Source organism: Streptomyces sp. MI02-7b (genome assembly GCF_033793585.1).
Classification (GTDB): domain Bacteria; phylum Actinomycetota; class Actinomycetes; order Streptomycetales; family Streptomycetaceae; genus Actinacidiphila.
Genome location: NZ_JARAWX010000002.1, coordinates 340,125 through 397,795 on the forward strand (window position 1 = coordinate 340,125; position 57,671 = coordinate 397,795).

Sequence of the window (57,671 nt, forward strand, 5' to 3'; positions counted from 1 at the left end):
TCCGGGCCAGTTCGTAGTACGAGACGAACTCGGTGAAGGTCATGGCGCGTTCGTACATGTCGCGCACGACGGACTTCGGCGAGAGCGGGTGGTCGCCGACCCACGGGTGGCTCTTGCGGTAGACGCCGTAGGCGTGCGAGAGCACCTCCTCCAGCGGCTTGGCGTAGGAGATCTCCTGCAGACGCTCCATCCGCTCCTCGTACTCGATCCCGTCGGCCTTCATCGCGGCCACCGCCGCGCCACGCGCCTTGTTCTCCTGGGCGGCCAGGATCTGGCGGGGGTCGTCGAGGGTCGACTCGACGACCGACACCATGTCGAGCGCGTAGGAGGGCGATTCGGGTTCCAGCAGTTCGAAGGCGGCGAGCGCGAAGGTGGACAGCGGCTGGTTGAGTGCGAAGTGCTGCTGCAGGTCCACCGTCAGCCGGACGATGCGGCCCTCGTCGTCCGGCTCCTCCAGGCGCTCCACCACTCCGCCGGCCAGCAGCGAACGGTAGATCGCGATGGCCCGCCGGATGTGGCGCAACTGGGACCTGCGGTCCTCGTGGTTGTCCTCCAGGAGCCGGCGCATGGCCTCGAAGGCGTTGCCGGGACGCGCGATCACCGACAGCAGCATCGCGTGGGTCACCCGGAAGCGGGAGGTCAGCGGCTCCGGATCGGACGCGATCAGCTTCTCGAAGGTGGTCTCGGACCAGCCGACGAAGCCCTCGGGCGCCTTCTTGCGGACGACCTTGCGGCGCTTCTTCGGGTCGTCCCCGGCCTTGGCGAGCGACTTCTCGTTCTCGATGACGTGCTCGGGGGCCTGGGCCACCACCAGCCCCGCGGTGTCGAAGCCGGCCCGGCCGGCCCGCCCGGCGATCTGGTGGAACTCGCGGGAGCGCAGCACCCGCACCCGGTTGCCGTCGTACTTGGTGAGCGCGGTGAACAGCACCGTGCGGATCGGCACGTTGACCCCGACACCGAGGGTGTCGGTGCCGCAGATGACCTTCAGCAGTCCGGCCTGGGCGAGCTTCTCCACCAGGCGCCGGTACTTGGGCAGCATGCCCGCGTGGTGCACACCGATCCCGTGCCGGACGTAACGGGAGAGATTGCGGCCGAACTTGGTGGTGAAGCGGAAGTTCCCGATGAGCTCGGCGATGGCGTCCTTCTCGGCCCTCGTGCACATGTTGATGCTCATGAGCGCCTGCGCCCGCTCCACGGCGGCCGCCTGCGTGAAGTGCACGATGTACACCGGAGCCTGCCGGGTCTCCAGCAGCTCCGTGAGCGTCTCGGTGAGCGGGGTCAGCCGGTACTCGTACGACAGGGGCACCGGACGGGTCGCCGAGCGCACGACCGACGTGGGCCGGCCGGTGCGGCGGGTGAGGTCCTTCTCGAAGCGGCTGACGTCACCGAGCGTCGCCGACATCAGCAGGAACTGTGCCTGGGGCAGCTCCAGCAGCGGGATCTGCCACGCCCAGCCGCGGTCGGGCTCGGCGTAGAAGTGGAACTCGTCCATGACGACCTGGCCGATGTCCGCGTCCTTGCCGTCGCGCAGCGCTATCGACGCCAGCACCTCGGCCGTGCAGCAGATGACGGGGGCGTCCGGGTTGACGGAGGCGTCACCCGTGAGCATGCCGACGTTCTCGGTGCCGAAGAGCTTGCAGAGGTCGAAGAACTTCTCCGACACCAGCGCCTTGATCGGCGCGGTGTAGAAGGTGACCTCGTCGCGCGCCAGGGCGGCGAAGTGCGCACCGGCCGCGACCAGGCTCTTTCCGGAGCCGGTGGGCGTCGACAGGATGACGTTCGCCCCGGAGACCACTTCGATCAGCGCCTCCTCCTGGGCGGGATAGAGCGAGATGCCCCGGCCCTCCGCCCAGGTGGCGAAAGCTTCGAAAAGGGCGTCGGGGTCGGCCTCGGCAGGGAGCTGATCGATAAGGGTCACACCCCCATCTTGCCTGCCGCGGGGTCCGGGGGATGAACCGGCGGTACGAGCGAAGATCGCCCGACGGTATGGTGTGCCGTCGATTGGACGTCAACTCCGCTTCAGGGCGGGTCGAAAGGGGCGGGACACGCCATGATGGGACCGGCACATTCTGTCTCCGGAGCGGCAGCTTGGCTGGCAGTGGGTGCGGTCGCCGCGGGGCTCAATCATCCGATGCCCTGGCCGACCCTCGTGGTCGGTGCGCTGATCTGTGCCGGTGCGGCTCTCGCTCCTGATCTGGATCACAAGGCGGCCACGATTTCCCGGGCATTCGGCCCGATCTCCCGATGGCTGTGCGAGGTCATCGACAAGCTGTCCTACGCCGCGTACCGCAAGACCCGCAAGCCCGGTGACCCGATACGGCAGGGCGGCCACCGCACCCTGACCCACACATGGCTCTGGGCGGTCGGGATGGGTGCCGCCGCCTCCGGCCTGGCATGGGTCGGCGGCCGGTGGGCCGTGGTCTTCATCCTCTTCGTGCACGCCGTCCTGGCGGTCGAAGGGCTGCTGTGGCGGCAGGCCCGGATGTCCAGCGACATCCTGGTCTGGCTGCTCGGTGCCACCAGCGCGTGGGTGCTCGCCGACACCCTGGACAGCACCCAGAGCGGCAAGGGCTGGCTGCTGACCGAGCCCGGTCAGCAGTACCTGTGGATCGGCATCCCGATCGTGCTCGGCTCCATCGTGCACTGCCTCGGCGACGCCCTGACCGTCTCGGGCTGCCCGGTCCTGTGGCCCATCCCCATCGGGCGCCGCCGCTGGTACCCGCTGGGCACCCCCAAGCCCATGCGGTTCCGTGCGGGCAGCAAGGTCGAGATCAAGGTGCTGACCCCGGTCTTCTTCGTGATCGGCGGCGTGGGCGCGGTGGGGGCACTGGTCTTCGGCGCCTGAGCACCCCCACCGTGGGAATCGGCGCGCGGCGCCGTGGCGGCCGGCTATCCGTGCCAGGACCGCCACAGCGCCGCGTAGGCGCCGTCCGCCTCCACCAGCTGCTGGTGGCTGCCCAGCTCGCTGATCCGGCCGCCCTCGACGACCGCGATCAGGTCCGCGTCGTGCGCCGTGTGCAGCCGGTGCGCGATGGCCACCACCGTACGGCCGTCCAGGACACGGGCCAGCGATCGCTCCAGGTGCCGTGCCGCCCGGGGGTCGAGCAGCGAGGTGGCCTCGTCCAGCACCAGGGTGTGCGGGTCGGCCAGGACCAGGCGGGCGAGCGCCACCTGCTGCGCCTGGGCCGGGGTGAGCGCGGCCCCGCCGGAGCCCACCTCGGTGTCCAGTCCCGCTTCCAGTCCCCGTGCCCAGCCCTCGGCGTCCACCGCGGTCAGGGCCGCCCACAGCTCGGTGTCCTCCGCCCCCGCGCGCGCGAGCAGCAGATTGTCGCGCAGCGTCCCGACGAAGACGTGGTGCTCCTGGTTGACCAGGGCCACGTGCTCACGGACCCGCTCCGCGGGCATCCGGGCCAGTTGGGCGCCGCCGAGCGTGATCTCCCCGGTACGAGGGGCGTAGATCCCCGCCAGCAGCCGGCCCAGCGTCGACTTCCCGGCGCCGGAGGGGCCCACCAGGGCCACCCGGGTGCCGGGGCGCACCCGGAGTGTCACGCCGTGCAGCACGTCGCTCCCCGCGCGGTAGCCGAAGCGCACCTCGTCGGCGTGGACGTCACGGCCGTCCGGCGTCACCTCGGTGTCACCGGCGCCCGGCTCGATCTCCCGCACGCCCACCAGACGGGCCAGGGAGACCTGGGCCACCTGCAGTTCGTCGTACCAGCGCAGGATGAGATTGATCGGGTCGACCAGCATCTGCGCGTACAGCGCGCCCGTGGTCAGTTCGCCGACCGAGACCCAGCCGTGCAGGACCAGGGTCCCGCCGATGAGCAGCACGGCCGCCAGGATCAGCGTGTACGTCGCGTTGATCACCGGGAAGAGCACGCTGCGCAGCCACATCGTGTAGCGCTCCCAGGCCACCCACTGCCGGATGCGCAGCCGGGACAGCTCCTCGCGCCGCTCCTCCAGCCGGTGGGCCTCGATGGTGCGTCCGGCGTCGACCGACTCGGCGAGCACGGCCGAGACGGCCGCGTAACCGGCCGCCTCGGACCGGTAGCCCTGCGGCGCGCGGCGGAAGTACCAGCGGCAGCCCAGCAGCAGCACGGGCAGCGCGACGAGCACGGCGAGCGCCAGCGGGGGTGAGGTGACCGCCAGGGCGCCGAGCAGCAGTCCACCCCAGACCACGGCGATCGCCAGCTGGGGCACCGCCTCGCGCATCGCGTTGGCCAGCCGGTCGATGTCCGTGGTGATCCGGGACAGCAGGTCGCCGGTGCCGGCCCGCTCCAGCACGCCCGGTGGCAGCGCGACCGACCGTACGAGGAAGTCCTCGCGCAGGTCGGCGAGCATCCGCTCGCCCAGGATCGCGCCGCGCAGCCGCACCTCGCGCACGAAGACCGTCTGGACGGCGAGGGCGGTGGCGAAGAACGCCATCGTGCGGCCGAGGTGCAGATCCCTGTCGCCCACCGACAGGCTCTCGACCAGGTGTCCCAGCAGGTAGGGGCCGACCATCGAGGCGACGACGGCCACCGCGTTCAGCGCGATGAGGGCGACGAAGGCGCGCCGGTGCCGGCCGACCAGTTCCCTGACGTAAGCGCGCACCGTGGCGGGCGAGCCGACCGGCAGGGTACTGGCCTGCTGCGGCGCGGCCGGATCGTAGTCCGGCGGTGGCACGCCGATCATGCGGGTTCCTCGGCTTTCCGTAGTGACTCGAAAGGATGGAGTCCGGGTTCGGGTTCGGGTTCGGTCTCCCGGGTGACCACGGCGCGGTAGGCGGGGTCGGCGACGAGCAGTTCGCGGTGCGTCCCCGAGCCGCGCACCGAGCCCTCCTCGACGAAGACGACCCGGTCGGCCAGGTCCAGCAGCAGCGGACTGGAGGTGAACACCACCGTGGTCCGCTCCGCGCGCAGCGACCGCAGACCGTGCGCGATCCGGGCCTCGGTGTGCGTGTCGACGGCGCTCGTCGGTTCATCGAGCACCAGCACCTCCGGGTCGGCCGTCAGGGATCGGGCCAGCGCCAGGCGCTGCCGCTGTCCGCCCGACAGGGACCGCCCGCGCTCGGTGATCCTGGTGCGCATCGGGTCGCCCGAGTCATCCACGGAGGCCTGGGCCAGCGCCTCCAGCACGTCGTCGCACTGGGCCGCGGCCAGGGCGTCATCGGCGGCGACGGCGCCGGAGCGGGGCACGTCCAGCAGCTCCGCGAGCGTCCCCGACAGCAGCACCGGGTCCTTGTCCTGCACGAGCACGACCGCCCGTGCCGCGGACAACGGGATCTCGTCCAGCGCCGTGTCGCCCAGCAGCACCGAGGGGTCCTCCTCGGCCCGTTCCGGGCTGTGCCCGCCGAGACGGTCGGCCAGCGCGCCCGCCGCGTCCGGATCGCCGCACACGACGGCGGTCAGCTTCCCCGCGGGCGCCAGCAGGCCCGTCGCGGGGTCGTACAGATCCCGCGACGACCCTGACGCCCCCGGGCGCGGGGCCCGGACGGTAACGGCGTCCGTCCGCCCGGCCGTGTCACGTCGCAGCGACAGCACCCGCGCCGCGCGTTTGGCCGAGGGCTTGGAGAAGGAGTACGCCATCGCGATCTCCTCGAAGCCCCGCAGCGGGAAGAGCAGGAAGACCACGGCGCCGTAGACGGTGACCAGTTCGCCGACCGAGATCCGGCCGTCCAGGGCCAGCTGTGCCCCGTACCAGGTCACCGCGAGCAGCAGCAGTCCCGGCAGAGCCACCTGGAGCGCGCTGATCAGCGACCACATCCGGGCGCTGCGCACCGCGGCCTGCCGGACCTCCTGGGAGGCGCGCCGGTAACGGGCGAGGAACAGTTCCTCGCCGCCGATGCCGCGCAGTACGCGCAGTCCCGCCACCGTGTCGGAGGCGAGTTCGGTGGCCTTGCCGGCCTTGGTGCGCTGCTCGTCCGCCCGGCGGGCCGCGTGCGGCAGCAGCGGCAGCACCGCGAGCGCCAGCACGGGGACGCAGGCCGCCACGATCAGACCCAGTTCGGGCCGGTAGACGACGAGGGCGACCGTCACGCCGACGGTCGCCAGGAGGGAGGACGCGAAGCGGGCGAGCGCTTCCACGAACCAGCCGATCTTCTCGACGTCACCGGTGCTGACGGCCACGACCTCTCCGGCCGCCACCCGCCGGGTGAGTACCGAGCCGAGTTCGGCCGTCTTGCGGGCCAGCAGCTGCTGCACGCGGGCCGCGGCGGTGATCCAGTTGGTGACGGCGACGCGGTGCAGCATGGTGTCGCCCACCGCCGAGACCAGTCCCAGAGCGAGGATCAGGCCACCCGCGAGCGCGAGCCTGCCTCCCGAGCGGTCGACGACCGCCTGGACGGCCAGGCCGACCGCCGCGGGCATGCCCGCGAACGCCGCCATGTTGAGGGTGCCCCAGAACGTGGCCGTCGCCTGGGCGCGGATCTGGCACTTCTCGAGCCAGAGCAGAAATCGGAAACCGGACCGGGTGTCGGGGACACCCGGATCGGCGTGGGGGAGAGAACGAAGCGACATGGCGTCCCGGCATCGGAGATGGGGGTGAGTGAAGACGTGCCAGGGTCGCGTTGCGGACAGGGTGAATTCAACCGGTTTTTTCCCTCGGTACGGGGAACGCGTCATGGTCGTGGCCTCATTGCCGAGGGAATGCGGGAAAGGGAACCGATGCGTAGGACGTGGACGGGACGGGCGGTGCGCACGGGGGCAGCGGTGGCGGTGGCCGCGGCGTTCGTGCTGCCGGCGGGGTGCGCCGGTCATGACCGCCCGGCGCGCACCGGCGGGAACGGGCCGCCGTCGTCGGCTCCCGCGCCGGCCAGGGGGATACCAGGTGTGGGCGGTGCGCTGAACTCCCGCGTCCCGTCCGACTCCCGTCAGGTGCTGGCCGTCTACGGGAAGGGCGCCCGGTCGGCGGAGTCCACGGCGGTCCTGTACGCACGGAGCGCGGGGGGCTGGCAGCGGGAGCGGTCCTGGGCGGCGCACAACGGCCGGCACGGCTGGACGACCGACCACCACGAGGACGACGGCAAGAGCCCGGTGGGCGTCTTCACCCTCTCCGACGCGGGCGGCGTCCTGCCCGATCCGGGGACCGGGCTGCCGTACCACCGTTCCGCCGCCTTCTCCGCGCCCCGCTCCTGGCCGCGCTCGTACCGGCGCGACTTCGACCTCGTCATCGCCATCGACTACAACCGGGTGAAGGGCAGGTCGCCTCTCGACCCGGACCGCCCGCGGGGCCGGTCCAGGGGCGGCGGCATCTGGCTCCACGTGGACCACGGGAGCGGCACCGCCGCGTGTGTCACGCAGTCCCGCGTGGACATGGAGTACCTGCTGCGCACGCTCGATCCGGCGCTGCACCCGGTGGTGGTGATGGGGGACCGGGACGCCCTGTCGGCCTGAACGCGGCGCCGCGAACAGGGCCATCGTGACATGCACGACGCCGATGACCCCTCAGCAGCCCTGTGCAGCGGCGTCATTGCGTTGTCCGGACCGCAACGCAGGTTGTTTCCGCAAGACGTCGAAAGTTTTTCCACGCGACGTATTGACGGTCTCCGCCCGCGGGGCCAATCTCCTGTCCGGAGTCCCCACGGGCGGGAACTCCGCCCCCCACCCGATGGCCCCGGCGCGTGGCTGTCTTCGGGGCACCTTTGTGCCCGACAACGAAGGAGCCGCACCATGAGATCGCGTTTCGTGCGCGCGGGACTGGCGGCGCTGCTCGCCACGGCCGGCCTCGCCGTCGTGTCGCAGGAGCCGGCGCAGGCCGCACCGCCCGGGAGCAAGGACGTCACCGCGACGCTCTTCGAATGGAAGTTCGCCTCCGTCGCCAAGGAGTGCACCAGCACCCTCGGCCCCGCGGGCTACGGCTACGTGGAGGTCTCTCCGCCCCAGGAGCACATCCAGGGCGCGCAGTGGTGGACCTCGTACCAGCCCGTCAGCTACCGCATCGCCGGCCGGCTGGGGGACAGCGCGGCCTTCAGGAACATGGTGGACACCTGCCACGCGGCGGGCGTCAAGGTGATCGCGGACGCGGTTGTCAACCACATGAGCGCGGGTTCGGGAACGGGCACCGGCGGGACGTCCTACTCGAAGTACAACTACCCGGGCTACTACCAGGACCAGGACTTCCACTCGTGCCGGTCCAGCATCGGCGACTACACCAACCGCGACAATGTGCAGAACTGCGAACTCGTCGGGCTCGCGGACCTGAACACCGGCAGCGACTACGTGCGCTCCACCATCGCGGCCTACCTGAACAGCCTGATCTCCCTGGGCGTCGACGGATTCCGGATCGACGCGGCCAAGCACATCGCCTCGGGCGATCTGGCGGCGATCAAGGCCAAGCTCGGCAATCCCTCGGTCTTCTGGGCGCAGGAGGTCATCTACGGCGCCGGTGAGGCCGTCCAGCCGGGCGAGTACACGGGCACGGGCGACGTCGACGCCTTCCAGGGCGCCTACGACCTCAAGCGCATCTTCGGCAGCGAGAAGCTGGCCTACCTGAGCGACTGGGGTGCCTCCTGGGGTGCCGGGTACCTGCCGAGCGGCCAGGCGCGCACCTTTGTCGACAACTGGGACACCGAGCGGAACGGATCGACCCTCAACTACAAGGCGGGCGCGACCTACACGCTGGCCAACGTCTACATGCTCGCGTGGCCCTACGGCTCGCCCAATGTGTACTCGGGCTACGAGTTCTCCGACAACGACTCGGGCCCGCCCAACGGCGGCACCGTCAACGCCTGCTACAGCGACGGCTGGAAGTGCCAGCACGCCTGGCCGCAGATCGCGGGCATGGTCGGCTTCCGCAACGCGGTCGCCGGGACGGCCGTGACCAACTGGTGGTCCAACGGCGGCAACGCCATCGCCTTCGGGCGCGGCAGCAAGGGCTTCGTGGCGATCGACCACGAGAGCGGATCCCTCAGCCGGACCTTCACCACCTCGCTGCCCGCCGGCACCTACTGCGACGTCCAGCACAGCGGCGCGACCTACACCGTCGCCGCGAACGGCACCTTCACCGCCACCATCGGCGCCAACGACGCGGTCGCGCTCTATACGGGCGCTCCCTGCGGCGGCGGTGGCACGGCCCCGGCGAGCGGCGCCTCCTTCTCGGTGAACGCCACCACGGTGTGGGGCCAGAACGTCTACGTCGTCGGCAGCAACGCGGCGCTCGGCAACTGGAACACCGCGGCGGCGCCGCTGCTGTCCTCGGCCGCCTACCCGGTGTGGAAGCTGGACGTCTCCATGGGGGCGGGCACGTCCTTCGAGTACAAGTACATCAAGAAGGACGCGAACGGGACTGTCACCTGGGAGTCCGGCGCCAACCGCACGGCGACGGTCCCCGCCGGTGGCAAGGTGACGCTCGGCGACACCTGGCGCGCCTGATCGCCGGACTGCGCAGCCCCGCGCCGTGCGGGCGCGCACGGCCCTGACAGGACCGGCGACTCAGCAGTGGCCCGGCGCGGTGTCCAGGACGGTGAGCAACGCCGTCAGGGCGTCGCGCTGGGCCGCGTCCAGTGGCGCGAGCATCTCCTCCGCGGCCGCCCGCCGGGCCTGCCGCAGCCGCCTCAGGGCGCCCTCGCCCTCCGCCGTCATCTCGATGCGCACCACACGGCGGTTGGCGGGGTCCGGCACGCGGCGCACGAAACCCCGTTCCTCCAGGGCGTCGGTGAGCGTGGTCACCGCGCGCGGCACGACTTCCAGACGCTGTGCCAGATCGGCCATCCGCGGCGCCTCCTCGCTGTGCGCGACGCTGCGCAGCATGCGGGACTGGGCCGGAGTGATACCGAGCGGCTCCAGGTGACGTTTTTGGACGCGGTGCAGCCGGCGGGTCAGCCGCAGCAACTGCTCCGCGAGGCTGCTCGACCCGTCGGTGTCCGCGGCGGAGGTACGCGATTCCATGCCCCGAGGCTATCAGGATGCAATTCATTGTGAGTATAGGTAACAATGAACTACACTCTCATCGTCCTGCCGTACCCCCGCCCTCGGAGGCCCTTTGCACCCCGATGACTCCCCGCAGTGGACCCCACCGCCCAAGAAACCCGCCCAGCGCACCGAAGTACGACGCGTCCTGGGCCTGTTCCGCCCCTACCGCGGCCGCCTCGCCCTCGTCGGGCTTCTCGTCGGCGCCGCCTCCCTCGTCTCGGTCGCCTCGCCCTTCCTGTTGCGCGCGATCCTCGACACCGCGATCCCGCAGGGCCGCACCGGGCTGCTGAGCCTGCTGGCCCTCGGCATGATCGCCACCGCTGTCCTCAACAGCGTCTTCGGCGTCCTGCAGACACTCATATCCACCACCGTCGGTCAGCGCGTCATGCACGACCTGCGCACCGCCGTCTACGAGCGGCTGCAGCGCATGTCGCTCGCCTTCTTCACCCGGACCCGCACGGGTGAGGTGCAGTCCCGCATCGCCAACGACATCGGCGGCATGCAGGCGACCGTCACCTCCACGGCGACCTCGCTGGTCTCCAACCTCACCAGCGTCGTCGCGAGCGTCGTCGCCATGCTCGCCCTGGACTGGCGTCTCACGCTCGTCTCCCTGGTGATGCTCCCGGTCTTCGTCTGGATCAGCCGCCGGGTGGGCACGGAACGCAAGAAGATCACCACCCAGCGGCAGCGGCAGATGGCCGCGATGTCCGCCATCGTGACCGAGTCCCTGTCGGTCAGTGGCATCCTGCTCGGCCGTACCATGGGGCGCTCCGCGTCGCTGACCCGCTCCTTCGCGGAGGAGTCCGACCGCCTGGTCGACCTCGAGGTGCGCTCCAACATGGCCGGACGGTGGCGCATGTCCACCATCGGTATCGTCATGGCCGCCATGCCCGCCCTGATCTACTGGGCCGCCGGCGTCCTCGTCCACGGCGCGGGCACCCTGGTGTCCATCGGCACCCTGGTCGCCTTCGTCTCGCTGCAACAGGGCCTGTTCCGGCCCACGGTGAGCCTGCTGGCGACCGGCGTGCAGGTGCAGACCTCGCTCGCGCTCTTCCAGCGCATCTTCGAGTACCTCGACCTGCCGGTCGACATCACCGAGCGGCCCGACCCGGTCCGGCTCGAACGCGCCCGCGGCGACGTGCGGTTCGAGGGCGTGGGCTTCTCCTACGACCCCGCCGCGCCCGAGCGCACCCTGGACGGCATCGACCTGGAGGTTCCGGCCGGCACGAGCCTCGCGGTCGTCGGCGCCACCGGCTCCGGCAAGAGCACGCTGAGCTACCTCGTGCCCCGCCTGTACGACGTCACCGAGGGCCGCGTCACGCTCGACGGCACCGACGTGCGCGACCTCGCCTTCGACACTCTCGCCGCGTCCGTCGGCGTGGTCTCGCAGGAGACCTACCTCTTCCACGCCTCCGTCGCGGAGAACCTGCGCTTCGCCAAGCCGGACGCCACCGACGAGGAGATCGTCGGCGCCGCGCGCGCCGCCCAGATCCACGACCACATCGCCGGGTTGCCCGACGGGTACGACACCGTCGTCGGCGAACGCGGCTACCGCTTCTCCGGCGGCGAGAAGCAGCGCCTTGCCATAGCCCGCACCATTCTGCGCGATCCGCCGGTCCTCATCCTCGACGAGGCCACCAGCGCACTGGACACCCGCACCGAGCACGCCGTCCAGGAGGCCATCGACGCCCTCTCGGCGGGCCGGACGACCATCACCATCGCCCACCGCCTGTCCACGGTCCGCGACGCCGACCAGATCGTCGTGCTCGACCACGGGCGGATCACCGAACGCGGCACGCACGACCAACTGCTCGCTCTCGACGGCCGGTACGCGGCCCTGGTGCGCCGCGACGCGCAACTCGCCCCTACGGCATGATCATGCCCATGGGACCCCTCGACGGCGCGGACCTGCCGGGATACCGGCAGGTCGCCGAGCACGCCTGGACCGATGACCACGGCGACGTGATCAGCCTGCACTTCTTCGACCTGCCGCCGGACATACCGGCGCCCCTGGAGGAGCCCGTCCCGCTGCGACAGGCGCTCGCCCAGGTCACGGCCGACGCGGGCGGCGGCCTCATCGAGGCCGACGTCGTCCAGGTGGCCGGCCTGCCGTCGCTGCGCCAGGTGCTCAAGGTGCCGCTGCCGGACCGGCCGAGCGGTCAGGCCTTCCTCGGCAGCTACACCCTGCCGCGCGCGGCCTGCAGCGCGGTGGCCAAGGTGCAGGCCTTCGAAGCAGGACCCACCGGGATGCGCGAGGCCCTGGTGCTCGCCGAACTCGGGCCCGAACAGTACTTCCTGGCGCATCCCTACGCGCCCGGGCTGCGCGGTGGGCTGCCCTTCCACCGGGCCGACGCCCCGGAGTACGACGCGCGCTTCCCCGGCCACCCGCTCACCCGGGTACGGACGGTGCTCGCCCACCTGTCCCGGAGCCTGCGTGCCGACCCGGACTTCGCGCAGCTCCCGCCCTTCACGGGCCCGGCCGGCCGCCGGACCCGACTCCTGGGACGGGTGAGCAAGCGCACACGCCGGCAGAGGTGATCCGCCGCGCGGACCCGGCGGCCGCCGCTAACGTGAGCCGCGGCGCCGGCATCCGCAGCAGGAGGGTCCGATGGCAGAACACCTTCCCGGTCGTTCCGACCGTTCCGCCGGGCTGCTCGCCCGGCTGCTGGCCACCGCGGGCACCGCGCACTTCGTGGTGCCCGGACCCTTCGACGCGATCGTGCCGAAGATCCTGCCCGGCAACCCCCGCGCCTGGACGTACGCCAGCGGCGCCGTGGAGCTCGCGCTCGCCGCGGGCATCGGGCTGCCGCGCACCCGCCGTGCCGGGGCGCTGCTGGCGGCGGGCTTCTTCGCCGGGGTGTTCCCGGCGAACGTGAAGATGGCCCGCGACTGGCGCGACCGTCCCGCGCCGCTGCGCAAGGCCGCCTGCGCGCGGCTGCCGCTGCAGGTGCCGCTCGTGCTGTGGGCGCTGAAGGTGAGCCGCGACGCCGACCGCTGAGGGCCGTCCGGCGCGTTGTCAGTCCCCCGCCCTACGCTCGGAGTGTGACCTCGCCGAGGAGCCTGTCCGTCGCCGTCGTCGCCGATCCACTGGGGACCGGCGGACGGCTCCAGGCGCTGCGCGAGGACGGAACCCCGGCGGGCCCGCAGGAGAGCGTCCCCGACCTCGCCGCGGCCGTCGCCGACCGCGAGAGGCACCAGGCGCCCCGCTGGGTCTGGGCCGCTACGGACGACATCTACCCCGCACTGCTCGAACGGCTGCCGCTGCGTCCGGCACGCTGCCACGACCTCAAGCTCGTCGAGGCCCTGCTGCTCGGCTCGGAGGAACGCTTCGGGCTGCCACGCTCCCTGGGTGCGGCCTGGGCCCGACTGCGCGGGCTGCCCGTGCCCGCGGACGCTCCCGAGGGCGGGCCCGACGACCAGCCGGTGCTCTTCGCCGCCGACCGCCACCACCTGCCGCCGGGCACCGACCCGCTGGAGGCCGTGGTCGCCGTCCACGCCGAACAGCAGCGGCGCATCGCCCTGTCGGAACACCCCGACCGCATGCGCCTGCTGTGCGCCGCCGAGTCCGCCGGGGCGCTCGCCGCGGCGGAGATGACCCACGACGGGGTGCCCTGGAGCGCCGCCGCGCACGACGAGGTGCTGATCGGGCTGCTGGGCCCGCGCCCGGCCGGGGGAGTCCGGCCGAAGGTGCTCAGTGAACTGGCCACCGCCCTCCAGGAGGCGCTGGGCCGCCCGGTCAATCCGGACTCGCCCGCCCAGCTGCTGCCCGCCTTCGAGCGGGTCGGCGTGCACATCACCTCCACGCGCTCCCACGTCCTGCGCGAGGTGGCGCACCCCGCCGCCGCCCTTCTGCTGCGCTACAAGGAGCTGTCCCGCATCCACAGCGCCCACGGCTGGGCCTGGCGTGAACAGTGGGCGCCCGCCGGGAGGTTCCGCCCCGAGTACGTCGTCGGCGGTGTCGTCTCCGGACGCTGGGCCACCCGCGGCGGCGGCGCGCTGCAGATCCCCCGGCAGCTGCGGGCCGCCGTGGTCGCCGACCCCGGGCACCGTCTTGTCGTCGCCGACGCCGGGCAGCTGGAGCCGCGGGTGCTGGCCGCCCTGTCCGGTGATCCCGGGCTGGCGGCCGCCGCGGCCGAGGGCGACCTCTACGCTGCCCTGGCCCGCACCGCCTTCGGCGGCGACCGCGCACGGGCCAAACTCGGCCTGCTGGGCGCCATGTACGGGCAGACCACCGGCGAGGTGGGACCCCTGCTGGAGGTCCTGCGGCGCCGCTTCCCGGACGCCATGCGGCTGGTGGAGTCCGCCGCGCGGACCGGGGAGGCGGGGGGCGTCGTCCGCTCCCACCTGGGCCGCACGTCGCCGCCCGCCGCCGACCGTCAGGACCTCAGCGACGCCCAGGCGCGCGCCTGGGGCCGCTTCACCCGCAACTTCGTCATCCAGGCCACCGCCGCCGAATGGGCGCTGGCCGTGCTGGCGTCGCTGCGCCGGCGCCTGGCCGCGCTCGACGGCCCCCGGCTGGTGTTCTTCCTGCACGACGAGGTCATCGTGCACACCCCCGAGGAACTGGCCGCCGAGGCCGGCAAGGCCGTCGCTGAGGCGGCCGACGAGGCCCGCCGCCTGCTGTTCGGGCCGACGCCGGTGTCCTTCCCGCTGGAGACCCATGTCGTACGTTCCTACGCGGAGGCCAAGTGAGCCCGCGCGCGGGACCGCAGGACGGTCAGGCCGTGACGAGCACGACCTCCAGGGTGCGCGGGCCGTGCACGCCCTCCACCCGGTCCAGCTCGATGTCGCTCGTCGCCGAGGGCCCCGAGATCCAGGTCAGCGGACGCGCCGGGTCCAGCCGCTCCAGGGCCTGCGGCACCGAGTCGACGACCTGCTCCGGTACGCGCACGACCACCACGTGGTGGTCGGGCACGAGCGTGATCCTGCGCCGCCCCTGGTCCGGCCCGGCGTCCAGCACGATGGTGCCCGTCTCGGCGATCGCCACGGCGCAGCCGGTGACGACGCTGTCGACGGCGTCGAGCTCGTAGGGCGTCGACGTCGCGGTGTCCGCGACCCGTTCGACGTCCTTCGCCTCGGCGAGCCAGCCCTCGGGCAGCCCGGCCGGCACGACCACGCTGCGCGTGCCCCGGGCGGCCAGCAGCGCCGCGAGACGCAGCGGGAGCTCTTCTGAGGTCGTGCGGTGCACGATCGCGCGGTAGTCGGCGAGGTTCCCGGCGAGCAGATCCGCGCTCTGCCCGGGGTTCCGTTCGCCGTGCACGCGCAGATAGCCGTGTCCGGCGGGCCCGCCGCCCGGCGCCTCCTCGCGAGGGACGTCGGCCAGCGCGCGGCGGATGCGGCCCAGAATCTGTTCGCGGGTGCTCACTTGGTGCCCTCCGAGCCCTCGGTGCCCCGGGTGCGCCGCCACCAGTCGCGGAAGGACTCCGCCGGGACGGCCGGGATGTCACGTGTGTCCGTCCATGCGCGGCCGGGACCGGGCAGCCTGCGCGGGTGCAGACCGCGGGTGCGCGAGGCCAGCCGCTGTCCGGCGCGCAGCGCCCCGGGGTGGTCGAGGGTCCATCGCGCGGCGCGCATCGCGGCGCGCTCGGCCGCGTGCCCCTTCGCGGGCTTCAGCACGGCCCTGCTGCCGCCGCGCGTCACTTCGCCGCCCTGGACGACCCGCTCGCGCAGATGGACCAGCACCTCGGGGATGTCGATGGCGACCGGGCACACCTCGTAGCAGGCACCGCAGAGGGACGAGGCGTAGGGGAGCGAGGCGTCCAGGGCGGTGTCCGTGCCGCGCAACTGCGGGGTGAGGATGGCCCCGATCGGGCCGGGATAGGCCGAGCCGTAGGCGTGGCCGCCGGCCCGCTCGTACACCGGGCACACATTGAGGCAGGCCGAGCAGCGGATGCAGCGCAGCGCCTGGCGGCCCACCTCGTCGGCCAGGGTGTCGGTGCGCCCGTTGTCCACCAGCACCAGGTGGAAGGTGCGGGGGCCGTCCTCGTCCGTCGTACCCGTCCAGGTGCTGGTGTACGGGTTCATGCGCTCCGCCGTGGAGGAGCGGGGCAGCAGCTGGAGGAAGACCTCCAGGTCCTGCCAGGCCGGCAGCACCTTCTCGATGCCGACCACCGAGATCAGTGTCTCGGGCAGCGTCAGGCACATCCGGCCGTTGCCCTCGGACTCCACCACGACCAGCGTCCCGGTCTCGGCGATCATGAAGTTGGCGCCCGAGATGCCGACCTTGGCGCGCAGGAACTTCTCCCTGAGGTGCAGCCGCGCCGCCTCGGCAAGTTCGGCCGGGGTGTCGGTCAGGCCCTCGGGCGCGGGGCGGCCCCACTCCGCCATCGCGCCGTTGAAGATGTCGCGGATCTCGGTGCGGTTGCGGTGGATCGCCGGCACCAGGATGTGGCTGGGCCGGTCGTCGCCGAGCTGCACGATGAGTTCGGCCAGATCCGTCTCGTAGGCGGCGATCCCGGCCTCGGCGAGCGCCTCGTTGAGCCCGATCTCCTGCGTGGCCATGGACTTGACCTTGACGACCTCGGTCTCTCCGGTGGCCCTGACCAGCTCCGTCACGATCCGGTTGGCCTCGTCGGCGTCGGCGGCCCAGTGCACGACGCCCCCGGCGGCGGTGACCGTCTCCTCCAGGCGCTCCAGGTAGTGGTCGAGGTGGCGCAGGACGTCGTCCTTGATGCGCTTGCCCGCCGTGCGCAGCTGCTGCCAGTCGGACAGCTCGGCCACCGCCTTGGCGCGTTTGTCGCGGATCGTGTGCGTGGCGTGCCGCAGGTTGCCGCGCAGCGTCTCGTTGCGCACGGCTTCCTCGGCGGCCACGGGGAAGGCGGGCATGCCCAGATAGGTGCCGCTCATCGGATGCCTCCGTAGGGACGGTCCTCGGTGGAGGCGAGGATCTCGGCGAGGTGGACCGGCCGCACCTCGGAGCCGAGCCGCGCCAGGGTGCCGCCGATGTGCATCAGGCACGAGTTGTCGACGGTGCACACGGCCGAGGCGCCGGTGCCGGTGATGTTCCGTGCCTTGTCGGCGCCCATGGCGGCGGAGACGGCGGCGTTCTTCACGGCGAAGGTGCCGCCGAAGCCGCAGCACTCGTCGGCGCCCGGGAGTTCGGCGAGTTCCAGGCCCTTGACGTGGCTCAGCAGCTCAAGCGGCCGACGGCCGAGGCCGAGCATGCGCAGGCCGTGACAGGTCGGATGATAGGTGACCTTGTGCGGGAAGTAGGCCCCCACATCGGTCACCTTGAGCACATCGGTGAGGAATTCGGTGAGTTCGTACGTGCGCGGCACGACCGACTCGGCGAGGGCGGCCAGTTCGCCGCCGCGTCCCTCGGCGCGGGCCCGGTCGCCCATGCGCGGGTAGTTGTCCCGCACCATGGCCGCGCAGGAGCCGGAGGGGGTGACGATGTGGTCGTACCCTTCGAAGGCGCGTGCGTAGCGCCTCATCAGCGGCTCGGTCTCGTGCCGGTAGCCGGTGTTGAACTGCGGCTGGCCGCAGCAGGTCTGGGCGGCGGGGAAGTCCACGGTCACCCCCAGCCGCTCCAGCAGCGTGACGACCGCCTTGCCCGTCTCCGGGTACAGCGTGTCGTTCACACAGGTCACGAAGAGCGCTACGCGCATCTGGCCTCCTCCCGGTACGTGCGGCGGCCCGCAGGCCCCTCATACTGCCGCAGCCGTCGAGCGCTGTGAAGCAGAGATCGGATGTCTGCGCACGGTGGCACAGCGCATTGACGAGCCATGGCGGGGTGTCCTAACGTCCCTGGCATCTCATTGAAACCTTTCATATCAGATTCGGGAAGGCCGGGACCGAGCGTGGAGCGCGTCTGTTTTCTCTTGAGGGTCCGGGCGGACCGGCTGGCGGAGTACAAGGAGCGGCACGCCTCCGTGTGGCCCGAGATGCGCGCGGCGCTGTCCGCCTCCGGCTGGCACAACTACTCCCTCTTCCTCCGGGAGGACGGCCTGCTCGTGGGCTACCTGGAGACGGAGGACTTCGCGGCCGCGCAGGCGGCCATGGCCCGGACGGACGTCAACGCCCGCTGGCAGGCCGAGATGGGGGACTTCTTCGAGGCGCTGGACGGTGCCCGGCCCGACGAGGCGATGCGGCCCCTGACGGAGATCTTCCACCTGGTGTGAGGCGGCGGCGGGGCACCGGTCCGCAGGCCCCCGGGAACAGCGTCCGGACACGGCCGGGTCGGCGGCGCGTAACCCGCGCGACAGGTGTGCGACCACGGTGGGCGCCGATGTCGTCACCTATGCGTAGCATGAACCCGCGACCCGTGGCGGGTCGCGGAAGGCGGTAGGGCGGAACCCGTGACACGCATGGTGGGGATCAAGGATGTCGCTCGGCAGGCGGGCGTCTCGGTCGGCACGGTGTCGAACGTCATCAACCGGCCCGACATGGTCTCCGAGGACACGCGGGCACGGGTGCTGTCGGTCATCGAGCAACTCGGCTACGTCCGCAGTGAGTCCGCCCGCCAACTGCGGGCCGGCCACAGCCGCATCATCGCCCTGCTCGTGCTGGACATGGCCAACCCCTTCTTCGTGGACGTCGCCTCGGGCGCGGAGCGCGCCGCGCGGGAGACAGGGCTCGGGGTGATGCTCTGCAACAGCGCGGAGAGCCCGGCGGAGGAATCCGAGTACCTGGGGCTGTTCGCGGAACAGCGGGTCCGCGGGGTGCTCGTGACGCCCGCGGACACCAGCGGCCGCAACATCGAGTCGTTCCGGCGGCACGGCATCCCCTTCGTGTTCGTGGACCGCGTGGTGCCGAGCGCGGAGGCGTGCTCGGTGTCCGTCGACGACATCGAGGGCGGCCGGCTGGCCGTCGACCACCTCATCGAGCGCGGCCACCAGCGCATCGTCTACGTGAGCGGCCCGATGCACCTGGCCCAGTGCCAGGACCGGCGCACGGGCGCCCTGGCGGCGCTCACCGCGGCGGGACTGCCGGCGGACGCGCTCGCGCACATCGAGGCCGACCGGCTCGACGTCGCCTCCGGGCGGGACGCGGGCGCGCGGCTGCTGGGCATGGCCAAGCGGCCCACGGCCGTCTTCTGCGCCAACGACCTGCTGGCGCTCGGCGTCCTCCAGTCGCTGTACGCGGCCGGGATCAGCGTGCCCGAGGAGATCGCCCTCGTCGGGTACGACGACATCGAGTTCGCCGCGGCGGCCGCGGTGCCCCTGACCTCCGTGCGGCAGCCCGCCTACCGGATGGGCCGGGCCGCCGCCGATCTGCTCATAGAGGAGACCGGCGACCTCGCGGAAGAGCACGAGCACCGGCGCATCGTCTTCCAGCCGGAGCTGGTCGTCCGGGGCTCCACGCTCGGCAAGGGGCGCGCGGGGCGCTGACCCGGCAGGGGTCAGCCCGCGACGGCCACCCCGGTCGCGGCGCCGGCGCGCAGAAACGTCCGGATCTCCCGGACGGCGCTGCGGCCCGCGCGATTGGCACCGATGGTGCTGGCGGAGGGGCCGTAGCCGATGAGGTGGACGCGGGGGTCGAGCGCCGCCTGGGTGAGCCCCTGGAGGCGGATGCCGCCGCCCGGCTCGCGCAGCCTCAGGGGCGCCAGGTGGTCGAGGGCCGCCCGGAAGCCGGTGGCCCACAAGATGGCGTCGGCCCGCACATGGTGTCCGTCGGCCCAGGTGACGCCGTCCGGGGTGACCCGCTCGAACATGGGGTGCCGCACGAGGATGCCGCGCTCCTCGGCGCGTTGCATGGCCTCCGTCATGGGCAGCCCGGTGACGCTGACGACGCTCTGCGGCGGCAGGCCCTTCTTGACACGCTCCTCGACGAGCGCGACGGCCGCGCGGCCGTGCTCCTCGCCGAAGGGGCCGGTGCGGTAGACCGGCGGCCGCCGGGTCACCCAGGTCGTGGCGGCCGCGCCGCCCGGCTCGTGCAGTTCCATCAGCAGTTGCACCGCCGAGGTGCCGCCGCCGACCACGATCACGTGCTGTCCGGCGAACTCCTCGCGGCCGTGGTAGCCGGCGGTGTGCAGCTGGCGCCCGCGGAAGGTGTCCTGGCCCGGGTAGTGGGGCACGAAGGGCCGGTCCCAGGTGCCGGTGGCGTTGATCAGGGCGCGGGTGGACCAGGTGCCGGCGTCGGTCTCGACCAGCAGTCGCCCGTCGCCCGCCTCCCGCACCGCCGAGACGTCGACCGGGCGGTGGACTCGCAGGCCGAAGGTGTGCTCGTAGCGGTCGAAGTACTCCGCGACGACCTCCGATGAGGGCCGCTGGGGATCGGCGCCCTCCAGTTCCATCCCGGGCAGCGAGTGCACGCCGTGCGCCCTGCCGTAGGTGAGGGTCGGCCAGCGGAACTGCCAGGCGCCGCCCGGTCCGGGGGAGTGGTCCAGGACCACGAAGTCCTCGTCCGGGCGCATGCCGGAACGGTGCAGGAAGTACGCCCCCGAGAGCCCGGCCTGCCCCGCTCCGATGACGACAACCTCTGCGGCGGTGGTGCCGGCGACGTCCGTGTGGTTCACGTTTCCACCAACTACGAGGGCGCCGGGAAGCTTCCCGGCGCCGTCTCGCGCCGCAGCCGCGCGATCCGCGCCGCCGCCTCCTCCAGCCGGGACAGCGGCAGGTCCCCGTCGGCCACGGCCCGTGCCGCGGCGGTGCGGATGGCGTCCTGGACGCCCGCGTCGCAGCCTGGGCCGAGCTGGAGCAGGTCGACCCCGGAGAGCCAGGCCAGTACGGCGGCGCCCGGCACGCCCCAGCCCTCGACGACCTCGGCGGTGTCCAGCGGCTCGCTGATCACGACGGCGCCGTGCCCGGTCTCGTCGCGGAGCAGCTCCGTCACGGCGGGCCCGCCGCTCAGCGCCGCCGGGACGCCGATGGTGACCGCGCCCGCGCGCTCCAGGCCGCGCCGGAGCCACTCCGGCGGTCGCCGGGTGCGTGGGACGGGCAGCAGGCAGGCGTCGACGAGGGCGGCGACGCGGCGCGGTGCGTACACGTGGGTTCCCCTTCGGCGCACGGATGGGCAACGGGACACTATCCCGGTTCGGGGAAGTGGTCCAGACCAATAGGTTACGGCCGGCCGGCGGGGAGCCGTACCCGGGCACCTCCGCCGGCGCTCCCGCCCGGGGGATTCGCGGGCGGTTCCACCGGCGGCCCGGGTACGGCGAGTTCGGACATCACACCCTCCCCGAGCCGCCGCGGCCCTTGCGGGTGCGGGTGGCCGGGCGAGCGGGGCGCGTGCAGGATCTCGCCGATCGCCCGCACCGTCCCGGCGAAAGCGGTCGGCCCGGAGCCCGGCTCACCAGCACGGTGCCCGCGGTGAGCAGCGCCGCCCGGCTGCGGCCCTCGGCCATGCGGGTCGGCGGGATCTTCGGCGGCGCGACGAGCAGGACGAGCAGCCGGTCGAGGCTGATGAGCAGGCGGCCGCCCACGGATACGGCGAGATCTCGAGCCCGTCGTGCGGGCCGCCGTGCACAAAGGGCGCGGAAAACGCGGCGAACGGCGAAGAAGGACGTCGATGCCCCGGCTTCGGCCCGACAGGCGTCGGAGGCCGCCCGCGACGGATCGTCGTGACCGCTTGGGTGAAGTGGAACGGGGCGCGGCGGCACCGCGGCCCACCGGAACGCACATCCGTGGCGCCTGCGCCACCATGGACGCATGGCCGACGCTTTCACCACCCGCCTCGTCGACGTGACCACCGGTGGCACCGAGACCGTCCACGATCTGACCGCCGCCTGCGCCCACTTCCTCCGCGACGTGGCACGCGGCCGGGACGGACTGCTCAACGTCTTCGTCCCGCACGCGACCGCCGGTGTCGCCGTCATCGAGACCGGCTCCGGCAGTGACGACGACCTGCTCGCCGTACTCCACGACCTCCTTCCGGCCGACGACCGCTGGCGGCACCGCCACGGCAGCCCGGGCCACGGCCGCGACCATGTGCTGCCCGCCCTCGTCCCGCCGCACGCGACCCTCCCGGTGATCGGCGGCTCGCTGGAACTCGGCACCTGGCAGTCCGTGGTGCTGGTGGACACGAACAGGGACAATCTCGACCGCAAGGTGCGGCTGAGCTTCTTCGGCGGGTGAGTCGCTCTCGAAGTTCTCCAGGTGGACGACGTCCTCGGCGAGGGCAGCCAGCGGGTGTCCTCGTCGGGTACACACGGCCAATCCGTGGAGGAGTTCGCCGCGGGGAGGTCGAAGAGTATCTGCCTGAACTTCAAGACTCGGCGGCGGCACGGGTGCCGTTGGGCTGTCGGTGGCGTGTATCGGTTCACCGCAACAAATTCACAGATCTGCCCCTGCGCCCCCACATTCATTCGGTCAACGTCGGTCGCGCTCCCGCCTGGGTAGATGCCGTGGGACCGCGTCATTGAACCGGTGGGCAAAGAAACCCCGGGTCACTGTTCCTGGGGTTTCATATGGAGCGGGTGACGAGAAGCGAACTCACGCGCTCTCAGCCTGGGAAGCGACCGTGCTTGGCGGTGCCGGATTGTCGATTCTGGCTGGATGCACTGTTGGAATCCTCCATTTACCAGCGGAACGGGCGCGGGCGCTCAGGCGTAGAGGCCAAGGGCGGGTTGCGGCACCTTACCCACCCCGGCACGTTGTCCCGTAGTAAAGAAATGGCGTGGCCTGAGTGGCCGGCCGATTCTTCTGAGGTGAATTATTCATGGTCGGCCAGCGCTGATCGTCCAGGCGCGGCCTAAGTTCCTGACAGGGGCGGATGCATGGTCTCGTCGATTGGCTGGGCATGAAGGAAACTACGGGTGTTGAGAATCAGCCGCAGTCGACTGGCGTCCCAGTCGGACCGGCTGATGTCCTCATTCATACGTTCGCGAATCGTGGACTCGCATGTGGAGAGCACCTGCGCCACGTAGGGATCCGTGGCCTCCTGCGTATACAAGGTCCGCAACAGCCAGAAGGGAGCTCTCCCGACGTTCCAGCCGGTTTGGTCACTCCTCAACTCGGATGCCCAGCCCTTGCCGGTCGCCGAAAGGAGGCACGCTCGATCCGTAACGTTCGGCACCGACTGCAGAGAGGTCAGGCGCGACGCCGCCCGCCCGAGGGCATCGGCCCCCCAGCCAAGTTGATCCAGTCCGGTTGCCGCCCAGGCGACTACCGCCGCGTACGCCATGTTGGGCGCTGTCGGTGGTTCACCGACGAACGTTGGGGGTCCCCCACCTTGATTCAGGATTCGGCTGGCCCGTCCCACCTGGAGCCAGTGTGCACGTTCGTCGCTGACGACCATGTGGCTCACGAGGGCCTGGAGCGCCGTGGCGAGTGTCCTTGAAATGCGTGGCACCGCCTCGGGCAGTATTTCGCTGAGCACATCCACCAGCGAGCAGAGTGAGGCGACCTGGAGGCGGTTGCCGAGCCGCGTAATGTCGAGGTCGAGGAGAACCTCAAGAAGTTGTTGAGCACCGGCGGTGTTTTCCAAGGCCGCCATTGTACGAACCAGTTCGATGGCATCGGCCGCATCGTCGATCGCGGCGAAGGCCAGTCTTTTCGTGATGCGTGTGATGTTGACACCTTGCGCCGCAGCCGATCCCCACCCGGAGTCCCAGGCGGACATCATCCGCAATAGAGCCGTTACCGCCCGAGGATTACTGAAGCGGTGTAGCCCCTGGATCCGAGCCTTGTACACCGGCTCGATCCAAGCACGCCCGGACTCGCGCGTGACACCGACTCTTACCAGGTCGCGTGCGGCGGTCGACTGCGCGACCGGATTCTGAATCTGCTGGATCTCCCCACGGAACACGAAGTTGGCGTGCTGGTCTGCTGATACGTCGTCCAGCAGTTCCTTGGCCAGCTGCGGACGCACGTTGTGGATGGCCCGCAGCATCGCCGGTGCGCAGGTCGGCTCGCCCAGGAGCGCACGGCGCAACCGCGCCAGCAGGGCGTCTGCGGGGCGGCCGTCGATCGTGACGTGGCTGGTCGCCTTCCGCAAACCGTCGACCGTCTCGCCGGCTGTGGCAGGGTTGAGCGCCGTGAGGTGGCGGACAGCCTGAACGAACGCCTCTTCATTGCGTACGGTGCGCAAGCGGGGAGTCCACCGACTCGCGCCGCCGGTCGCGCTGGCGATCTGTCGACCTGCATCAGAAATATCGGCATCCATCAGGGTGTGCGCAACCTCGGCGCAAACCTCCAGTGCGGCTGTGGGGCTTGTCGTGGCGAGACCCTCGACGAATGGCATGAGCTCCCACTGGTGCAGGTACAGGGCCGGGATGTCCGGGTGCACCACTCGGCCCAGCCGGTGGAACGCGGCGCGGGCGTGCGCGGTGGTCGCCCGGGTCATCCCGGACAGCAGTTGTTGCTTGCGCACCTGGTTCTGGATCTCCGAGAGCGCGATCGAGCCGAACTGTGGGTCGTTCACGAGCCGCAGGGCAATCTCGGGACCCCAGTGTTTACGCCCTTGACGGATGGCGTCGATGACGACGGACAGCGCGACGTCCAGTACTTCGCTCCGATAGTTTGCCTGAGAGTCCCACACACCCTTGATGACGTGGTATCGGACCGAGATGCGAGGGTCATGCTTGAGCAGCTCGATGATTCGGTCGGCACCGAACGCCTCGGCCAGTTCTGTCGAAAAGGTGCTGCTGCCTTCCGTGAAGAGGTCTTCGATCGACCGTGTAACGGAGAGGAGTTGTCCGATTCCTTTGGCATCCCGCGCTTCCGCGGCCCGTCGGGCCATCATGCGGGCCAACTGACCGGAGGGACCTTCGTTCAGGATTTTGAAGGCTGTGAACACGTTCGCTCTGGCTACGGCGTTGAGCAGTGCGGCGGCATCGGTGGCGCCCGCGCTGCGCCTGAACAGCTCCGCGACTCGCTCCGGGAAGCCCTTCCACTCCTTGAGCAGCCATGTGCCGAATTGAGGGATGGGGGAGCGGATTCCTTGCAGGCCCAGCGCGAGCTCGGCTGCCGTGGCTGTCCGGAACGCCTGGTTCAGCGCAGTCTCGTACGCCGGGAACGTGATCTCCCAGTCATGATCGACGAGACTGAGTCGTAGATTCATGGCCTCAAGCAGCACACCGATGCCGTCGTCGGGGTCCGGCTTGCGCTTGAGTAGCTGCTGGACGGGATCTTCCTGGTCGATCGGGAAGAAGGGTGCTTCGTACCCTGTCTTGCGGGACGCCCGGCGATAGAGCTGATCCACTCTCCGCACGAGCCGATAGTCCTCCACGGAGACGGTGAGACCGGCTAGTGTGTCGAAGGATCGGTCGGCCACCAGGGCGGCGGCGTCGTCCCGGTTCAGGCGGTCCAGCGCCAGGAGCATGGCGAAACGCTCGTCGGGGCGCCCGTCAACTGTGGCGAATACCGCGTCGATCTCATCGATGAGCCAGGCCACGAGTTCATCGATGAGGTCACTTGTCAGCAGGTGTTCGACCTGCTGGTAGGCGTGGATCAGAGCCAAGAGCTGGCTGGGGGACAGCCGGAGTCCTCCACGACACGCCCTGTGGACCATCTGCGTGACCACGTCGTGCGCCACACCGTCGGGCATCAGGTCGCAGAGGCCAGCCATCCGCGTGACGCTGAGAAGGGGCGCGGTTGCCGCCCAGTCCTTCAGAGCGTTGTTGTGGCCCGCTGCCTTCAGCAAGGATTGGCACATGTCCTGGTGAAAGAGCCGGACACCGTGCAGCAGCTCGATTGCCCGTGGACTGGCATCCCGTAGCAAACCGTCCAACTCAGGACCGAGTTGCGCGGCGACCGCGGCGTACAGCGTTTTCCACCGCGGCTCTCCTTGCGCTTGAGTCCCGTTCTCGGCCGCCTGCAGTTCGAACACCGCGAGACAGTCGTCCACACTGGCGATCCGCACAGTCCCCGGGGTCCGCCCCAGATCCATGCCGAAGAGCCGGCGATTTTCTTCCTCCAGCCCATCGACCCGCTCCTCTGCGACGTCGCCGGCCGCCAGACTGACGGCCGCCGCGAAGACCAGTGCCGAGCGCTCCCATCTCTGCAGCTCGCGGAAGCGGACGGAGCGACGGGAGGCGAGGTCGGGATCACCACTCATCTTTCTGGTGAGTGTGCGGAGGTCGGCCGATTCGCCGGAGTCCAGAAGGGCAAGCGCTGGACCGGGATCGAGTGTGCTGTCGGCATGCGCCAAGTCCTCGACGAACCGCTTCCGTGCCTCGGTTCCGACGACCGCCGTGGCCACGTACGTGTTGTCGGTGTCCCAGTCCACGGGTGAGTTCGCGGCGTATTCCAGCACCCCCAGGACAGTGATCCTGAGTTGTTCTGCTACGAATCGCAGGGCTTCGGAGGCATTGCCGTCACGGGTCGGTTGCAGATCTTCGAAGATGAGTAGCCGCCGGTCGGATACGTCCGTGGGGCGGGCCACGGCGGCCATGGCATGGGTTGCCACTGCCAGTGCGACGTGACGGTCGGGGAGCTCGCGGGTGGGTCCGCTGATTACCTGGACGAGCCACGGTCGTCTGCGATGGGCCAGGCCTGCCGCCAGCTGACGCACGATGGCGCTCCGGCCGCTGTGCCTGGTGCCGCCGAGCACGGCGACCGATCCGGGGCTGCTCTTGTCGAGGAAATGACGTTCCAGCTGGCCTACCTGGCTGACCCTGCGGTCCGGAATCGGCTGGCCCTCGGGTGCCCTGTGCCAATCGACGGGGTGCCACCCCAACAGCTGAAGTTCCCGTTTGTGTGCGTGGTGTTTCGCCTGCGCCCATCTGTCGCCCCACAGCGTCGACGCGGCATGGTCGAGCGTTCGTGGTCCACGAATGTCCTTGTGCGGCGATCCGTCGGCCGGGTGGAGCTGCCAGCCTGTGGCCACGGGAACCAACAGGTCTCTGCGTGCCGTTCGAGCCGCGGCGACGCACGACGCCAGTTGCGACTGTTGGAGAGGCTGGAACTCTGTACCGTCGAACAGGCCCATGCTGAGCGACGAGGTGGCGGGCAGTTCGAAGATCTCGCCCAGTAGCCAGAGAGCCAGCGGCAGATCGGTGCCGGACGGCGACAGGGCCACCGTGGCCGGCCAGCGGACGTGAGGGCGGAACGGCCAGGAGGCCGCTGCCGGATCTCTGCTTTGGAAGGCCGAGAGGACGGTGCCGACCGCAGCCGCCGCTGCAGAGCGTTCCGTTTCACCGATGGCCGAGTGCTGAGGTGGTTTGTTCTGCTCGCCGACCGCGAGCACGACGTGGCCGCCCCCGACGAAGCCGATCAGTACGTCCACTCGGGAAGGGCGTGGCAGGTCTCCGTTCGGGTCGGTTCTGGCGATCAGATAGGCCAGTTCCAAAAGGCCCTCGACGACGTCGTCAGGCATGGCTCCGGCATCCATAGCCGCCTCGGCCAGCTCCGTCAGTACCGTGGCACCATCCCACGCGCCTGCCCAGCGAAGGAGTTGGTCACGCTCGGCGTCCGACACGTCGGGGGTGTTGAGCAGCGGCAGGACGACGGTGGTGTGGAAGTCGGCCAGATGCTGCCAGATCGTCTCCCTTGCTGGTTGCGGACCGACGAGTACGGCCCGGGCGAGGACCAATCCCGCCGTCATCTGGTCCCGGTCGGGTGGCCCGGGGGCTGGGGACTGGGTTGCCTCAGCCATGTCGTCCTGCCAGTTTCAGGGAGAGCAGTCCGCAGGTCCGCGCCACGAGAAGTCGATTCCCTTCGTACAGGGCGACATCGACCGGGGCCTCGTCGAGCGGAAGCCGGGCGGGAGTCGCGGGGGAGGAGAGATTGAGGACCTCCAGCCAGCCGGAGCGGCCTGTCGATCCACCGATGACCATCATCGAGTCGCCGAGCGCGGCGGTCCTTATCTCCGAACGATGGGTCGTTGTGCGTATGGCGCTCTGCTGGCCCGTGCCACGCAGGTGCAGATCGCCGGAAGCGTCGAGGACCAGAGCCTGGTCGCCGGTCTCGGACACGGCGAGGGCCAGCGGCCGGTACGGGACGGGGAACGGGGACACGGTCCTGGTCGGTGCACCGCGAAGGGGGAGGCAACGGATGTGGCCGGACGCGGAGGACAACCACACGACTGGTGCGGAGACCGGTCCAGCCGTGCGGACGGAAAGAATCTCCGAGTCCATTGTGGCCAACATGCGCAGCGGTTCTCCGGTGTCCAGTCCACCTGCCCAGGCGGTTGGCCCCGTTGTGACGACAAGTTGACCGCTTGGATGCAGTGACAGAAGCAACGGAACCGGTCGCGATCTGCCGCCGCTCTCACCGGGGTGAGGGGCGCAGGGCGGAACGAGTCCTCGCAGTGCCATGGGTGGATCGTTCTCATGGCACGGCATCAGCCAGATCTCGCGTTGCCAGGTCGACACCAATGCGATAGCCCTGTCCTGGACGACCGCGACCGTCACGTCGCGCGGGGTTCCCGGCACAGAGATCGTCGGACGGAGGCTTTTGCCGTCCAAGGGGTCCCAGAAGGACAGCGAGTCGTCGTCCTGAATGGTGACGACCGCAGAGAGCCTGCTCGCAGACGTGGCCGCCATATGTGTCGTGCGGGAAGAACGCGGGTTGTCCGGCTGAACCCAGTCGATCTCCACGCATGACTGAGGCAGATTCCCAACGTCCGTATGGCCCGACGTTCGGAAAGCGCTCACGAGTGGTGCGACCCCGAAGCGTTCCGCTCCGATGCGCAGCATCAGGGCTCGATCGGCGGCTGGGGCGTTGTGAGGAACCAGTGACCACATGCGTGACCGGGCGGTGCGGTAGTCGGGGGCGTGCCGTTGCTGTTGCAGCGCCCGGGAGACCACCGATGGCGGGGCCTCCACCAGAAACTCTGGATCGTCGAGCAGGCTGCCGGGCAGTAGGCCCAGCGCGGCCGCCCGTGACGTCAATGTCTGCACGCCGGAGTCGACCGCATGCCAGTCAGTGGTCCGCCAGTCGGTGACCTGGGGCAAGCGCTGCAGGAACGTCTCAGGCTTTGGGTGTCCACCGCCGTCGGGATGGCCGAAGCAAGCACGCCAACGAGCCGATCCGTCCGGGGCGGGACAGTATTCCACGAGTGACCGCATCAGACGGGCGGCGGTGGTGACGTCGTGGACGAGGACGCGTGGTCCTCCTGGCTGTGATGCCGCTGCGGCCCACTCCACCGCCGGCAGGGCAATGGTGTCTCCATATGCGCAGAGGGCCGAGAGCGCGGACACGATGCCCTTCGCCTTCTCGCCGAGCAGCGATCCGACACGCTCCCGGCAAACCCGATGAGCGGCCGCGTCCAGGGCTTTGACGGCTTGCTCCAAAAAGCCGCCGATGGACCTGTCGCCCGCCGGGGTGCGTGACAGGGACCCGACCGCGACAGCGACTGCCCACTCCGTGCCCACCCGTGGAGCGAGCGCATCCACCGCTCGGCGGATCTGTTGTTCTCCGGCGCCTGGAACAGCGAGTCGGACCTGGCGTCGGAGGTACTCCCGTATGTCCTGGCCGCACTCCTCCTCGAGATCATCGAGGTCGTGGACCCGGGACGAATCGCCGACGGGTATCTTTGATGAAGCGGCAAGGCTGACTACCAGACGGACATCCGGGATCGACCGCAGCATGCTGAAGAACTCCGACCACACCTCCGGTTCGGTGGTTTCGTCCAGATCGTCAAGAATCAGCGCCAGGGGCTTGGGGGCCGACCGCAAGACGTTGACGAGGTCCTGTTCACCGTGCGGACCGAGCTCCCGGAGCAGCATGGCTGTCACCTCGGTGGGAGTTCCCCTGGCCGCGGCCAAAGACGCTGGCAGTTTGGGCCGCATGAGCGTAATCTCACCAGGTGTCGAGCTGCGCCCATCCTTGTGCGCCGTCACCACAAGGTGTCCGAGTAATGCGCTCTTTCCCGCCCCGGGGCTACCCGTGACCACGACGACCGGATCGTCGCCCTGACCTATCAGGTGTCCGCGCAGCTCGCGTACGAGCGTGGTACGGCCCACGAAGAAGAAGCCGGGCAGGTCGGCGGTTGCTACCCCCCGTGCCCTGGCCGCCCAGTCGGCTGGAAGGGGAAGGCCCCTCGGAGGCGAGAGGCTTTGATGATGGGGATTGGGCAGCGCTCGGCACTGGTGGGCAGGGTGCCCGTCGGCGAGCCAGACGGACTGCTCGGGCCCGAGTGCCCGGTCGACCTCGCGCGCGATGGAGCGGGGATCAAGGTGGCGCTTCGACCAAGACGGTTGGGCGGACCGGTCCACGGCCTTGGCGAAGGCGGATGCGAACAATCCTTGCCCGGCCTCCTCAAGGCGACGGCTCGCGCCGATCCCCCAGAACCCCAGCTTCGCCCTTTGGGAGTGCGCCGTCCGGGCCTTGAACAGTGCCGCGTCCAGGCCGGGTTCGGAGTGGCAGGCATCGATGATGAACACCACCTGCTGAAGGTTCCTCCAGCCTTCAGCTGCGAGCGGCGCGATCATGGAAGCGGGATCGAAAAAATTTCCGTCCGGCAGCAGCAGTGAAAATTCATGGTCTTCGAGTACCCCGTGTCCGGTGCAGTAGAGGACCAATGTCTCGGCGTCGGGAGGGGCGTCGACCATGCGCAGGTCACGCGCGAGTGCGTCATGCCTGCGCTCCTCCGATGTGAAGGAAAGGTGTTCCTCGAGCCCGAGCGAGGCGAGAGAGTGCCGCATGGTTCTGAGCTCCATGGGCACGCTGACGAGATCGTTTACGCCCATCTTCGAGCGGACGTCATCGTCGTGGGTGCCGACTCCGGAAAGGCAGAAGAGGCCTCGTGGTCTCATGCCAGCTCCACCTCGAGGACTCGTGCCGTGCGGACGTTCTCCAGGTAGGTCAGCGCCGAGTGTGACGACTTGCGTGGATTGTCGCAGGGCAGATCGCGGATGTCCCTCGAGTATAGGGGGCCCAGCTTCTTGACCATGGCAACCGCATCATGACCTGCGGCGATGTTCGTCCATGAACGGACCCGGTCCGGCAAGCCCAGAGGCCCGTAACTCGGGTCCAAACGTCGTCGGATCGGTTCCAGACCCAGGGGCGATCCCAGGGTGATCAGTGCGGGCGGGTTCGCCGGCTTGTTCTCCCGCAGCCACTCGTAGGCAATTACACTGCCGAGTGAGTGGCCGATGACCACACGTGGCGTATGCTCCATCGCGGCCGACATCTCGAGGTGAACGAGCTTACGGAAATCGCGGTCCGTCAGATATCGGTTGACCTGTTTCACGAAAGCAATGGCTCGACTGTCCCGTCCGTCGAAAAGATCGCTGCGCTGAATCGCCACCAACGCGCGCTGTACCGCCCCTGGAAGGTAGAACTTGGTGTCCTGTCGGCTGCCGCCGGAGTCCTGCTCGAGGGCGGTGCCGAAGTGGATCAGCAACTCCTCCTCAAGGCCGGGTTCGAGATCGATCGCGGTGTATCCCGGCTCGCCACCGGCCTTGCCGTCGTTGTATTCGTGGCCGTAGAAGGCGCATTCGAGGGACAGAGTTGCAGCAAGTGGGCTCCGAATGTTCGCCAGGCCGTTCACTGTCGCTGCGAGCCAGCTCTGCTGCATCACTGCACGTTGCGAGCGGTGCATGTTGATGCCGTGGATCGCAACGATGTCGACCATTTCTCCCCGATTCGCCAAGTGCTCGCTGAGACAGACCAATTGGCCTGGGCTTCAGGATGCCACAGCCGGATCGGTCAGAGCTGGCTTATCGTCTGGCCCTCGTCCGATGATGAGTGGCGACGAGGGGCGGGGCGGCATGAGCACTTGTTCGACCGTGTAGCCGTGGCCTGTGGAATCTGGATGGGTTGCCACCCGCTTACCGTCGAACTAGGGCCTGCCGCTTTCGTGGAGGCGAACATGCTTGAGCTGGTCATAAGGGGGCCTCTGCATGGCTGACCTCGGTTGTTTTGATCATGTGAGACCAAGCACTGGTTCCTGTACTCGCGCGGCCCCACCTGCAGTGCGAGAAGGGCGATATTGATCGGCTTGTGCGAGCCGCTCACGCCGACGACCGGCGGCCGCCGTGGTTTGATCAGCGCTGTTGCGGTGGTGGAGCGGGGCCCATGGGACGGTCTGTTCGCCGTACTGGCGAGCCTGGCTTGAGGGTGCTGCGGGGGTGTACGGCGTGAGAGCCCCGGAGTTGGGCGGGGAGATCCACCATCTGCCAGACCAGCACGTCGCTAATTCGTTCTGCCATGTCCGGCCTCTCGCGCGGCGGCGTGGGTGCTGCGAGCGGCGGCCATCCGGGCTCATCGACGATGCGGTCCGCCAGGTTGGGCAGCGCGCGGCGCAGAGCACTCAACCGCTGCCGTCACAGGGAGAGGGGCAGCCGGGAGCCCTGCTGCTGGAGCGTTGCCATGGCCTGTTTAGCGGCGGCTTGGTAGGCGGTGCGCAAGTGTCAGCCGCCTGGTGGCGGCTGCCGCTTGCTGGGCGTGGTGCTTCTTTGGCATGACAGGTGGCCGCTGCGACGGCGAGGAACTGCATGTCCAGGACAATGGCGGTGGTGGCGCCGTCTTCTCCGCCGCGGCGGGCCGGGCCACTGTGGACGAGGTCTCCGGCGGCTTGGTGCGGGCGTGGTCGTGGGCGCGTGCGGCGTGGATGTGCGATCAGGACACGTGCTCGAAAGCAGCCGCCGCATCCTGCGTCTCGGGGGTGGGTTGCGGCGGTACCGGCGAGGGCGTGAAGGACTTCGCCGGTTTCGGACAATCTGAGCGGCGGTGATGTTGTAGTTGTCGCCGTGGTCGATGACGAGCAGGGCAGGCCAGGCGGCCGTGGCGGCTCGTTGTCGTGCGGTAGCGGTCCCTTCACTGGCGGCAGGGCCGGCTGCGGGGCGTCGTCGGCGGGACGTGTCCGGCGTTCGCGGACGCGGGGGAGGGGTAGGTCCGGGGTCCGTTGGAAAGGACGCGATGCGGTTGAGCTTCCTGGCCCCAGCAGGGGCAGGGCACGACGGCGCCCCGGACCAACTCTGGAACGGGACGGGCGGTCCCCGTCATCGCTCACCGTCCCGCTCAGGCGCGCACCCCGTCGCACTCGATCCGCAGATGGCGCGGCCCACGCAGGACCGGGCTGGGCCGGTACGGCGGCGGGTCCTCGGCCAGGCGCGGGTTGTCCAGCCGGCGGATCATCGCACTGAGCGCGATCTGCGTCTCCAGACGGGCCAGCGGCGCGCCGAAGCAGCTGTGGATGCCGCTGCCGAAACCGAAGTGCTGGTTGTCGGCGCGGGCCGGGTCGAAGTGGTCGGGGTCGGCGAAACGGCCCGGGTCCCGGCTGCCCGCGGCGAGGACGAGGATCAGCGGCGAGCCCTTGGGCACGGTGACTCCGGCGATCTCGATGTCGGTGAGGGGCGTGCGCTGCGGCAGCATGTGCACCGGCGGCTCGAAGCGCAGCAGCTCCTCGACGGCCGAGGGCATCAACTCCGGCTCCCGGCGCAGCCGTTCCATCGCCTCCGGGTAGCGCAGCAGGGTGAGCATCCCGTTGGTGATGAGGTTGACAGTGGTCTCGTGTCCGGCGATGAACAGCAGCACCATGCTGCCGATCAGTTCCATCGGCGCCATCTGCCCGTCCGGGCCGTTGTCGTGGACCAGGCCGGACATCAGGTCCTCGGTGGGGCTCGCGCGGCGCTCCTCCAGCAACCCCGCCATGTAGACGCCCATCTCGGTGATGGCTTCCTTGCGGGCCTGTTCGTCGTCCTCGCTGAAGGTGCTGCCGCGGGTGCGCACACCGGTGGAGGACACGATGCGGTCCGCCCAGGCGCGGAACCGGTGCTCGTCCTCGCGCGGCACGCCCAGCAGACGGCAGATGACGCTCACGGGCAGCGGGTAGGCGAAGTCCTCGACGACGTCGATGCGGCTCTGCCCCTCCATGGAGTTGACCAGCCCCTCGGTGACCCGCGCGATCTCGTCGTGCAGGCGCGCGATCCGGTCCGGGGTGTGCGGCGGCCCGAACGGCCGCATGGCCTGGCGGCGCACCCGGTCGTGGTCCGGCGGGTCCATCCGGATGAAGGACGGCGGCTGCCCCTCGGCCTGGGCGGCCTGCGGGTCGCCCGGCAGACGGTGGCTCAGGTCGGAGCTGATCCGCGGGTCGTGCAGCAGGGCCTTGATCTCGCGGTACGTGCTGACCAGGTACGCGCCGTCCTCCTGGCGTGCCACGGGGGTGCTCCGCAGCTCTGCGTAGAGCGGGTACGGATCGTGACGGTTGGCGAAGTCGTTGATCCGCTGCAGCATCGTCTCGTTGGTCATGCGCGGGCCTCCAGGACGGTCGGGGGGACGCGGACCACGCGGCGCTCGTCGGGCAGGTGCCCGGTGACCGCGACCGTGGGGCCGTGCGAGAGCTGGGACGGGTCGGGCACGTCGGCGGCCTGCACCAGGACCTCCGCCGGCCGGTCGAAGGTGCCGGGGTCGGGCGGGAAGGGGGCTGCGGCCTCGATCAGCGTGCGGTAGTAGTCCAGCCAGCGGCTCTGGTTGAAGGAGACCGCGGCGGTGAGACGGCCCCGGTAGCCGTAGACGGCGACAAAGGAGCGCTGGTCCACCGACCCCTGGACGATCGCGACCTCGTCGGAGAACGACGGCACCCCGACCGACTTGATGTTCACCCCGAACTGGCTGGACCAGAAGGCGGGGACCGCCAGGTGCGGACGCCGCCGCGGGCCGCAGTTCACCATGTTGTGCGCCGCCACCTCGGCCTGGGCCACCGCGTTGCCCCAGTGCTCCAGGGCCAGCAACTGGTACTCGTACAGCGGGTGCGGGGTCCGCGCCACGTCGCCGGCCACGAACACGTCGTCGGTCACGACCCCGTTGAGGTCGAACGCCCGGCAGCCCGCGTCGCTCGCGAGCCCCTTCGGCCCGGCGCCGAGACCGGAGTCGTGCAGCCACTCGGTGTTGCGGACCGCGCCGAGCGCCACGACCGCCACGTCGCAGTCGAGGGTGGAGCCGTCCGACAGGCGCGCCGACCGCAGCCGGCCGTCCCCGTCGCCCACCAGTTCGGTGACGGTGATCCCGCAGCGCAGGTCGACGCCGTGCTCGCGCTGAAGGTCCGCGGCGACGGCGGCGATCACCCCGCCGAGCGCGCCGACCAGGGGCGCGGGCCCGCGCTCGGCCACCGTCACCTGGAGCCCGCGCTCCCGGCACACCGAGGCGATCTCCGAGCCGGTGAAGCCGGCGCCGATCACCAGCACCCGGCGCGGCCCGGCGTCCAGGCGCCCCACCAGCTGCCGGGCGTCCTCCATGGTGCGCAGGGTGAACACCCCCTCCAGGGCCGCCTGCGCGGCGTCCGGCCAGGGCCTGGCCCGGACGCCCGTCGCGATCAGCACGCGGTCGTACTCCACATGGCTGCCGTCGCGCAGCAGCACCCGCCGCGCGGCCAGGTCCAGGCCGGTGGCCGGAACGCCGAGGCGCCAGGTGGCGTCCACCTCGCGCCGGGCGGGCAGTGCGGCGTGCTCGGGGGGCATGCGGCCGAGGAGCACGGCCTTGGACATCGGCGGGCGGTCGTAGGGCCGTTCTGTCTCCTCGCCGATGATGGTCAGCGAGCCGGTGAAGCCCTCGTCGCGCAGGACCTCGGCGGCCCGGAGCCCGGCGAGCGAGGCGCCGACGATCACGATGCGCTCCGGCGGCGGGAGCCGGTCCGTGCGCTGGTCCGTCCTTCGGTCCGTCAGCTGGTCAGTCACGGGAACCCACCCCCGCGGCCACCCGGGCAGGGCCTTCGACGAGGATCGCCTGAACGGGGCACGCGGCCGCGGCGCGGGACACCCGGTCGTACTCCTCGTCCGAGGGGCCGGCGTCGTACAGCAGCGCCTCCTCGCCGTGGAGCTCGAACACGTCGGGCGCGAGGAACGCGCACTGCGCGTATCCCTGGCACCGGTTGAGGTCGACGACAATCTTCACCGTTCCGCCTCCTCCTGCTGCGGGCCGTGGCGGGCGGGAACGGCGGCGAGCGCGGTCCCCACACCACCAATAAGGCCGGCGGACCGCGCGCGCCATTCGAGCGGCGGCGCGGGCGACGTCCCCGGTTACGCGCTCACGCGGTCACCCAGGCGTGCACAACGCGCGCGTCGAAGGCGTGCTGCCCGCCCCGGACCAGTAGCCCCGCCGTCGCGAAGGCGGGGTCGTCCGCCTGCGCCGGCAGGTACGGGACCGCCACGCACCGCATGCCCGCGCGGTGCGCTGCCTCCGCGCCGGGCGGTGCGTCCTCGACGACGACGCAGTCCTCGGGGTCGACCCCGAGGCGCGCGGCCGCCTCCAGCAAGACGTCGGGCTCCGGCTTGCCGCGCGCCACCTCCTCCGCCGAGACGACGGTGGTCAGCACCGAGCCCAGCCCGGTGCCGGCCAGCACCGCCGCGATCGCCTCCCGCGAGGACCCCGAGGCGACCGCCATCGGATGCCCCTCGGCGTGCAGGAGTTCGACGAACGCGCGCATCCCGGGGAAGACATGGGTCGCCTCGCGCGCCAGCCGCAGGTAGAGCCGGTTCTTCGCGTCGAGCAACTCCTGGACGGAGGCGGTGAGCCCGTACTCGGCGCGCAGGGTCTCCAGCGTCTCGCGGGTGCCGATGCCGATGAAGCGCGCGTGCTGCTCCCAGGTGAAGTCGTCGACGCCGTGGGAGGCCAGCAGGCGGCGGCCGGCCTCGAAGTAGTTCGGCTCGCTGTCGACCAGCGTGCCGTCCAGGTCGAAGATCACCGCGGGGAGTGTCATGCCCTCCAGCATGCCAAGCCGGCGATCACGGCGTACGGGCGGCCGCCGCTCTGCCGACCTCCTCCACCAGGGGCAGCATGCGCTGCGGCACCCGTTCCCGCAGCGCCACCTCGGTGCGGGTGCGGACGACGCCGGGCAGCTGGATCAGCCGCTGGATGACGTCCTCCAGGTGCGCGGCGTCGCGCGCCACGACACGGGTCAGCAGGTCGCCGCCGCCGGTGATGGAGAAGGCCTCGATGATCTCGGGCACGGCGGCCAGCGCCTTGCCGGTGTCGTCCAGATGCCCCTGGGTGACCTCCAGGTGCACGAAGGCGAGCACCGGGTAGCCGAGCGCCTCGGGCGACACCCGGGGCCGGTAGTCCGTGATCACCCTGTCCCGCTCCATCCGGTCCAGGCGGGCCTGCAGGGTCCCGCGTGCGACCCCCAGGATGCGGGCGCACTCGCGCACGCTGGTACGCGGCCGCTCCAGCAGCACCAGGATGCGGGCGTCCAGCTCGTCGGCGGGCACGGGCCGGCTCAGAGCAGGGCGTCGAGTGTGATCGGCAGGTGGTAGAGGCGCTTTCCGGTCGCGTGGTAAACGGCGTTGGCGATCGCGGCCGGGATGCCGACCAGGCCCACCTCGCCCACACCCTTGGTGCCGGTCGGCGAGCCGCGGTCCGGTTCGCCGACGAAGACCACGTCCAGCTCCGGGATGTCGGCGTTCACGGCCACCAGGTAGTCGGCGAACGTGGCGTTGGCGATCCGCCCGGTGCGCGGGTCGGTGACGGTGTCCTCGAACAGCGCCATGCCGATGCCGCCGACCGTTCCTCCGATGATCTGGCTCCTGGCCGTCTTCGCGTTGAGGATGCGGCCGCCGTCGATCGCCGACACCACCCGCGTGACCCGGACGAGGCCGAGGTCGGCGTCGACCCTGACCTCCACGAACTTCGCGCCGTAGGCGCCGGCGGAGGACATGCCGACGTCCTCGGCGACCGGCGGGGTACTGCTCCCCGTCGCCGTGAGCTGGGGCATCCCGTGCCGGGCGAGGATGTCGGCGTACGACTCCCCGCGCTCCGGCCGGCCGGCGACGAACACCCGGCCGTCGCCGCACTCCACGTCGTCCGGGTTCACCCCCCGCAGGGGCGAGTCGGCGTCCTGGCGGGCGAGTTCGGCGAACGAGCGCAGCAGCCGGCGGCACGCGTCGTGCACCGCGTTGCCGAGTGCCCCGGTCAGGCCGGAGCCGCCCGCCATCATCGAGTCCGGCATGTCGGAGTCGCCGAGGTCGAAGCGGACCTTCTCCAGGGGCAGTCCGAGTTCCTGCGCGGACAGCTGGGCCATCACGGTGTACGTTCCGGTGCCGATGTCGGTCGCCGCGCTGCGCACGAAGGCGCTGCCGTCGCGGTTGACGGTCGCCTCGGCCATGCACGGCGTCGCGAAGTACGGGAACATCGCGCTGGCCATGCCGTAGCCGATGAGCCAGTTCCCGTCACGCATGGAGCGCGGCTCAGGATTCCGGTCGGACCAGCCGAAGCGCAGTGCGCCCGCCTCGTAGCACTCCAGGATCGCCTTGCCGGACCAGGGCAGCCCGTTGCGCGGGTCGACGGCGGTGTGGTTGCGCACCCGCAGCTCCAGCGGGTCCATGCCCAGGGTGTACGACAGTTCGTCGAGGGCCGACTCCAGCGCGAAGTTGCCCTGCGCCTCGGCAGGGGCGCGCATGGACGTCGGCATGGCGACGTTGATCCGGGCCTGCCGGTCCCGGGTGGTCACATTGGGGCACGCGTAGGCGAAGGCGGTACCCGAGGCGAACGGCTCGAAGTCGCCGTCCTCCATGCCCAGGGAGCTGAGGCTGCGGTGGTCGATGGCGACCAGTTCGCCCTCGCCCGTGGCGCCGAGTTGCAGCCACTGCACGCCGTGCGGCCGGTGCCCGACGGAGGTGAACATCTGCGGGCGGGTCAGCACCAGTTTGACCGGGCGTCCCAGCATCCGGGCGGCCATGGCGGTGAGGACCACGTGCGGCCACGCGCGCAGTCCGGCGCCGAACCCCCCGCCGACGTACGGCACCAGGACCCGTACCGAGCTTTCGGGGATACCGAAGGCCATGGCGAGCGTGGTGCGCACCATGGAGGGCCACTGGCTGGTGTCGTGGACCGTGAGGGTGTTGCCCTCCCACACGGCCAGCGTGGCGAACAGCCCGAGCGGGTTGTTGGTGTTGTCCGGGGTGGTGTACGTGGCCCGCAGCGTCACCTCGGCGGACTCCAGTGCGGCGGTGGCGTCGCCGCGGGCGTGGTCCATCCCCCACGGGTCGGTCAGTTGCTCGGCACGGGGGTCCTGGAGGTCCAGCAGCGGTTCGGCGGCCTCGTAGTCGGCCCGTACCAGGCGTGCCGCGGCGGCGGCCTGTTCCGCCGTCTCGGCCACCACGAAGCCGATGTGCTGCCCCTGGTGGATGATCCGGTCGTTCCGCAGCGGTGGCGGCGGCGACGCCCCGAGCACCGTCATCGGTCCCGTCCCGACCTCGGGGGCGTTCTCGTGCGTGAGCACACCGATCACCCCGGGGGAGCCCTCGGCCTCCTCGGTGTGCATGCGGACGATCCGGCCCGCCGCGATCGTGCTCTGCACCAGGGCGCCGTAGACCTGCCCGGGCACGCTGAAGTCCATCGGGTAGGGGGCGGTGCCGGTGACCTTGCGTGGGCCGTCGACCCGGCTGATGCCCTCGCCGACCAGCGGCCTGCTCTCGACCGTGCTCATGGCGTCACTCCTGACACTGTCTGCAGCTCGCGGACGAGGGTGCGGCGGGCGAGCGGCACCTTGAACGCCGTGCCCGGGAGGGTCCAGGCGTCGCGCATCGTCGCCTCGGCCGCGTCCAGGAAGGTGGCCGTCGTGACGGGCGCGCCGGTCAGCACGTGCTCGGCCTCGTAGGCCCGCCAGGGCTTCGACCCCACTCCGCCCAGCCCGACCCGGGCCTGGCGGATCGCGCCGCCGTCCAGGACGAGCAGCACCGCGGCCGAGGTGAGGGCGAACTCGTAACTCATACGGTCGCGCACCTTGAGGTAGCCAGACAGGGCGGCCGGTGGCGGCAGCGGGATCTCGACCTCGGTGATCAACTCGGCGTGCTCCAGGACGTTCTCGCGCTCCGGGCTCTCGTCGGCGGTGAAGTAGAACTCCGTCAGCGGCACGCTGCGACGCTCCGTCGGCCCCTGGATGTGCACGACCGCGTCGAGCGCCACCAGTGCGACGGCCAGGTCGGAGGCGTGCAGCGCGACGCACCGCTCGCTCGCCCCGAGCACGGCGTGCATGCGCGCCGCGCCCTGCACCGCGGCGCAACCCGTGCCGGGCGAGCGTTTGTTGCACTCGACGACCGCGGGGTCGCGGAAGTAGCGGCACCGTGTGCGCTGCAGCAGGTTGCCGCCGATGGTGGCCATGTTCCGCAACTGCACCGACGCGCCCCGCAGCAGGGCCTCGCGCACCATCGGCAGCCGTTCGGCCACCGTGGCGTCGGCGGCCAGTTCTTCCATGGTGGCCAGCGCCCCGACGTGGAGGGCTTCGCCGCGGCGCTCGATGCCGTGCAGCGGGAGCCGGGTGATGTCGATCAGCCGTGGCGGCTCCAGGACGCCGTCCTTCATCAGGTCGAACTGCGTCGTGCCGCCGGCCAGACAGGACGCCCCCGGGTCGTCGGCCAGCATCCGCACCGCCTCCTGGGTGGCCGTGGCCCGCACGTACTCGAAGCTGCGCATCACGACCTCCCCCGGGCCGCCGCCTCGCGTATCGCGGCCACGATGTTGGGATAGGCGCCGCAGCGGCACAGGTTGCCGCTCATGAACTCGCGGATCTCCTCGTCGGAGCCGGTCCGGCCCTCGGCCGTCAGCGCCACCGCGGACATGATCTGACCAGGGGTGCAGAAGCCGCACTGGAAGCCGTCGTGCTCCATGAACGCCTGCTGCACCGGGTGCGCGCCGTCGGCCCCGGAGATGCCCTCGATGGTGGTGACGGCCCGGCCCTCGGCCTGGGCGGCCAGGGTCAGGCAGGACAGCACTCTCCTGCCGTCCACGTGCACCGTGCAGGCTCCGCAGGCGCCCTGGTCGCAGCCCTTCTTCGTGCCGACCAGGCCCAGCCGGTCCCGCAGGGCGTCCAGCAGCGTCACCCGGGTGTCCAGGCGCAGGGTGTACGACCGGCCGTTCACGTCGAGCGTCACGACCCGCTCGATGATCGCGGGACGGTCGTCCACGTCCCGCTCGCTCGCCACGTCCCTCATCGCGTCCTCCTCCGGAAGGGCCGGAAACGACTCGAGCCCCTCGCGGGGCGGATCCGGTGAGTTGGTTCGCCAGGCGCCGGGGAACGGCAGGAACCAACCGTTGTGTCTCGGTATGCCCGTCTTTGGCAGCAATATACGCCGAATGGGTGTTCCGATCTGGGCCACTGGCCCGGCCCCGGACCGGCAGGGGACGGGGGCCGCTGTGCCAATGGCCCATCGCCCAGGGAGCCGTTTGAGCCATGGGCCCGGGACATGCTTCCCTGGGACGGACGATGGCGTTGCGGAGACGGTGTCCCCGCGGCGCCTTTGCCATGTACGGACGGCCGCACGGCACGGACAGGGGCAGGACGGCACCCGTGGTGAAGCGCATGTTCCACGCACCGGACCCGGGACGGGTGCGGCTGCGCGCCGCCTCCCGGGCGGTCCTCGGCGTCGGCTCGGCCGTCGCCTCGGTCGCGGCGGCGGGGCTGCCGCTGCCCGCCGTCGTCGCGGGCGGTCTCGCGGCGCTGCTGGCGCTGTTCGTCGTGGCGGACCCGGGCCCGGCCCGCCAGGCGGTGACGACCGCGCTCATGCCGGTCGCCGGCTTCCCCGTGCTCGCGCTGGCCGTCTGGCTGCACGCCGTTCCCGCCGCCCGGGACGCGGCTTTCCTGGCCGTCGTCTTCGCCGGGGTCTACGCGCGCCGCTGGGGGCCGCGTGGCCACGCGCTGGGCGTCTTCGCCTTCATGATGTTCTTTGTCGCCCAGTTCCTCCGTGCCGGCCCGGCGCTGCTGCCGGCGCTGTGCGGGGCCGTGGGGCTCGGACTGGGCAGCGCCGCCCTCGTCCGCTTCGGCGTGTGGTGCTACGAGCGGGGCGCCGCCCGCGCCCCCGGCCCGGTGCCCGTCCTGCCCCAGGGGCGCGGGCTGCGCCGTCCGACCACGCGGCAGGCCTTCCAGGCGCTGCTCGCTGCGGGGATCGCCGTAGCGGCGGGGCAGGCGCTGTCGCAGGACCGCTGGTACTGGGCCGTCGGCACCGTTTGGTGGATCTTCGTCAACACCGCCTCGCGCGGCGAGACGCTGATCCGGGGGTTCCGCCGGATGCTCGGCACCGTCGCGGGCATCTTGGGCGGCCTCGCGGTCGCGCTGCCCCTGCACGGGGCGCCCGCGCCGACCGCCGCGCTGCTCGCCGTGTGCGTCTTCGGGATCTTCTGGACCGCCCCGGTCTCGTACAGCTGGATGATGTTCTTTGTCACGGTGATGGCGGGGCTGCTCTACGGACTGCTCGGCATCCTCCGGCCCGGGCTGCTCGTGCTCCGCCTGGGGGAGACCGCCGTCGGCGCCCTGGGGGCGGCCGTGGCGGTCCTGGCGGTGCTGCCGGTGACGACGCACGCGGCCACGGACGCGTGGATCCGGCGCACGCTGCGCGCCGTGCGCGACTTCACCGGCGAGGCCGCGCGACACCTGGCCGGTGACCCGGCCGGCGACCTCGCCCGCCACGTCACCGAACTGGACGCCCTGCTCGCGCGGGTGCGGCAGTCCGTGGCACCGCTCGTGCATCCGCTGAACCCCCTGCGGTCCCGCAAGGCGCGCGCCCGGGTCGTTCTCGCGCTCCTGGACGAGTGCGCCCGTCAGGTCCGCGGCCTCGCCGCGGTTGTGGCCGATCCCCATGCCTGCCACGACGAACGCCTCACCACCGCCTGCGGGCGCGTCGAGACCGCCGTCCGGCGTCTCGTCCCACCGGCTCCCGCGGCCCCGCTCCGGCTCCCGGCCGCGCCCGGCGCCGGCGGCACCCATCCGCACGCCGAAACCGCCCTTGCGCACCTCCACGGCCTCGAAGCGGCCCTGACCGGTCTGGCCGTTCCGCTGGGCGCCGGGCCGCGCACCACCGTCCCGGTCGACCCGCCGGGCGCAGACGCATCGACACGCACTGCAGTCGCGGGATGACACAAGGCAATCACCGGCAGGCCCCCGTGTAGACGCTCCGCGCGGTTTTGCGTCGTATTCACCCCGGAAAAACACGACGGATCGTTCCGCCTCCGCAGTAGACCGGTTCCATCTCACGTCCGATACGCGGGCCGTCACGGGACACGGCCCGCGCGGGAACCGTCTTGGGGGTACGTGGCGTGCTGAGGTTTCTGCGCCGTGCAGGAGGAACGAATCAGCGGACGTCGGCGGGGGCTGGCCGCGCCCCCGCCGCCGACGTCCAGCACCTACGAATGGAGGAACCGGAACCGGTGGCCGGGTGCCCGGCCGGGCACCCCGCCCTGCAGGAGGACCGGCCGGCGGGCGGGGAGGACAAGGACGGCGAAGCGGGCAAGGACACCGACATACGGGCCCTGGCGACGGACTTCGTACGGCTGTTCCACGCGGAGTTCCCCGCCGCGGGGGACCCCGGGCGCAGGCTGGCAGCGGTCCTCGCCGAGATCGAGGCGACCGGCACGTACCGGCACACGCGCGAGGAACTGGTCTTTGGAGCGCGGGTGGCGTGGCGCAACAACACCCGGTGCATCGGCCGGCTGTACTGGAACTCCCTGCAGGTGCGCGACCGCCGGCACGTCACGACCGCCGAGGGCGTCGCCCTGGAGGCGGTGGCCCACCTGCGGGCCGCCACCAACGGGGGCCGCATCCGCCCCGTCATCACGGTCCTCGCCCCGGACACCCCGGAGCGGCAGGGCCCGCGGATCTGGAACGAGCAGCTGATCCGCTACGCGGGCCACCGCGCCCCGGACGGCACCGTCGTCGGCGATCCGGTCAACACCGGCATCACCGAGGCGGCCGTGCGCCTCGGCTGGTCGGGCGGCGCCGGGACGCCCTTCGACATACTGCCGCTCATCGTCCAGGGCGCCGGCGGCGGGCCGCCGCGCTGCTTTCGGTTGCCGGACGAGGCAGTGCTCGAAGTCCCCATTGCCCACCCGGAGTTCGACTGGCTCGCGGAGTGGGGCCTGCGCTGGCACGCCGTCCCGGCGATCTCCTGCATGTGCCTGGAGATCGGCGGGGTCTGCTATCCCGCCGCGCCCTTCAACGGCTGGTACATGGGCACCGAGATCGGTGCCCGCAACCTCGCCGACACCGACCGCTACGACCTGCTCCCGCGCGTCGCCGAGGCGCTCGGCCTGGACACCGCCGAGGACCGGACGCTGTGGCGCGACCGCGCCCTGGTCGAGCTGAACCGCGCGGTGCTGCACTCCTTCGACCTCGTGGGCGCCACCGTCACCGACCACCACACCGAGTCCCGCCGCTTCCTCGCCCACATCGACCGCGAGGAGCGCAGGGGCCGTACCGTGCCCGCCGACTGGTCGTGGATCGTGCCGCCCATGTCGGGGTCGGCCACCGGCGTGTTCCACCGCTACTACGAGACCGGGGAACGGACCCCGGCGTACGTCCACCACCCGCAGGCGCTCGCCCTGGCCCGCGGCGAAACGTTGGTGTGACGGGGGCAGCGGGAGCGGATTCCGGCCACTGCGTTACTCTCAGCCGCCGTACGTACAACCAGTGGAAGAGGTACGGCAGTGGCCGGGCACGTTTACATCGGGTCGTTCACCTCGGCGGGCGGCAAAGGGCTGACCACCGCGGCCGTCGACCCCGACTCGGGGGCGCTCACGGCGCTGCATGCCGACGCCGCGGTGGACGACCCGTCCTTCCTCGTCCTCTCGGAGGACCGCACGCGCCTCTACACGGTCGTCGAGCACCCGCAGAACGGCGCCGCCGCCGCGTTCTCGCTGAACGATCCCTCGCGCCCCGAACTGCTCGGCGCGGCCGTCCCGGTGGGCGGCGGCTCGCCGACCCACCTGTGCCTGCACCAAGGCCACCTGCTGACCGCCAACTACGGCACCGGCACGATCAGCGTGCTGCCCGTCGAGGGCGAGGGGACGCTCGGCGCGACCCGGCACGTGATGGAGCACGAGGGCGACGGCCCCGACCCGGACCGGCAGACCGGCCCGCACGCCCACATGGTGCTGCCGGACCCGGCCGGCCGCTGGGTGCTCACCGTGGACCTCGGCACCGACTCGGTGCGGGTGTGCGAACTCGACGCCGCCACGGGCGAGCTGGAGATCGAGCGGGAGATGGGCCTGCGGTCCGGCAGCGGCCCGCGCCACCTCACGTTCCACCCGCGCGGGGACCGCGCCTACATCATGAACGAGCTGGCCTCGGTCGTGACCGTCTGTCACTGGGACGCGGAGGTGGGACGGCTGAAGCCGGTCGCCGAGGTCTCCGTGCTGCCCGAGGGCGCGACCGGCCCCAACTACCCCTCCGAACTGGTCGTCTCGCCCGACGGGCGCTTCGCCTGGGCCGCCAACCGGGGTCACAACAGCATCGCCGTGCTCTCCCTCGACGCCGACGGCGACACGCTCGAACTGCTGGAGACGGTGGACTGCGGCGGCGACTGGCCCCGCCACCTGACCCTCGACCCGGCCGGCACGAGGCTGTACGCCGCCAACGAGCGCTCGGGCGACGTCAGCTGGTTCGACGTGGACCCGTCCACCGGCACGCCCAGGCTCGCCGGCTCGCTGCCCGTTCCGGCCGCCTCCTGCGTCGTCTTCGGCTGACGCACGCCAGGCGCCGGACGGACCGGCCGCACCACGAACAACGGCGTGGTGGTGCCGCCCCGGAGCCCGGGGCCGCACCACCACGCCGTCGTCGTACGGGGTGTGCCGTCAGGGCATCGGGGCGCCCTCCGGCGACTGGGGGATGCCCAGCGCGGTCGTGTACTTGGCGACCACGAGCTTGCCGATCGCCGGGTAGGGGCCGAGCGCGTCGGCGGCCGAGCAGCCGGCCTCCTTGCCCGCGTCGTGCAGCACCTCGGGGGCGACCTCCGGGCCGACCACGTACGGCGCCAGGGCCAGGGTCAGCGAACCGGAGGAACGCAGCTGGTCGGCGGCCTCGGCGATCGAGCCCTCGATGTCCAGCGCGGCGGGCAGCACCGGCACGGCGAGCCGCGCGGCGAGCAGCAGACCGGTCACGCCGGCGGCCTGGACCGCCTCCTCGCCGCCCACGGTGGCCAGGATGATGCCGTCGGCAGCCGTGGCGACCGTGAACAGCCGGGCACGGTCGGCACGTGCCAGACCGGCCTCCGACAGCCGCACGTGCAGTGCCTCCGCGAGCAGCGGGTGCGGGCCGAGCACATCGGTGACCTCGGCCGCGGAGCGGCTGTCCATCACGGCCTGCCGCAGCCGGCGCATCACCGAAGGCTCGGGCCCCGCCAGCAGCGGCACCACGATCGCCGCGGGGGAGTCCTCACCGCGCTCGGCGGCGGCCTGGGTCAGCACGGACTCCAGCGAGGGGTACTCCTCGCCGTCACCGTCGACGTAGCCGACGCGGGGGTCGAGACCGGCCAGCTCGATACGCGCGATGCTGACGATCTCCTCGGCCAGGCTGCGTATCGCGGGGGAAGGCGTACCGGGCACGGCAAGGACCAGCGCGGGGGCGCCCTCGGGCGTGGTCAGCGTTTCCGGTCGCCGGTGCCGCCCGGGCTGGCGGGGGCGCGGCATTCGAACGGGCAGGCCGGGTGCGGGGCCTTCGGCAGTGCTCATGGCGAGGCATGCTAGTGCCTTTGCGCGCGCTGTTGTTCGGGCGGGTCCTTCGCAGGGGTTACCTGTCCGGTTCTGTCCCGATACGGCGCCGGGTCCGCGCGGCCCCGGCGCCCTACCGCGGGCCTGTCTCAGCCCAGTCCGCGCGAGTCCTGCTTCAGGGCGGTGTCGACGGTGAGCGCCGAGGCTACGACCATGCTGAGCAGCGGTTCCTCCAGCGGGCGGTGGATCTGCAGCACGTAGTTGTCGGCCGTGGTGAACATCGTCTTGGCCAGGCCCTCCCACGTCTTGGTGATGCGGGCCACCTCGGTCCCGGTGTGGTCGACGATCGCGAAGTTCCAGGCCCGCCAGTTCTCCGCCTTGATGGCGCCGATCTGCTGACCGTTCACCTCGAACGCGAAGTTGATCTTGCCGATCGCGTTCTGCTGGACGATCTCGCCGAGCGTCGTGCCGTCCGGGCGTTGTACGACGACCTTCGACTTGATGAACTTCGCCGGGCGGGTCAGCAGCAACTGCGGCTGCCCGTGCGCGTCCCGCACCTCCAGGCGGACCGACAGGAACTGGTCGACGCTGGAGACGAAGCGCAGCACCTTGCGCGCGGTGCTCTGGCCGACCTGGATCACCGAGCCGAGTTGGCCGCCGTTCTGGTCGAAGACGCTGTACTCGTTGTTCAGCTCAATGAGCTTGGCCTTCTGGTTGACCACGAGGACCGGCTCGCTGAACAGCGTGCCACCGCCCGCGGCGCCCGGGGCCAGGCCCGCCTGCCGCTGCACCTGGCGCTGGATGCGCGAGGGGTCGTGGCCGCCGTCGACGCCCAGCTCCCAGGGGTTCTCCTTGGTGGACGGCGGGGGCGTTTGGCCCGCGTGGGTGTGCTCCGTCCACTGGGACCCGTCCCAGTAGCGCAGCAGGTTCTGAGTGCCGTGCGGGTCCGTGTACCAGCCCGCCGGGGTGTTCGATTGCGTCGTCACCCGGGCAGGGTAACGGCTGCCACCGACAGTGCAGGTTGCCGGTCCACCGGATCGATGACGCCCGTGCCCGGAGGCGGTGGCCGCGATTCTGACGAGGCGTCAGTTGTGGAGCCCTGCACGCAAGGTCACAGCCAGGGTTCACTGGCCGATGGTGAAGACGTCATGTGCGCTCTTCACTGGATCTCTCTAATCGGGTGCGCACCCGTGATCGACATGGGTGCAGCGGAGGCGCTGCCTCCGTGTCCTCTCCCGACCCGAGGTTTCCATGAATCTGATGGTCACGAACCATCGGCGTGCAAGGTCACTGCTCGTGGTGCTCGCCACGGCGACCGCGCTGGCGGCCGCTCCGGCCGTGGCGTACGCGGACAGCAGCCGGCCGGCGCCCGTCACCGGCGGTATCCCGCTGGTCAACACGTCAGAGAAGATCGGTCCGGGGATCGGCCTGCAGCACGTCAAGGCGGTCGACCAGAAGGGCTGGTACGACGCGCAGTTCCTGACCGTGGACCTGTCCAACAGCGCGGTCGGCACGGACCTGCTGAGCTCCGGACCGGTCGCGTCCGGCGGGCCGCTCAGCGAGGCCGTCAACAAGGCCGGCGCCGTCGCGGGCGTCAACGGCGACTTCTTCGACATCGGCAACTCCAACGCGGCGCTCGGCGGCGAGATCCAGAACGGGCAGCTCGTCAAGACCGCCGACATCTCCGGCGGCCGCAAGCACGTCGGCGTCAGCAAGGACGGCGTCGCCCAGCTGGTGGACCTCACGGTCGACACGACGGCGAAGTTCGCGGGCGCGGACCACAAGGTCTCGTCGATCAACGCCGCGAACGGCGGCGGCATCCCCGCCGACGGCATGGTCGCGTTCACGCCCGCGTGGGGCACCTACAGCCGCAACAGCGGCCTGACGGGCGTCGCCAACGACCAGATCGCCGAGGTCCTGGTGAAGGACGGCGCGGTCGTGTCGGTCACCCCCAGCGGTCCCGCGGGCTCCGGCGCGATCCCGGACGGCGGCTTCGTGCTCGTCGGGCGCGGCGCCGCGGCGTCCGCGATCCGCGCGCTCCAGCCCGGCGACCCGGCGACGCTCAGCCACTCGCTCGCCGACAACGTTGCCAAGACGATGCAGTTCGCGATCGGCCACGGCGGCACCATCGTCTCCGGCGGCCAGCCCGTCAAGGGCCTCGACACCTCGATCGCCCCGCGCACCGCGCTCGGCTTCAAGGACGGCGGCAAGACGCTCGTCCTGGCCACCTGGGACGGCCCCGGCGGCACCGGCAAGGGCGGCATCGGGATCGACAAGGAAGCGCGCGACCTCGCCGCGATGGGCGTGGAGACCGCGGTCAACCTCGACGGCGGCGGCTCGTCCACCATGGTCGCCCGCGGCCTCGGCGACGCCGACGCCACCGTCCGCAACGTCCCGTCCGACGGCCACGAGCGCAACGACCCGAACGGTGTCGGCGTGTTCGTCTCCAAGGGCGACGGCCGGTTGCACCAGCTCCTCGTCAAGCCCGCTCCCGGCGCGGCGTCGGCCGACGGTGACGTGAAGGTCTTCCCCGGTCTGCACCGCGCTCTGGCCGCGGAGGGCATCGACAACCACCAGACGCCGGTGACGGTCGACCCCGACTCCGTGCGGTGGTCCTCGCGTGAGGCGACCGTCGACGGCGCCGTGCTCACGGCCCCGCAGGCGCACGGTCCGGTCACGGTGGACGCCGAGGCGGACGGCGTGCAGGGACACGGGACGGTCTCCGTCCTGGGCCCGCTGACCAGCGTGGAGCCGTCCTCCCAGCTGCTGTCGATCGCCGGCGTGACGCCGGACGACGCGACCACCGTCGCCGTGACCGGCCGCGACGCCGAGGGCTACACGGCCCCGATCGAGCCGCAGGACCTGTCGCTGGACTACGACCACGACGTGGTCGGCATCAAGACCGTGGACGGCAAGCTGCGGATCACCCCGCTCGCCAACGCCAGCACGATCCTGAAGATCACGGCCGGCGGTGTGACCGCGCGGCTGCCGATCACGATCGGTGTGCAGACCAGGACCGTCTACGACTTCGACGACGACGTGCTGGCCCGCTGGCGCAACAACAGCACGGCGGCCACGACGTTCTCCACCGCCCCCGAGGGCCTGCGGATCGACTTCAACGCCATGCGCAACGTCGGCATCACCTCGGCGTCGTCGGCCCAGCGCGTGTCCGTGCCCGGCCAGCCGCTGCGCCTGCGCGTGCGGCTCAAGTCCAGCATCAGCGTGCCCAGCGGCCTGACCTACATCGCCTACACCGACTCCGCCGGCAAGGGCAACGGCAGCTACGGGACGGGCCTGAACGCGAGCAGCGACTGGCAGTACGCCACCTTCCAGGTCCCGGCGGACACGAAGTTCCCGATCGCGATCTCGGGTTTCCAGGGCATCAACACCAGCGTCGCCCAGCAGAAGGCGGGCACGTTCGTCCTGGACCGCATCGAGGCCGACGTCCCCACCTCGATCGACCTTCCCGCGCAGCCGGACCTGCGGCCCGACGCGCTGGTCTCGGACGACGGGTCGCTGCTCAAGGGCAGCAGCACCTGGCAGTTCGCGACGCTCTCGGACGTGCAGTTCACCGCCGACAACCCGGCGCTGACCCAGGTCGCCACGGCCGCCATCCAGCGGATCCGGACGACCCACCCCGACCTGCTGGTCCTCAACGGTGACATCACCGACCGCGGCCTGCCGCAGGACCTCACCCTGGCCCGGCAGGTGCTCACCGACGCCGGCTGCGACCTGATCCCGGTCGGCCAGGAGCCCGCCCCCGACAGCACCCCGGACCCGAACGCCGGCTCCATCCCCTGCTACTACGTGCCCGGCAACCACGAGTCCTACGGCCTGAACAACGTCCAGCAGGACCTGACCAACTTCACCGCCGAGTTCGGCAGGCCCTACCGCACCTTCGACCACAAGGGCACCCGCTTCATCCTGCTCGCCAGCTCCGTCGGCTCGCTGCGCGGCACCGCCTGGGACCAGCTCCCGATGCTCCGGCAGGCCCTGGCCGACGCCAAGGACGACACGTCCGTCGACAACGTCGCGGTCTTCGCCCACCACCCGGTGGACGACCCGGCCGAGGCCAAGTCCAGCCAGCTCGGCGACCGTGACGAGGCGGCGCTCATCGAGCACCTGCTGACCGACTTCCGCGACGACTCCGGCAAGGGCGCCGTCATGGTCGGCTCGCACGCCCAGATCGCCGACGTCCACCACCTGGAGGGCGTCCCCTACATGGTGCTGCCCTCCTCGGGCAAGGACCCCTACGGCACCCCCGACCGCGGCGGCTTCACCGGCTGGGTCGACTGGTCCGTCGACTCCCACCGCAACGCCCGCCAGCAGTGGCTCCAGGCCGATGTGCGGGCCTTCGCCCAGTCCATCACCCTGAACACCCCCGAGTCGGTCGAGGCGGGCCGGACCGCGCAGCTCTCCGGCAGCATCGTGCAGCCGCAGGGTGTGGGCAACGGCTCGCGGGTGGTCCCGCTGCGGTACCCGATGTCGGTCCACTGGAGCGGCTCGTCGAACCTGGCGATCGGCACCGGCAAGGACGCCGTCGACGACGCCCGCCGCAAGGGCAAGGTCGCGATCCTCGACCCGCGGACCCGGGTGCTGACCGCGCTGAAGGCCGGCTCGGTGACCGTCACCGTGACGAACGACTCGATGCGTGCCTACACCGACGGCGCCTCACTCGCGCCGGTCACGACCTCCAAGACCGTCCAGGTCGTGCCCGCGCAGGGCTGAACGGCCGACTGACACGCCGTCCGGCGTGACCGAGGGCGAGCACGCACCCCGTGCTCGCCCTCAGTGCCGCCCGGCCACGCGGATCCGGTCGCCGTTGCCCGCGGGGGTCTTGCCGCTGGTGGGAGGGAGGGTCTGTGGGCCGGTAGGGTGACGGCCGTGGCAGCACGACCATTGAGTGAACTTGTCGAGCCCAGGTGGGCCGAAGCCCTCGCGCCCGTGGCCGAACGCATCGCGGCGATGGGCGACTTCCTGCGGGCGGAGATCGCGGCGGGCAGGACCTACCTGCCGGCGGGACAGCATGTCCTGCGGGCGTTCCAGCAGCCCTTCGACGAGGTGCGGGTGCTGATCGTCGGGCAGGACCCCTATCCCACGCCGGGGATGGCGATCGGGCACAGCTTCGCCGTGGCCGCGGAGGTGCGTTCACTGCCCGGAAGCCTGGAGAACATCTACCGGGAACTGCAGTCCGACCTCGGCCTGCCCCGGCCGTCGAACGGCGATCTGACGCCGTGGACCCGGCAGGGAGTGCTGCTGCTCAACAGGGCGTTGACCACGGCACCCCGCAGCCCCGGTGCGCATCGCGGCAAGGGCTGGGAGGAAGTGACCGAACAGGCCATTCGCGCCCTGGCCGCGCGAGGCAAGCCCCTGGTGTCGATCCTCTGGGGCCGGGACGCCCGGAACGCCCGCCCTCTGCTGGGGAATCTGCCGGCCGTCGAGTCGGCGCATCCCTCCCCGATGTCGGCGGATCGCGGGTTCTTCGGCTCGCGGCCCTTCAGCCGGGCCAATGACCTGCTGCTCCAGCAGGGCGCGCAGCCGGTCGACTGGCAGCTCCCCTAGAAGCGGCGACCCGGCCGCGGAGCCCGCGTCCGGCGGCCTACGCGCCGTGTTCCCCGGGCTCCCCGGCCGCGCGCCCGCTGCCGCCGGCCGGCAGGTGGTTGAAGAGCAGGTTGAGCGCGATCGCGGTGACGCAGCCCGCGCTGATGCCGCTGTCCATGACCGTCCGGAACCAGTCGGGGAACCTCTCGTACACCGTGGGCACGCCCACCGGCAGCAGCCCGACCCCCAGCGACACCGCGACGACCATCAGGTTGGCGGTGCCGTGGAAGTCCACACCGGCCAGCGTGCGCAGTCCGCTCGCGGCCACCGTGCCGAACATGACCAGTCCGGCGCCGCCCAGCACCGGTGCCGGGATCGCGGCGACCACCGCGCCCAGCTTCGGCAGCAGCCCGAGCAGGACCAGGATGCCGCCCGCCGTGGCCACCACCCATCGGCTGCGCACCCGGGTCAGTCCCACCAGGCCCACGTTCTGCGCGTAGGCGGTGTACGGGAAGGTGTTGAAGATCCCGCCCAGCACGGTGGAGACGCCGTCCGCGCGCAGTCCGTCCGCGAGCCGGCCGGGCTCGGCCCTGCGGCCGGTGAGTTCGCCGACGGCGATGATGTCCCCGGTCGTCTCGGTCATCGTCACGAGCGCGACCACGAGCATGGAGACCACGGCGGCGCCCTGGAAGGTCGGGGTGCCGAAGTGGAACGGGGTGCTGATCCCGAGCCAGTCCGCGTCGCGGACCGCGCCGAAGTCGGTGAAGCCGAGCGGCACGGCCGCCGCCGTGCCGGCGGCGATGCCGGCGAGCACGGCGACCCGCGCGAGCACATCCGGTGCGAAACGCTGGATCAGCAGGATCGCGAGCAGCACGGCGGCCGCCAGGGCGATGTTGCGCGGCGCGCCGAAGTCGGCCGAACCGGCCCCGCCCGCCACCCAGTTGCCCGCCACCGGCAGCAGGCTCAGCCCGATGACCAGGATCACGGTGCCGGTCACCACGGGCGGGAAGAAGCGCAGCAGCCGTCCGAAGACGGGGGCCAGCAGGACCATCGCCAGCCCCGCGACGATCACCGAGCCGTAGATGGCGGGCAGTCCGCCGTCCTGGCCGATCAGCACCATGGGGGAGACCGCCGCGAAGGTGCAGCCCTGCATGATCGGCAGCCGTACGCCGAAGCGCCACCAGCCGACGCACTGCAGCAGCGTGGCGATGCCGCAGATCAGCAGGTCCGCCGTGATCAGGTACGCGAGGTCGGCCGGCGACAGCTTCAGCGCGCCGCCCACGATCAGCGGCACCGCGACCGCGCCCGCGTACATCGCCAGCACGTGCTGCAGGCCGAACGCCGCGAGCCGGGCGGGCGGCAGGACCTCGTCGACGGGGTGGACCGGCGGGCGTGACGTCGTCGCCATGGGGGACTCCTCGAACGCGGCGCGAATGAGCGGCTGTGCCGGGTGAACGGCTGCCCGAGACCCTAGGGACCGTAAACAGTTTGTTGATGTCCGGTGTGTTGCGGGGCTGTCACCCGGGGCTCCCGGCCGCGGCCGCCAACAGGCCCGCCCAGTCGGGGATCTTGACGGTCGCCCGGTCAAGTGAGCGGCCGAGCGCCGCCTCCGCGGCCTCGATCGCCTCCCAGCCCGTCCACTCGACCGGATGCTGTCCCGCCGCGCGGAGTCCCTCCAGCGGATCCGCCGGCAGCTCGCCGCGTGCCAGCAGCGCCCCGGCGTCCGCGAGCAGGGCCGTGGCCGTCTCCTTGGCGCACGGCCGGTTGGTGCCGATCACGCCGGTCGGCCCGCGCTTGATCCACCCGGCCACGTACTCGCCCGGCGACCGCCTGCCGTCCCGCAGCACCCGGCCCTCCTCGTTGGGCACGATGCCCAGCGCCTCGTCGAAGGGCAGCCCCTCCATGGCCACCCCCCGGTAGCCGACCGAGCGCAGCACCAGCTGCGCGTCGATGTCCTCGAACGCGCCGCTGCCCCGCACTCCGCCCTGCCCGTCCGGCAGCGTCCGCTCGAAGCGCACGCCCGCCACCTTGTCCTCGCCCAGCAGGGCGGCAGGCCTCAGGAAGAAGCGCAGATGGATGCGGCGCCGGTTCCCGGCGGGCGCGCGCCCGGCCCAGCCGCGCAGCACCTCGACATTGCGCCGGGCCACCGCAGGCAGGGCGTGCGGATCGGCGTACGCGGGATCGAGCGCGAGCTCGTCCTCCCGCACGAGCACGTCCGCGTCGGCCAGGGCGCCCAGTTCGCGCAGCTCCTTGGTGGTGAACTTCGCCTGCGACGGGCCGCGCCTGCCGACCATGTGGACGTCCGTGACCCGGCTCTTCTCCAGCGCGTGCAGCGCCTCCTCCGGGACGTCGGTGCGGCGCAGCTCGGCCGCGCCGCGCGCCAGGATGCGGGCGACGTCCACGGCGACGTTGCCGACGCCGACGACGACGGCGGACCGGGCGCTGAGCAGGAACTCGTCCGGGGCCTCGTCCGGGTGCGCGCTGTACCAGGACACGAAACGCGTCGCGGAGAAGCTGCCGGGCAGGTCCTCGCCGGGGACGCCGAGCCGGCGGTCGGTGGCTGCGCCCACGCAGTAGACCACCGCGTGGTACAGCTCCAGCATGCGTTCGGGGGGCAGACCGGGGGCGCCGGCCGTCACGTTGCCCAGGAAGCGGATCCGCGGGTCCTCCAGGACCCGCCGCAGATTGCCCTGCAGGGACTTGATCTTCTCGTGGTCGGGTGCGACACCGTACCTGACCAGGCCGTACGGGCAGGGGAGCCGGTCCAGGACGTCCACCGCGACCTGGGGCACCGCCTCCTGGCGGGCCAGGGCCTCCGCCGTGTACACCCCGCTGGGACCAGATCCGACGACGGCGATGCGAAGCACAGGCGCCTCCTCCTCGTCGAGGCGACGGCCGGAGCGGCCGGGCACTTCCCAGCATCGCACCGGGCGCCGGCCCGGGCAGGCCGGCGCAGCCGTGTCGCGGCGCGCGATGTCAGGTCAAGGACCTCATCCGGCCGATCTCCGCGCTCTGCTGCGCGATCACCTCGCTCGCCCACTCGCCCACCTGGACGTTGCGTCCCTTGGACAGCACCTCCGTCGCCATGGTCACCGCCCCTTCGTGGTGGGCGATCATCAGCCGGAGGAAGAGCCGGTCGAAGGCCGCGCCCCGGGCGGCGCGCAATTCGGCCAACTGCGCGGGGGTCGCCATGCCCGGCATCGACGCGTGGTGGTGGTCGTGGCCGGCGGCCGGTGACGCGCCGCCGTTCTCCTTGAGCCAGGCGGTCATGGCCTTGATCTCCGGGCCCTGGGCGGCGTCGATCCGGGCGGCCAGGGCGCGCACCTTGGTGCCGGACGCGCGGGTGTCCGCGTACGCGGTCATGACCAGCGCCTGCTCATGGTGGGCGATCATGTTCGCCGTGTAGGACAGGTCCGCTGTGTTGGGGGTGTCGTCCGGTCTGGCCTTGGCGGCCTCGTCCGCGGACAGGGTGGCCGCGTCCTCGCCCGGCCGGCCCGGGGCGATGACCGACGGAGCGGCGGCCTTGGCGTCGTCACCACCCCCGTCGCACCCGCTCAGCGCGAGCGTCGAGGCGGCCAGGGACAACGGAAGCAGCACTAATACTGCACGGCGGGTAGCGAGCACTGCCTCATTGTGCATCTTTTGACGCGGCCATGAAAAGTGCATACTTCGGCTTGGTCGTTTCATCGTTTCATCTTGACCGAACACTTTTGGAGGACGCGGTGACGCGTTTAGGTACTTCCCCCGCCCGCCCCAGACGCCTGGCGGCCCTCGCGGCCGCGGCGGTCATGCTGTTCGGCCTCGCGGCCGCGGCGCCGGCGACCGCCGACGGCGCGATACCCGGCGTCGACGAGGTCGTCACCAGCGCCAACGTCGACCACCTGGTGAACATCCCCAAGCAGTCCCTGGCCGGCTTCAACTCCGACCTCGCCTTCCAGGGCAAGTACGCCTTCGCCGGCAACTACGACGGCTTCGTCGTCTACGACATCAGCCGCCCCAGCAGCCCCAAGGTCGTCAGCCAGGTCCTGTGCCCCGGCTCGCAGAACGACATCTCGGTGTCGGGGAACCTGCTGGTGCTGTCCACGGACTCCTCGCGCTCGGACGACTCCTGCGCGAGTGCGAGCCAGCCCGCCAGCGAGAAGTCCTCCTGGGAGGGCATCAAGGTCTTCGACATCAGCGACAAGGCCAACCCGCGCTACATCGCCGCCGTCGAGACCAACTGCGGCTCCCACACCCACACGCTGGTGCCGAGCAAGCGCGACCTGTTCGTGTACGTCTCCTCGTACTCGCCCAGCGCGTCCTTCCCGGACTGCCAGCCCCCGCACGACGGCATCTCCGTCGTGAAGATCCCCCGCTCGCACCCCGAGGACGCCGCTCTCGCCGGCTTCCCCGTCCTGTTCCCGGACGGCGGCAACCCCGGCGTCCCGGCCACCGACACCCAGGCGCGGGTGAGCGAGACGACCGGCTGCCACGACATCACGGCCTTCCCCAAGCTGCGGCTCGCCGCGGGCGCCTGCATGGGTGACGGCATCCTGATGGACATCTCCGACCCCGTGCGCCCGAAGGTGATCGACCGGGTCCAGGACAACGTCAACTTCTCGTTCTGGCACTCGGCGACCTTCAACGAGCGCGGCACCAAGGTCGTCTTCACCGACGAGCTCGGCGGTGGCGGCGGCGCCGAGTGCAACGCGCTGATCGGTCCGAAGCGCGGCGCCGACGGCATCTACGACATCGTCCGCAAGCACGGCCATCTGAAGTTCGTCTTCCGCGGCTACTACAAGATCCCGCGCCAGCAGGCGGACACCGAGAACTGCGTCGCCCACAACGGCTCGCTCATCCCGGCCAAGGGCCGCGACATCATGGTCCAGGCCTGGTACCAGGGCGGCGTCTCCGTCTGGGACTTCACCGACTCCTCGCACCCCCGCGAGATCGGCTTCTTCGAGCGCGGCCCGCTGTCCGCCGACACGCTCGCGGTCGGCGGCTCGTGGAGTGCGTACTACTACAACGGCTACATCTACTCGAACGACATCGCCAAGGGCTTCGACGTCCTGCGGATCTCCGACCGGCGCACCGACAGCGCCCGCGGCATCCGGCTCGCCGAGCTCAACGCGCAGTCCCAGCCCGACTACCGCTGAGCGGCGTCAGGCAGTGGCGTGCCGCCGGGTGGCAGCCCTTCGGGGCCACCCGGCGGCACGCCGAGCTCCCAGTCCAGCCCGTAACGACGGAAGAGGTCGCCCCGCAGATGGGGCAGCGGCATCGCCGCACCCGGGATCAGCTGGGCGAAGACCGCGCCCATCAACTGCGCTCGCAGCATGCGGTAGTCGTGCTCGGGGTCGGCGGAGCCCCACGCCTCGACGGTGCCGCGCAGCAGTTCGGCCAGGCGCTGCCGCTCGGTGCACTCGCTGAAACCCGCCGTCTGCAGGATGCCGGCCATGTGAGTGCGCATCAGCACGGGGAACCGCCCCGGCAGTCCCAGCACGCTGTCGATCGCCCGGGCCAGCAGCTCGCGTCCGTCGGCGGAGGCCGGTTGCCGTTCCAGCGCCGCGGACAGCTCGGTGTGCATCAGGCGGTGGGCGGCCGACTGCAGCAACTGGCGCTTGCCCGGAAAGTAGTAGGAGACCAGCCCGCGCGCCGTACCGGCCCGGTCGGCGATGTCGCCGAGGGTGGTGGCCTCGTAGCCGCGCTCCTCGACCAGCTCGACGGTCGCCCGCAGCAGCCGCTCCCGCGAACGGCGCCGCATCTCTTCGTTGACCGACGGTCGCCGAGGGGACATGCTTTACTCCTGCGTTGACTGGCTCCGGGCCAATGTACTCGGAGCCCGGCTCGTGCGGGCGTCGTGCCCCTGCGAGGACGCGGGATCGGGCCGTGACCCGACGGCGCGGGGGACCGCCGGGTCACGGCTCGACCAGGTCACTCGGTGAGCTCCAGCACCGGCAGCAGACCGGCCGGGCGCTGCCGCGCCGGCAGATGGTCGACCAGACGCACCGTGCACCCCAGTGCCGCGGCGCCGCCGTCCGCCCGCCGGTCGTCGCCCACCATGGCGACGCGCTCCGGCGGCAGCCCCAGC

At 71.2% G+C, this 57,671-nt stretch carries 45 protein-coding genes (2 of these 45 cut by a window edge); 17 read left to right on the forward strand and 28 right to left on the reverse strand.

Going from position 1 to position 57,671, the window contains the following annotated elements:
• On the reverse strand, positions 1-1,918 hold the 5' portion of the coding sequence (locus PV364_RS03765; protein ID WP_319658161.1) for a DEAD/DEAH box helicase. The gene continues 596 nt to the left of window position 1, outside the view; 1,918 of the gene's 2,514 nt are visible here — the first part of the coding sequence; its start codon is at positions 1,916-1,918; its stop codon lies off the left edge, out of view.
• Positions 1,919-2,050: 132 nt separating this feature from the next.
• Between PV364_RS03765 and PV364_RS03770 the strand changes: the two genes are divergently transcribed.
• Complete coding sequence (locus PV364_RS03770; protein WP_319658162.1) at positions 2,051-2,845, forward strand: metal-dependent hydrolase; 795 nt, start codon at positions 2,051-2,053, stop codon at positions 2,843-2,845.
• Positions 2,846-2,889: 44 nt separating this feature from the next.
• Here the strand turns inward: PV364_RS03770 and PV364_RS03775 are convergent, their stop codons facing one another.
• Complete coding sequence (locus tag PV364_RS03775) at positions 2,890-4,671, reverse strand: ABC transporter ATP-binding protein (RefSeq protein ID WP_319658163.1); 1,782 nt, start codon at positions 4,669-4,671, stop codon at positions 2,890-2,892.
• The gene (locus PV364_RS03780) at positions 4,668-6,494 is read right to left on the reverse strand and encodes an ABC transporter ATP-binding protein (RefSeq protein ID WP_319658164.1); all 1,827 of its coding nucleotides are present in this window, start codon (positions 6,492-6,494) and stop codon (positions 4,668-4,670) included. Before PV364_RS03780 ends, PV364_RS03775 begins: the two co-directional genes overlap by 4 nt.
• A 147-nt stretch (positions 6,495-6,641) precedes the next feature.
• Between PV364_RS03780 and PV364_RS03785 the strand changes: the two genes are divergently transcribed.
• Positions 6,642-7,370 carry a hypothetical protein gene (locus PV364_RS03785; protein WP_319658165.1) on the forward strand — a complete coding sequence of 243 codons (729 nt, stop codon included), beginning with the start codon at positions 6,642-6,644 and terminating at the stop codon, positions 7,368-7,370.
• A gap of 276 nt (positions 7,371-7,646) precedes the next feature.
• On the forward strand, positions 7,647-9,347 hold the full coding sequence (locus PV364_RS03790) for a carbohydrate-binding module family 20 domain-containing protein (RefSeq protein WP_319658166.1): 1,701 nt from the start codon (positions 7,647-7,649) through the stop codon (positions 9,345-9,347).
• A gap of 60 nt (positions 9,348-9,407) precedes the next feature.
• Here the strand turns inward: PV364_RS03790 and PV364_RS03795 are convergent, their stop codons facing one another.
• On the reverse strand, positions 9,408-9,863 hold the full coding sequence (locus PV364_RS03795) for a MarR family transcriptional regulator (RefSeq protein ID WP_319658167.1): 456 nt from the start codon (positions 9,861-9,863) through the stop codon (positions 9,408-9,410).
• 94 nt (positions 9,864-9,957) lie between these two features.
• Between PV364_RS03795 and PV364_RS03800 the strand changes: the two genes are divergently transcribed.
• The 4 genes from PV364_RS03800 (at position 9,958) to PV364_RS03815 (ending at position 14,579) form a co-directional block, all read left to right on the forward strand.
• Complete coding sequence (locus PV364_RS03800; protein WP_319658168.1) at positions 9,958-11,763, forward strand: ABC transporter ATP-binding protein; 1,806 nt, start codon at positions 9,958-9,960, stop codon at positions 11,761-11,763.
• A gap of 8 nt (positions 11,764-11,771) precedes the next feature.
• Positions 11,772-12,425, forward strand: a complete 654-nt coding sequence (locus PV364_RS03805; protein WP_319658169.1) for a hypothetical protein — start codon at positions 11,772-11,774, stop codon at positions 12,423-12,425.
• Positions 12,426-12,495: 70 nt separating this feature from the next.
• Positions 12,496-12,885: a hypothetical protein gene (locus PV364_RS03810; protein ID WP_319658170.1), complete on the forward strand. Its 390-nt coding sequence runs from the start codon at positions 12,496-12,498 to the stop codon at positions 12,883-12,885.
• A 44-nt stretch (positions 12,886-12,929) separates the two neighbouring features.
• On the forward strand, positions 12,930-14,579 hold the full coding sequence (locus PV364_RS03815; protein ID WP_319658171.1) for a bifunctional 3'-5' exonuclease/DNA polymerase: 1,650 nt from the start codon (positions 12,930-12,932) through the stop codon (positions 14,577-14,579).
• A gap of 25 nt (positions 14,580-14,604) precedes the next feature.
• Here the strand turns inward: PV364_RS03815 and PV364_RS03820 are convergent, their stop codons facing one another.
• Genes PV364_RS03820 through PV364_RS03830 form a run of 3 tightly spaced genes read right to left on the reverse strand, consistent with a single transcriptional unit; the run spans position 14,605 to position 17,494 of the window.
• The gene (locus PV364_RS03820; protein WP_319658172.1) at positions 14,605-15,252 is read right to left on the reverse strand and encodes a LutC/YkgG family protein; all 648 of its coding nucleotides are present in this window, start codon (positions 15,250-15,252) and stop codon (positions 14,605-14,607) included.
• Entirely contained in the window at positions 15,249-16,733 is a 1,485-nt protein-coding gene (locus PV364_RS03825) for a LutB/LldF family L-lactate oxidation iron-sulfur protein (RefSeq protein ID WP_319658173.1), read from the reverse strand. The genes PV364_RS03820 and PV364_RS03825 overlap by 4 nt, the downstream gene beginning before the upstream one ends.
• On the reverse strand, positions 16,730-17,494 hold the full coding sequence (locus PV364_RS03830) for a (Fe-S)-binding protein (protein WP_319658174.1): 765 nt from the start codon (positions 17,492-17,494) through the stop codon (positions 16,730-16,732). The genes PV364_RS03825 and PV364_RS03830 overlap by 4 nt, the downstream gene beginning before the upstream one ends.
• A 192-nt stretch (positions 17,495-17,686) precedes the next feature.
• On the opposite strand from PV364_RS03830, the gene PV364_RS03835 reads away from it, so the two are divergent.
• Complete coding sequence (locus PV364_RS03835; RefSeq protein WP_319658175.1) at positions 17,687-18,007, forward strand: L-rhamnose mutarotase; 321 nt, start codon at positions 17,687-17,689, stop codon at positions 18,005-18,007.
• Positions 18,008-18,193: 186 nt separating this feature from the next.
• Complete coding sequence (locus PV364_RS03840; RefSeq protein ID WP_319658350.1) at positions 18,194-19,216, forward strand: LacI family DNA-binding transcriptional regulator; 1,023 nt, start codon at positions 18,194-18,196, stop codon at positions 19,214-19,216.
• A gap of 11 nt (positions 19,217-19,227) precedes the next feature.
• Here PV364_RS03840 and PV364_RS03845 read toward each other — a convergent pair whose 3' ends face one another.
• The 3 genes from PV364_RS03845 to PV364_RS03855 all read right to left on the reverse strand — a co-directional run bounded on the left by PV364_RS03845 (position 19,228) and on the right by PV364_RS03855 (position 21,249).
• Entirely contained in the window at positions 19,228-20,343 is a 1,116-nt protein-coding gene (locus PV364_RS03845; protein ID WP_319658177.1) for an NAD(P)-binding domain-containing protein, read from the reverse strand.
• Between the two features lie 11 nt (positions 20,344-20,354).
• The gene (locus PV364_RS03850; protein ID WP_319658178.1) at positions 20,355-20,813 is read right to left on the reverse strand and encodes a hypothetical protein; all 459 of its coding nucleotides are present in this window, start codon (positions 20,811-20,813) and stop codon (positions 20,355-20,357) included.
• 181 nt (positions 20,814-20,994) lie between these two features.
• Positions 20,995-21,249 carry a hypothetical protein gene (locus PV364_RS03855; RefSeq protein ID WP_319658179.1) on the reverse strand — a complete coding sequence of 85 codons (255 nt, stop codon included), beginning with the start codon at positions 21,247-21,249 and terminating at the stop codon, positions 20,995-20,997.
• Positions 21,250-21,475: 226 nt separating this feature from the next.
• Here PV364_RS03855 and PV364_RS03860 point away from each other — a divergent pair, with 226 nt between their 5' ends.
• Positions 21,476-21,901 carry a YjbQ family protein gene (locus PV364_RS03860; RefSeq protein WP_319658180.1) on the forward strand — a complete coding sequence of 142 codons (426 nt, stop codon included), beginning with the start codon at positions 21,476-21,478 and terminating at the stop codon, positions 21,899-21,901.
• Between the two features lie 616 nt (positions 21,902-22,517).
• Here the strand turns inward: PV364_RS03860 and PV364_RS03865 are convergent.
• The 3 genes from PV364_RS03865 to PV364_RS03875 are packed head-to-tail and all read right to left on the reverse strand — an operon-like array spanning position 22,518 to position 31,286.
• Positions 22,518-27,362, reverse strand: coding sequence for a hypothetical protein (locus tag PV364_RS03865; protein WP_319658181.1), 4,845 nt, complete (start codon positions 27,360-27,362; stop codon positions 22,518-22,520).
• On the reverse strand, positions 27,355-30,465 hold the full coding sequence (locus PV364_RS03870; RefSeq protein WP_319658182.1) for an ATP-binding protein: 3,111 nt from the start codon (positions 30,463-30,465) through the stop codon (positions 27,355-27,357). The genes PV364_RS03865 and PV364_RS03870 overlap by 8 nt, the downstream gene beginning before the upstream one ends.
• A complete protein-coding gene (locus PV364_RS03875) occupies positions 30,462-31,286 on the reverse strand; it encodes a hypothetical protein (RefSeq protein ID WP_319658183.1) in 825 nt (274 codons plus the stop codon). Before PV364_RS03875 ends, PV364_RS03870 begins: the two co-directional genes overlap by 4 nt.
• Positions 31,287-32,114: 828 nt before the next feature.
• Here PV364_RS03875 and PV364_RS03880 point away from each other — a divergent pair.
• The gene (locus tag PV364_RS03880) at positions 32,115-32,387 is read left to right on the forward strand and encodes a hypothetical protein (protein ID WP_319658184.1); all 273 of its coding nucleotides are present in this window, start codon (positions 32,115-32,117) and stop codon (positions 32,385-32,387) included.
• Between the two features lie 287 nt (positions 32,388-32,674).
• Here the strand turns inward: PV364_RS03880 and PV364_RS03885 are convergent, their stop codons facing one another.
• From PV364_RS03885 to PV364_RS03920, 8 genes are all read right to left on the reverse strand, one after another.
• The gene (locus PV364_RS03885; protein WP_319658185.1) at positions 32,675-33,904 is read right to left on the reverse strand and encodes a cytochrome P450; all 1,230 of its coding nucleotides are present in this window, start codon (positions 33,902-33,904) and stop codon (positions 32,675-32,677) included.
• Positions 33,901-35,316 (reverse strand): NAD(P)/FAD-dependent oxidoreductase, encoded by a 1,416-nt coding sequence (locus PV364_RS03890; protein WP_319658351.1) that lies wholly within the window; start codon positions 35,314-35,316, stop codon positions 33,901-33,903. The genes PV364_RS03885 and PV364_RS03890 overlap by 4 nt, the downstream gene beginning before the upstream one ends.
• A gap of 4 nt (positions 35,317-35,320) precedes the next feature.
• Positions 35,321-35,545, reverse strand: coding sequence for a ferredoxin (locus PV364_RS03895; RefSeq protein WP_319658186.1), 225 nt, complete (start codon positions 35,543-35,545; stop codon positions 35,321-35,323).
• 133 nt (positions 35,546-35,678) lie between these two features.
• Positions 35,679-36,350 (reverse strand): HAD family phosphatase, encoded by a 672-nt coding sequence (locus PV364_RS03900; protein ID WP_319658187.1) that lies wholly within the window; start codon positions 36,348-36,350, stop codon positions 35,679-35,681.
• Positions 36,351-36,375: 25 nt separating this feature from the next.
• Positions 36,376-36,858 (reverse strand): Lrp/AsnC family transcriptional regulator, encoded by a 483-nt coding sequence (locus tag PV364_RS03905; RefSeq protein WP_319658188.1) that lies wholly within the window; start codon positions 36,856-36,858, stop codon positions 36,376-36,378.
• A gap of 8 nt (positions 36,859-36,866) precedes the next feature.
• Positions 36,867-39,074: a xanthine dehydrogenase family protein molybdopterin-binding subunit gene (locus tag PV364_RS03910; RefSeq protein ID WP_319658189.1), complete on the reverse strand. Its 2,208-nt coding sequence runs from the start codon at positions 39,072-39,074 to the stop codon at positions 36,867-36,869.
• Positions 39,071-40,060 carry a xanthine dehydrogenase family protein subunit M gene (locus tag PV364_RS03915; protein WP_319658190.1) on the reverse strand — a complete coding sequence of 330 codons (990 nt, stop codon included), beginning with the start codon at positions 40,058-40,060 and terminating at the stop codon, positions 39,071-39,073. Before PV364_RS03915 ends, PV364_RS03910 begins: the two co-directional genes overlap by 4 nt.
• Complete coding sequence (locus PV364_RS03920) at positions 40,060-40,578, reverse strand: (2Fe-2S)-binding protein (RefSeq protein WP_319658191.1); 519 nt, start codon at positions 40,576-40,578, stop codon at positions 40,060-40,062. Before PV364_RS03920 ends, PV364_RS03915 begins: the two co-directional genes overlap by 1 nt.
• Before the next feature lie 368 nt (positions 40,579-40,946).
• Here PV364_RS03920 and PV364_RS03925 point away from each other — a divergent pair, with 368 nt between their 5' ends.
• The 3 genes from PV364_RS03925 to PV364_RS03935 all read left to right on the forward strand — a co-directional run bounded on the left by PV364_RS03925 (position 40,947) and on the right by PV364_RS03935 (position 45,100).
• Positions 40,947-42,497: an FUSC family protein gene (locus tag PV364_RS03925; protein ID WP_319658192.1), complete on the forward strand. Its 1,551-nt coding sequence runs from the start codon at positions 40,947-40,949 to the stop codon at positions 42,495-42,497.
• A gap of 272 nt (positions 42,498-42,769) precedes the next feature.
• Positions 42,770-43,984, forward strand: coding sequence for a nitric oxide synthase oxygenase (locus PV364_RS03930; RefSeq protein WP_319658193.1), 1,215 nt, complete (start codon positions 42,770-42,772; stop codon positions 43,982-43,984).
• A gap of 78 nt (positions 43,985-44,062) precedes the next feature.
• The gene (locus PV364_RS03935) at positions 44,063-45,100 is read left to right on the forward strand and encodes a lactonase family protein (RefSeq protein ID WP_319658194.1); all 1,038 of its coding nucleotides are present in this window, start codon (positions 44,063-44,065) and stop codon (positions 45,098-45,100) included.
• A 108-nt stretch (positions 45,101-45,208) separates the two neighbouring features.
• Here the strand turns inward: PV364_RS03935 and PV364_RS03940 are convergent, their stop codons facing one another.
• Positions 45,209-46,084 carry a hypothetical protein gene (locus PV364_RS03940; protein WP_319658195.1) on the reverse strand — a complete coding sequence of 292 codons (876 nt, stop codon included), beginning with the start codon at positions 46,082-46,084 and terminating at the stop codon, positions 45,209-45,211.
• A gap of 128 nt (positions 46,085-46,212) precedes the next feature.
• Entirely contained in the window at positions 46,213-47,049 is an 837-nt protein-coding gene (locus PV364_RS03945) for a phospholipid scramblase-related protein (protein ID WP_319658196.1), read from the reverse strand.
• A 274-nt stretch (positions 47,050-47,323) separates the two neighbouring features.
• Between PV364_RS03945 and PV364_RS03950 the strand changes: the two genes are divergently transcribed.
• Positions 47,324-50,791: a phosphodiester glycosidase family protein gene (locus PV364_RS03950; RefSeq protein WP_319658197.1), complete on the forward strand. Its 3,468-nt coding sequence runs from the start codon at positions 47,324-47,326 to the stop codon at positions 50,789-50,791.
• 156 nt (positions 50,792-50,947) lie between these two features.
• Positions 50,948-51,625: a uracil-DNA glycosylase gene (locus PV364_RS03955; RefSeq protein ID WP_319658198.1), complete on the forward strand. Its 678-nt coding sequence runs from the start codon at positions 50,948-50,950 to the stop codon at positions 51,623-51,625.
• 37 nt (positions 51,626-51,662) lie between these two features.
• Here PV364_RS03955 and PV364_RS03960 read toward each other — a convergent pair whose 3' ends face one another.
• From PV364_RS03960 to PV364_RS03970, 3 genes are all read right to left on the reverse strand, one after another.
• Positions 51,663-53,012 carry a nucleobase:cation symporter-2 family protein gene (locus PV364_RS03960; RefSeq protein WP_319658199.1) on the reverse strand — a complete coding sequence of 450 codons (1,350 nt, stop codon included), beginning with the start codon at positions 53,010-53,012 and terminating at the stop codon, positions 51,663-51,665.
• 109 nt (positions 53,013-53,121) lie between these two features.
• Entirely contained in the window at positions 53,122-54,471 is a 1,350-nt protein-coding gene (locus PV364_RS03965; RefSeq protein ID WP_319658200.1) for an FAD-dependent oxidoreductase, read from the reverse strand.
• A gap of 109 nt (positions 54,472-54,580) precedes the next feature.
• Complete coding sequence (locus tag PV364_RS03970; protein ID WP_319658201.1) at positions 54,581-55,243, reverse strand: DUF305 domain-containing protein; 663 nt, start codon at positions 55,241-55,243, stop codon at positions 54,581-54,583.
• 83 nt (positions 55,244-55,326) lie between these two features.
• Here PV364_RS03970 and PV364_RS03975 point away from each other — a divergent pair, with 83 nt between their 5' ends.
• Positions 55,327-56,739, forward strand: coding sequence for an LVIVD repeat-containing protein (locus PV364_RS03975; RefSeq protein WP_415924522.1), 1,413 nt, complete (start codon positions 55,327-55,329; stop codon positions 56,737-56,739).
• Here the strand turns inward: PV364_RS03975 and PV364_RS03980 are convergent.
• The gene (locus PV364_RS03980; RefSeq protein WP_319658202.1) at positions 56,730-57,377 is read right to left on the reverse strand and encodes a helix-turn-helix domain-containing protein; all 648 of its coding nucleotides are present in this window, start codon (positions 57,375-57,377) and stop codon (positions 56,730-56,732) included. The genes PV364_RS03975 and PV364_RS03980 overlap by 10 nt on opposite strands.
• A 137-nt stretch (positions 57,378-57,514) precedes the next feature.
• Positions 57,515-57,671: the end of an HAD-IA family hydrolase gene (locus PV364_RS03985; RefSeq protein ID WP_319658203.1), read on the reverse strand. The gene runs 548 nt beyond the window's last position; 157 of the gene's 705 nt are visible here — the last part of the coding sequence; its start codon lies off the right edge, out of view — the gene reads right to left on this strand; its stop codon occupies positions 57,515-57,517.

Excerpts from the sequence above, each read along its gene's own strand:
- PV364_RS03910 (WP_319658189.1), bottom strand. The coding sequence starts at position 39,074 with ATGAGCACGGTCGAGAGCAGGCCGCTGGTCGGCGAGGGCATCAGCCGG.
- PV364_RS03970 (WP_319658201.1), bottom strand. The coding sequence starts at position 55,243 with ATGCACAATGAGGCAGTGCTCGCTACCCGCCGTGCAGTATTAGTGCTG.
- PV364_RS03780 (WP_319658164.1), bottom strand. The coding sequence starts at position 6,494 with ATGTCGCTTCGTTCTCTCCCCCACGCCGATCCGGGTGTCCCCGACACC.
- PV364_RS03915 (WP_319658190.1), bottom strand. The coding sequence starts at position 40,060 with ATGCGCAGCTTCGAGTACGTGCGGGCCACGGCCACCCAGGAGGCGGTG.
- PV364_RS03825 (WP_319658173.1), bottom strand. The coding sequence starts at position 16,733 with ATGAGCGGCACCTATCTGGGCATGCCCGCCTTCCCCGTGGCCGCCGAG.
- PV364_RS03950 (WP_319658197.1), top strand. The coding sequence starts at position 47,324 with ATGGTCACGAACCATCGGCGTGCAAGGTCACTGCTCGTGGTGCTCGCC.
- PV364_RS03775 (WP_319658163.1), bottom strand. The coding sequence starts at position 4,671 with ATGATCGGCGTGCCACCGCCGGACTACGATCCGGCCGCGCCGCAGCAG.
- PV364_RS03880 (WP_319658184.1), top strand. The coding sequence starts at position 32,115 with ATGACAGGTGGCCGCTGCGACGGCGAGGAACTGCATGTCCAGGACAAT.
- PV364_RS03940 (WP_319658195.1), bottom strand. The coding sequence starts at position 46,084 with ATGAGCACTGCCGAAGGCCCCGCACCCGGCCTGCCCGTTCGAATGCCG.
- PV364_RS03885 (WP_319658185.1), bottom strand. The coding sequence starts at position 33,904 with ATGACCAACGAGACGATGCTGCAGCGGATCAACGACTTCGCCAACCGT.
- PV364_RS03810 (WP_319658170.1), top strand. The coding sequence starts at position 12,496 with ATGGCAGAACACCTTCCCGGTCGTTCCGACCGTTCCGCCGGGCTGCTC.
- PV364_RS03870 (WP_319658182.1), bottom strand. The coding sequence starts at position 30,465 with ATGAGACCACGAGGCCTCTTCTGCCTTTCCGGAGTCGGCACCCACGAC.
- PV364_RS03860 (WP_319658180.1), top strand. The coding sequence starts at position 21,476 with ATGGCCGACGCTTTCACCACCCGCCTCGTCGACGTGACCACCGGTGGC.
- PV364_RS03790 (WP_319658166.1), top strand. The coding sequence starts at position 7,647 with ATGAGATCGCGTTTCGTGCGCGCGGGACTGGCGGCGCTGCTCGCCACG.
- PV364_RS03925 (WP_319658192.1), top strand. The coding sequence starts at position 40,947 with ATGTTCCACGCACCGGACCCGGGACGGGTGCGGCTGCGCGCCGCCTCC.
- PV364_RS03795 (WP_319658167.1), bottom strand. The coding sequence starts at position 9,863 with ATGGAATCGCGTACCTCCGCCGCGGACACCGACGGGTCGAGCAGCCTC.
- PV364_RS03980 (WP_319658202.1), bottom strand. The coding sequence starts at position 57,377 with ATGTCCCCTCGGCGACCGTCGGTCAACGAAGAGATGCGGCGCCGTTCG.
- PV364_RS03830 (WP_319658174.1), bottom strand. The coding sequence starts at position 17,494 with ATGCGCGTAGCGCTCTTCGTGACCTGTGTGAACGACACGCTGTACCCG.
- PV364_RS03805 (WP_319658169.1), top strand. The coding sequence starts at position 11,772 with ATGGGACCCCTCGACGGCGCGGACCTGCCGGGATACCGGCAGGTCGCC.
- PV364_RS03875 (WP_319658183.1), bottom strand. The coding sequence starts at position 31,286 with ATGGTCGACATCGTTGCGATCCACGGCATCAACATGCACCGCTCGCAA.
- PV364_RS03900 (WP_319658187.1), bottom strand. The coding sequence starts at position 36,350 with ATGACACTCCCCGCGGTGATCTTCGACCTGGACGGCACGCTGGTCGAC.
- PV364_RS03770 (WP_319658162.1), top strand. The coding sequence starts at position 2,051 with ATGATGGGACCGGCACATTCTGTCTCCGGAGCGGCAGCTTGGCTGGCA.
- PV364_RS03960 (WP_319658199.1), bottom strand. The coding sequence starts at position 53,012 with ATGGCGACGACGTCACGCCCGCCGGTCCACCCCGTCGACGAGGTCCTG.
- PV364_RS03930 (WP_319658193.1), top strand. The coding sequence starts at position 42,770 with ATGGAGGAACCGGAACCGGTGGCCGGGTGCCCGGCCGGGCACCCCGCC.
- PV364_RS03920 (WP_319658191.1), bottom strand. The coding sequence starts at position 40,578 with ATGAGGGACGTGGCGAGCGAGCGGGACGTGGACGACCGTCCCGCGATC.
- PV364_RS03840 (WP_319658350.1), top strand. The coding sequence starts at position 18,194 with ATGGTGGGGATCAAGGATGTCGCTCGGCAGGCGGGCGTCTCGGTCGGC.
- PV364_RS03865 (WP_319658181.1), bottom strand. The coding sequence starts at position 27,362 with ATGGCTGAGGCAACCCAGTCCCCAGCCCCCGGGCCACCCGACCGGGAC.
- PV364_RS03785 (WP_319658165.1), top strand. The coding sequence starts at position 6,642 with ATGCGTAGGACGTGGACGGGACGGGCGGTGCGCACGGGGGCAGCGGTG.